Origin of the sequence: Pseudomonas sp. 43NM1 (genome assembly GCF_002836905.1) — a bacterium.
Lineage (GTDB): Bacteria > Pseudomonadota > Gammaproteobacteria > Pseudomonadales > Pseudomonadaceae > Aquipseudomonas > Aquipseudomonas prosekii.
In genome coordinates, this window is record NZ_MKGS01000135.1 from 1 (window position 1) to 54,245 (window position 54,245).

Below are 54,245 nucleotides of genomic sequence, written 5' to 3' on the forward strand. Positions count from 1 at the left end.
GTTGTAACCAAGTCAGCATGGCGTTTGGGCTTGCAGAAGGGGAGGGTGGTGGCGGGCTTGGCGGCTCGCCGTGAAGTCGCGTGTTGCGCGCCGCTGCAACTTGGCGCTGCGGGCGTGGTCGTAGACGATCTCTGGAACAAAGCGCATGGCGTGTTTTTGCATGCTTTCCATCAGCGCAGGGCCGTCAGGGCCGAATGCTGGAATGCCAAGGAGTGAAAGCTTAGCCTCGCTCATAAAAACACCTCATAAGCCTTTGTCACAAAAGACAATGCGTGCTCAAATTGAGCCGCGCGTCCTGCGCCGTGGCTATGCTACATCACGGGGCGCGAAGCATGGCAACGGGCGAACAAACCCGTACAATGCCCGCTTGTAACGGCGCGTGTAGCAAAAAACTGCCACGTGCACTGTTTTGCAACACGGGGGCGCAGTGTTAAAAGTAGTCCCGGATACGCCTGATAACTTTTTTACCTGCCTGGATTGGGCAGTTTTTTTATAGTCATTCAACAGATGGACGCGCCACAGGCGCAGGAAAAGTAGCGTTTTGAAGAAATCCACCGCAGCACCTAAACCAGCCGTCGTGCCGCTCTGGCGCCAGCAATTGCACTACCGACTCAAGGAAGGTGCGTTGATCGCCATCGGCGCCTTGTGCCTGTTCCTGATGATGGCCTTGTTGACCTATGGCAAGGACGATCCGGGCTGGAGCCATAACAGCAAGATCGACGACGTGCAGAATTTCGGCGGTCCGGCCGGTTCCTACAGCGCCGACATCCTGTTCATGATCCTCGGCTACTTCGCCTACATCTTCCCGTTATTGCTGGCGGTCAAGACCTACCAGATCTTCCGTCAACGCCACGAGCCGTGGCAGTGGAGCGGCTGGCTGTTCTCCTGGCGCCTGATCGGTCTGGTGTTTCTGGTGCTGTCGGGCGCGGCTTTGGCGCACATTCATTTTCACGCCGCGACCGGTTTGCCGGCCGGCGCGGGCGGGGCGTTGGGCGAAAGCCTTGGCGATCTGGCGCGCAATGCCCTGAACATTCAGGGCAGCACGCTGCTGTTCATTGCCCTGTTTCTGTTCGGCCTGACGGTGTTCACCGACCTGTCGTGGTTCAAGGTCATGGACCTCACCGGCAAGATCACCCTCGACCTCTTCGAACTGTTCCAGGGCGCCGCCAACCGCTGGTGGGCCGCGCGCACAGAGCGCAAGCAACTGGTCGCGCAATTGCGCGAAGTCGATGATCGAGTGCACGACGTGGTCGCGCCAACCGTCACCGACAAACGCGAACAAGCCAAGGTCAAGGAACGCCTGATCGAGCGCGAGCAAGCGCTGAGCAAGCACATGTCGGACCGCGAAAAGCAGGTGCCGCCAGTGATTGCCCCGGCCCCGGTCAAACCGGCCGCGCCGAGCAAGCGCGTCGAGAAAGAAAAACAGGCGCCGTTGTTCGTCGACAGCGCCGTCGAAGGCACCTTGCCGCCGATCTCGATTCTCGACCCGGCAGAAAAGAAACAACTCAATTACTCGCCCGAATCCCTGGCTGCGGTTGGCCACTTGCTGGAAATCAAGCTCAAGGAATTCGGCGTCGAAGTCACCGTGGACTCGATTCATCCTGGCCCGGTCATTACCCGTTACGAAATTCAACCCGCGGCCGGGGTCAAGGTCAGCCGCATCTCCAACCTGGCCAAAGACTTGGCGCGTTCGCTGGCCGTGACCAGTGTGCGGGTGGTTGAAGTGATTCCGGGCAAGACCACCGTCGGTATCGAGATTCCCAACGAAGACCGGCAGATCGTGCGTTTCTCCGAAGTGCTGTCGTCGCCCGAGTACGACAACTTCAAATCGCCAGTCACGCTGGCGCTGGGTCATGACATCGGCGGCAAACCGGTGATCACCGACCTGGCAAAGATGCCGCACTTGCTGGTGGCCGGTACGACCGGTTCCGGTAAGTCGGTGGGCGTGAACGCGATGATCCTGTCGATCCTGTTCAAGTCTGGCCCGGAAGACGCCAAGCTGATCATGATCGACCCGAAAATGCTTGAGCTGTCGATCTACGAAGGCATTCCGCACTTGCTCTGCCCGGTAGTCACCGACATGAAGGACGCGGCCAACGCCCTGCGCTGGAGCGTGGCGGAGATGGAACGTCGCTACAAACTGATGGCGAAGATGGGCGTGCGTAACCTGTCCGGCTTCAACCAGAAGGTCAAGGACGCCGAGGACGCCGGCACGCCGCTGTCCGATCCGCTGTACAAGCGCGAAAGCATTCACGACGAAGCGCCATTGCTGCACAAGTTGCCGACCATCGTTGTGGTGGTCGACGAATTTGCCGACATGATGATGATCGTCGGTAAAAAGGTTGAAGAACTGATCGCACGTATCGCGCAGAAGGCGCGTGCGGCCGGTATTCACTTGATCCTCGCGACCCAGCGTCCGTCGGTTGACGTGATCACCGGTCTGATCAAGGCCAACATCCCGACGCGCATGGCGTTCCAGGTGTCGAGCAAGATCGATTCGCGGACCATCATCGACCAGGGCGGCGCCGAACAATTGCTTGGCCACGGTGACATGCTCTACATGCCGCCGGGCACCAGCCTGCCGATTCGTGTGCACGGCGCGTTCGTTTCCGATGACGAAGTTCACCGCGTGGTGGAAGCGTGGAAACTGCGCGGCGCTCCGGAATACAACGACGAGATTCTCGCTGGCGTCGAAGAGCCGGGCAGTGGTTTTGAGGGTGGCAGCAGTGGCGATGACGACAGCGAATCCGACGCGTTGTACGACGAAGCCGTGCAGTTCGTGCTGGAAAGCCGTCGCGCTTCCATTTCGGCAGTTCAGCGCAAACTGAAAATCGGCTACAACCGCGCCGCGCGCATGATCGAAGCCATGGAAATGGCCGGGGTCGTGACGTCCATGAACACCAACGGTTCGCGTGAAGTCCTGGCCCCGGGCCCGGTGCGCGACTGATTTGATTGAAACACTGCGCTGGCGCAATGACGCGTCGGCGCACTCCCCACGAATGTTCAAGAGGACTCCCATGCGTCTTATCCGCATGCTGTTGCTGCCAGTTCTGGCGTTGACCACACTCTCGGCCCACGCCGATGACAAGGACGTGGCGCGCCTGACCCAATTGCTCGAAACCTCCAAGACCCTGACCGCGCGCTTCTCGCAACTGACGCTGGACGGCGGCGGGACGCAGTTGCAGGAAACCACCGGTGAAATGTCGCTGCAGCGTCCGGGCCTGTTTTACTGGCACACCGACGCCCCGGCCGAAACCACCGTGGTCTCCGACGGCAAGAAAGTCACCCTGTGGGACCCGGACCTGGAACAGGTGACCATCAAGACCCTCGACCTGCGCCTGAGCCAGACCCCGGCGTTGCTGCTGTCCGGTGACGTATCGAAGATCAATCAGAGTTTCGACATCAGCGCCAAGGAAGCCGGCGGCGTGATCGATTTCACGCTGAAGCCGAAGACCAAGGACACCCTGTTCGACAGCCTGCGTTTGTCGTTCCGTAATGGCCTGGTCAATGACATGCAATTGATCGACAACGTCGGTCAGCGCACCAACATTCTGTTCACCGGCGTAAAAGCCAACGAATCGATTCCGGCGTCCAAGTTCAAGTTCGACATCCCGAAAGGCGCGGACGTGATTCAAGAATAAACCGCTGACTGTGCTCGGCGCTTGTTTGGCGAGCGTGCCGTTGTGGCGAGGGGGCTTGCCCCCGTTGGGTTGCGAAGCGACCCCAGACCCAGCAGCCACGATTTGCCAGCAGGTAATGGTTTGACGACTGCTGCGCAGCCGAACGGGGGCAAGCCCCCTCGCCACAGGGTATTCGGCAGAATTAAGAGTCAGGTAATAAAGCGAGGTTTCAACCGTACGTGATGGACCTGTTTCGCAGTGCCCCGATAGCTCAGCCCTTGGCCGCTCGTTTGCGTGCTACCAATCTGGATGAGTACGTCGGTCAGGAACATCTGCTCGCTCGCGGCAAGCCTTTGCGTGAAGCGCTGGAGCAGGGTGCCTTGCATTCGATGATCTTCTGGGGACCGCCGGGCGTGGGCAAAACCACCTTGGCGCGGTTGCTCGCAGAAGTTTCCGATGCGCACTTCGAAACGGTTTCAGCGGTATTGGCCGGCGTGAAAGAAATCCGCCAAGCAGTGGAAATCGCCAAGCAGCAGGCCGGGCAGTACGGCAAACGCACCATCCTGTTCGTCGACGAAGTGCACCGTTTCAACAAGTCGCAGCAGGATGCGTTCCTGCCTTACGTTGAAGACGGCACGCTGATTTTCATCGGCGCAACCACCGAAAACCCTTCCTTCGAACTCAATAACGCTTTGCTCTCGCGGGCGCGCGTCTATGTGCTCAAAAGCCTCGACGAAGCGGCGCTGCGCAAATTGGTGCACCGCGCACTGACTGAAGAGCGCGGCCTCGGCAAACGGCAACTGACCCTCAGCGATGAAGGCTTCCAGATGTTGCTGACCGCCGCCGATGGCGATGGCCGGCGCCTGCTCAACCTGCTGGAAAACGCCTCGGACCTCGCCGAAGACAACAGCGAAATCGGCATCGACCTGCTGCAAAGTCTGCTCGGCGACACCCGTCGGCGTTTCGACAAGGGCGGCGAAGCGTTCTACGACCAGATTTCCGCGCTGCACAAATCGGTGCGCGGCTCCAATCCCGACGGCGCGCTGTACTGGTTCGCGCGCATGATCGACGGCGGTTGCGATCCGCTGTACCTGGCGCGGCGCGTGGTGCGCATGGCCAGCGAAGACATCGGCAACGCCGACCCGCGCGCTCTGAGCCTGTGCCTCGCGGCGTGGGAAGTGCAGGAGCGCCTCGGCAGCCCCGAAGGTGAATTGGCCGTGGCCCAAGCCATTACTTATCTGGCCTGTGCGCCGAAAAGCAACGCGGTGTACATGGGGTTCAAAGCGGCGATGCGCAGCGCCACCGAACACGGTTCGCTGGAAGTGCCGCTGCACCTGCGCAACGCCCCGACCAAACTGATGAAACAACTCGGTTACGGCGACGAATACCGTTACGCCCACGATGAGCCGGATGCCTACGCCGCGGGCGAAGACTACTTCCCGGAAGAACTCAAGCCACAGCCGTTCTATCAGCCGGTGCCGCGAGGCCTGGAGTTGAAGATCGGCGAGAAACTCAACCACCTCGCCCAACTGGATCGTCTGAGCCCTCGCCAGCGGAGAAAATAAGTGATTCGAACAATTCTTGCGGTGTCGGTGGCCGGTATCGCTGGTACATTACTGCGTTTCGCAGCCAGCACTTGGGTCAGCGCAAACTGGCCAAAGCATTTTTACCTGGCAACGCTGGCCGTCAATCTTGTGGGCTGCCTGATCATCGGTGTGCTGTACGGCTTGTTTCTGACACGCCCGGAAGTCCCGATCGAAATTCGTGCCGGCCTGATCGTCGGTTTTGTAGGCGGTCTGACGACCTTTTCATCCTTTTCACTGGATACGCTGCGCCTGCTGGAAAGCGGGCAGGCACCGATAGCCTTCGGTTATCTGGCCATCAGCGTGTTCGGCGGGCTGCTCGCCACTTGGGCTGGCCTGTCCTTGACCAAACTTTGATAAACGAGAGACCGACATGCTCGATTCCAAACTGTTACGTAGCAACCTTCAGGACGTAGCGGACCGCCTGGCATCCCGTGGCTTTGTACTGGATGTTGCGCGCATCGAAGCGCTGGAAGAACAGCGCAAGACCGTCCAGACCCGCACCGAAGCACTGCAGGCTGAACGTAATGCGCGCTCCAAATCCATCGGTCAGGCCAAGCAGCGCGGCGAAGACATCGCACCGTTGATGGCTGACGTCGAGCGCATGGCGAACGAATTGAGTGCCGGCAAAGTTGAACTGGACCAGATCCAGACCGACCTCGACTCGATCCTCTACGGCATTCCGAACCTGCCGCACGAATCCGTGCCGGTCGGCGCCGATGAAGACGGCAACGTCGAAGTGCGCCGTTGGGGCACGCCGACCGCGTTCGATTTCCCGGTTCAGGACCACGTCGCGCTCGGTGAGAAATTCGGCTGGCTCGACTTCGAAACCGCCGCCAAGCTGTCCGGCGCCCGTTTCGCCCTGCTGCGTGGCCCGATCGCGCGCCTGCATCGCGCCCTCGCGCAATTCATGATCAACCTGCACACCACCGAACATGGCTATGAAGAGGCGTACACGCCTTATCTGGTCCAGGCACCGGCGCTGGTCGGCACCAGCCAATTGCCGAAGTTCGAAGAAGACCTGTTCAAGATCACCCGCGAAGGCGAGGCCGATCTGTACCTGATCCCGACCGCCGAAGTGTCGCTGACCAACATCGTTTCCGGGGAAATCCTCGACTCGAAATTGCTGCCGATCAAATTCGTCGCACACACGCCGTGCTTCCGCAGTGAAGCCGGTGCGTCGGGCCGTGACACTCGCGGGATGATTCGTCAGCACCAGTTCGACAAGGTTGAAATGGTCCAGATCGTCGAGCCGTCGACGTCGATGGAAGCGCTGGAAGGCCTGACCGCCAACGCCGAGAAAGTCCTGCAATTGCTTGAGCTGCCGTATCGCACCCTGGCGCTGTGCACCGGCGACATGGGCTTCAGCGCGGTCAAGACTTACGACCTCGAAGTGTGGATTCCGAGCCAGGACAAGTACCGCGAGATTTCCTCGTGCTCCAACTGCGGCGACTTCCAGGCCCGGCGCATGCAAGCGCGTTTCCGGAACCCGGAAACCGGCAAGCCTGAGCTGGTCCACACCCTCAACGGTTCCGGCCTGGCGGTCGGTCGCACCTTGGTTGCGGTATTGGAAAACTACCAGCAGGCCGACGGATCGATCCGCGTGCCTGAGGTGCTGAAACCGTACATGGGTGGCCTTGAGGTCATCGGCTAAATGGACTATCTGCCGCTGTTTCATAACCTGCGCGGCAGTCGTGTGTTGGTCGTCGGCGGCGGGGAAATTGCCTTGCGCAAGTCCCGCCTGCTGGCCGAAGCCGGTGCGCTGCTGCGGGTAATTGCGCCTGAAATCGAACCGCAATTGCGCGAACTGGTCACCGGCAGCGGCGGCGAGTGCCTGTTGCGCGGCTACGTTGAAAGCGATCTCGACGGTTGCGGGCTGATCATTGCCGCCACCGACGACGAGCCGTTGAACGCGCAAGTCTCCGCCGACGCTCATCGGCGTTGCGTGCCGGTCAATGTGGTCGATGCGCCAGCCTTGTGCAGCGTGATTTTCCCGGCGATTGTCGACCGCTCGCCGCTGATCGTCGCAATCTCCAGCGGCGGCGATGCGCCAGTGCTGGCTCGCCTGATCCGCGCCAAAATCGAAACCTGGATTCCTTCCACTTACGGGCAACTCGCTGGTCTGGCTGCGCGGTTTCGCAGCCAGGTCAAAGGTCTGCTGCCGGATGTGCAGCAGCGCCGGGCGTTTTGGGAAGACGTATTTCAGGGGCCGATTGCCGACCGGCAACTGGCCGGGCAGGGCGGTGAAGCCGAACGTTTGCTGCTGGCGAAAATTGCCGGCGAGCCGCCGAAAAAAACCGGTGAAGTGTATTTGGTCGGTGCCGGCCCGGGCGATCCGGACCTGCTGACGTTCCGTGCCTTGCGCCTGATGCAGCAAGCCGATGTGGTGCTGTACGACCGCTTGGTGGCACCAGCGATTCTCGATTTGTGCCGTCGCGATGCGGAACGGGTCTACGTCGGCAAACGTCGCGCCGAACACGCCGTGCCGCAGGATCAGATCAACCAGCAACTGGTCGACCTGGCCAAGGCTGGCAAACGTGTGGTGCGCTTGAAGGGCGGCGATCCGTTTATCTTCGGCCGTGGCGGCGAAGAAATCGAAGAACTGGCGGCGCACGGCATTCCGTTTCAAGTGGTGCCGGGTATTACCGCAGCGAGTGGTTGCGCGGCGTATGCGGGGATTCCGCTGACGCATCGCGATCACGCGCAGTCGGTACGCTTTGTCACCGGGCATTTGAAGGACGGCTCGACCGATTTGCCGTGGGCCGATCTGGTTTCACCGGCGCAAACCCTGGTGTTTTACATGGGGTTGGTCGGGTTGCCGATCATCTGCGAGCAGTTGATCAAGCACGGTCGCGGCGCGGATACACCGGCGGCGTTGATTCAGCAGGGCACCACGGTTAATCAACGGGTGTTCACCGGCACCTTGGCCGATCTGCCACAAATGGTCGCGGACCACGAAGTGCATGCGCCGACGCTGGTGATCGTTGGGGAAGTGGTGCAACTGCGCGAGAAACTGGCGTGGTTCGAAGGCGCGCAAGCGCAAGTCTGACCTGTGGCGAGGGGGCTTGCCCCCGTTGGGGCGCATAGCGGCCCTGAAGCGGCGAGCGAGTTCTGGCTGAAAAGACCGCGCTCGCTGTTTTGCGACTGCTTCGCAGCCTAACGGGGGCAAGCCCCCTCGCCACGTGCCCACTCTCGGGTTGCAGCGGCGTATCAGGCCTTGCGCCAAACCCCTTTCCCGCTCAACCGCGCCCGATCATGGCTGGCGGTGAAATCCTGCTCCGGCCCTTTCGGCACAACGCCCGTCGGATTGATGGTCTTGTGGCTGCCGTAGTAGTGATGCTTGATGTGCTGGAAATCCACGGTTTCCGCGATCCCCGGCCACTGGTACAACTCGCGCAGCCAGTTCGACAGATTCGGATAATCGGCGATCCGCCGCAGGTTGCACTTGAAGTGCCCGTGATACACCGCGTCAAAACGAATCAGCGTGGTAAACAAGCGAATGTCCGCTTCAGTCAGGTATTCGCCGACCAGATAGCGGTTCTCGCCCAGCAATAACTCCAGACGGTCCAGCTCGGCAAACACCTCATCAAACGCTTCTTCATAAGCGTTCTGCGAAGTGGCGAACCCGGCGCGGTACACGCCGTTATTCACCGCCGGATAAATCTGCTCATTCAGCGCGTCAATCTCACTGCGCAGCGGCGCCGGATAGAAGTCCAGATCATTGCCGGTCAAATCATCAAACGCGCTGTTGAACATGCGGATGATTTCCGCCGATTCATTGTTGACGATGCGATTTTGCTGCTTGTCCCACAACACCGGCACCGTCACGCGCCCGGTGTAGTTAGCGGTGTCGGCGGTGTAGCGCTGGTGCATGAAGTCGAAGTGATCGAGTTTGTCGCCGGTCGAACCGAGGTGCTGGTCGAAGGTCCAGCCGTTTTCCAGCATCAACCAACTGACCACCGACACATCGATCAGGCCTTCGAGGCCTTTGAGTTTGCGCAGGATCAACGTGCGGTGCGCCCACGGGCAGGCGAGGGAAACATAGAGGTGATAGCGCCCGGCTTCGGCCGCGAAACCGCCGACACCGGTCGGGCCTGGTTGACCGTCAGCGGTCAGCCAATTGCGCCGCTGCGCCTGTTCGCGCTGGAATGCGCCGTCCTTGCTGCTTTCGTACCACTGGTCGTGCCACTGGCCTTCGACTAATAAACCCATGATCAAGACTCCTCAACATATAAGCGTTGGAGAGGAGTCTATGCCGATGAGTTCGAACAAAAAGCGCAAAGCTTGGGCAGATATGATCGGTTAAATCGATCTGTCCCGCGCCGCCCAGTATTGTTCAGCGGTAGCGAAGGCTTGCTCGCGCGTCTGGCCGAGGCCGCGCAGGGCCAGAGCCATGGTCGCAATCAGGGCCATTTGCGGGTAGCTGTCGATCACGTCGCCGCGCCACACGGCTTTCAAATGCTCGGGATCGAGCGATGCCGGTTTGACGTGGCGCTGCGCCGATAATTGCGGCCATTCCTCATCCCAACTGACACCGCCGGTAGTGCCGTACAAATGGCTGTCGGCGTCCGGGTTGATCTCGATTTCGCCGCCATCGCCCTTGACCACAATTGCCGTGTCGCCCAGCAGACCGCTGGCATCGCGATGCACGGCCTGGTAGCCCGGATGGAAGATGCTTTGCAGACCGCAGCGCGCGCCCAGCGGATTGAGAATCCGCGCCAGCGAATGAATCGGCGAACGCAGGCCCAAGGTGTTGCGCAGGTCGATCATGCGCTGCAATTGCGGCGCCCAATCGACTAACGGCATGAACGCCAAGCCGCCATTATCGAGCGCATCGCCCACCTGTTGCCAATTGCGACACAACGGGATGTTCAACGTGTCCAGCAGTTGCTCGCTGTACAGCCGACCCGCCGTGTGCGCGCCGCCGCCGTGCATGAAAATCCGCACGCCATTCTGCGTCAGGCACTTGGCCGCGAGCAGGTACCACGGCAAGTGACGCTTCTTCCCAGCGTACGTCGGCCAATCCAGATCGACATGCAGCGCCGGCGCTTGCAGGCGTTCGCGCAGGGCTTCGGTGAAACCGGCCATCTCCTCGGCGCTTTCTTCCTTGTGCCGCAACAGCATCAGGAACGCGCCGAGCTGGGTGTCTTCGACCTGATCATCGAGCACGAAACCCATGGCTTGCCGGGCTTCTTCGCGCGTCAGGTCGCGGGCGCCGCGTTTGCCTTTGCCAAGGATTCGCACAAATTGGGCGAACGGATGTTCGGCCGGCGTTTCGAGGGTCAGTGCGGGGTAATCGGTCATAAGCAATTCGTCGGTTTGGGCAGGCCCGCCAGTTTCGCGGCGAGTTTGGCAGGGGTGCCTTTGAACAGTCGATTGAGGTGCAGGCTGTTGCCTTTTTCCGCGCCGAGCTTCAACGCGGTGTATTTGATCAGCGGACGGGTGGCCGGCGACAGCTGGAATTCGGCGTAGAAACTGCGCAGCAATTCGAGGATTTCCCAGTGTTCCGGGCTCAACTCGATGTCTTCGGCAGCGGCCAGAGCGCTGGCGACGTCGGCGGACCAGTCGCTGAGTTCCACGAGGAAACCGTCCTTGTCGAGTTCGATGGCGCGCGCGCCGACGGTCAGGGATTTCATAGCCAACTGTTGACCTTGTCGTAGGCAATCGACAGCTCGACGAAGGCCGGATAGTCGATCGCTTGCGCCCAATCCGGCACCGGCAGTGCGCGGGCCTGAGCGTCTTCGGCGAGTACCAAAAGCTTCACGCCACGGCTGCTCAGCGCCTGGAACGGCGCGGTGCCGGGTTGCAACGCATACGCCGCGTCGCCGCACAGCAGCAAGGCATCATTGGCGCCGATCACGCGCAGGCAACTGTTGAGGCGATCGTCGCCAAACGGGGAATGAGACAACACATGCAAAGTCGACATTAGAGGGTGATCACCTGGTCGTAACGGTCGATAAGGGCGGTGATTTGTTCGGCGCTCAGCACTTGAGCTTCCTGCAGCGCCAAGGCGTTCGGGTCCAGACCGCGTTCGGTGGCGCTGTCGGCGCAGGCGAACAGGTCTTCGACGCCAAACATCGGCAAGGCTTGCAGATTGGCGCTGAGGTCTTTTTGTTGCAGGGCCTTGGCGTCCTGTTGCGCGGCGAGCTGAAACACCCCGTCATCCAGAAACAGCAGGCCGATCGGCAGGTCGAACGCGCCGCCGGCCAGCACGATGTCCAGCGCTTCGCGGGCACTCGGGCCGGACCACGGCGCCTGACGGCTGATGACTAACAAGGATTTGGGCATGTCACGCGCCTCCGAAACAGATCAAACGGTCGGCATCCTGCACCGCGTCATGCAACTGGCCGAGGCCGGACAATTCCCACGGCGCGTCGACAGCCACGGCTTCGCGCTGATAGCGCTTGGCCTCTTCTGCGTTCAACACGCCACGGCGCAGAGCGGCGGCGATGCACACGACACCGTCGAGTTGATGTTCGGTGACGAAGGCGCGCCATTGTTTGGGCAGGTCTTGTTCGTCCTGCGGCGTGACCACGCTGGCGGCGGCGTTATATACGCCATCCTGATAAAAAAACAGCCGGACAATCTCATGCCCGCCGGCCAGCGCAGCCTGGGCGAACAGCAGGGCTCGGCGCGAGGAGGGCGCATGGGCGGCGGAAAACAGCGCGATGGCGAACTTCATGGCGGACTCGATCAGCAAAACTGCGGGCAATGATAAAGCTTTATCGTGGATGCGGCGAAGGGGGATTAGTCAGAGACCGAGGCGCGGCTTTCGCGAGCAGGCTCATTCCTACGGGGATCTGATCTGGGCGCAAATAGTCTGCTGGACGACATCCCATGTGGGAGTGAGCCTGCTCGCGATGACGGACTGCCAGCAAACACGGTCAGCGCGGCATATACCCCAACTGCCAACGCCGCGGAATCTTCAGCGACACCAGCCCGATCACCCCGGCCAGCAGCCCGCTGACAAACAATGCTTTCAGGCCCATTTGCTGTTCCAGCAGCGCGCCAATCACCGCGCCGGCAAACATGCCGGTCCAGGGAATCAACTGCACCCGCCAGCCATTACGCCGCTCGCCGAGCATCCAGCGGCCCAATCCACGACCAAATCGCGACAGCGCGCCCGTGACATACGTCAGGCCTACCGGCAGCCCATTCACTTCTTCCACCGCCGCATTGAGCATGCCCATGGCGATAATCGCCGCCAGCAGCGCCGGCAATTGTTGCTCGGATGGCCACGCCGCCGCGCCGCAGAGCAACGTGGCGATGCACAACAGCAATGGCAGCGCCCGTCGCCCGCCGAGGCGGTTGACGACGATGCCCAGCGCATTGCCGAGGATAAACGTGGTCACCAGAATCAGCAGGCGCGTGGTCAGACCGAGGTCGCCCTCGCTGATCGCTACGGCGAGGCGCGTGGTGTTGCCGCTCATGAAGGAGACGAAATCGCCGCTGGCCATGAAACCGATGGCGTCGGTCATGCCGGCGAGCACCGAGAGCGCCGCCACCAGCGACATGCCAATGCGCCCGCGCCATTTTTGCCGGTGCAGATGGCCGGGGCTGGCGCGGTGAGTGGAGGCGGATGGCAGCATCGGCGTCGGTCGTCCTCAGGCAGCGAGCGTTTTGATTACGGGGTCAGGCGATACAAGTCGCAGTATTCCAGCCAGTCCATGCCGGCCATTTCCGCCACTTCCCGGTGCACTTCCATGCGCTGCGCCTGATAGTCCTCAGGCGTGGCAGAGGTCAGTTGCAACGTCAGTTCCCAAGCGAACAAGCCTTGGCGCTCCGCTTCGGCCTCAAAGGCTTCGTGCAAACGTTCGTCGCGGTACTGCGCCGCCGTTTCACCCTTGGCCTGCGCCAACAACGGATTAAGGTTGTCGAGTTCGTGGCGCAATTCGGGGCGCTCATCGAGAAACTTGTTCAGTGCCTGTTCGTGTTGCTGTTCGGTGGCTGCCATGGTCGCTCCTTGCCGGTCAGGTTACGCAGACTGTTTCTTGGCTTTGGCCGCTGCGGCCAGGCATTCAAGGGCGAATTGCTCCGGATAGGTCATCTGGATCGGCGTGGTTTCGCCCTTCACGGTTCTTTCGCCGTCGAGAATGTAGCGAATGCGCTTGTCGGTAACACCGATTCGCTTGGCGATCCAGGACGGCGTCTGGCCGATCTGGCTGATCAGTTTGTCCGCGTATTCGGCGGTCGGTTTGTAGAATTCGGCGTTGGGGGTCATAGCGTCTCCAAAATAAAGCGCCGGGCAAAAGCCTGATGCGCTGTTTAATGCGCGACAGGGTGCGCGAATCGTCACGCGGTGTCTCGCTATAAATGCAGTAAAGCAGAACGATACGCCGCGCCACGGTGATACAGTCCGCTTTTTCCCGATGAGCGAACACAATGCGAATTCTGATGGTGGCGCTGGCCGCAAGCATGCTGGCCGGATGCGCCGGGTCGTTGATGGACGACTCCCGCACCAAGGCCCCGACCCAAACCCTGACCTCGGACAAACCGGAAAAAGTCGTCGCCCAATGCGTGCAATTCGCCTGGCAGGACGAAGCGGTGTTCGGCGTCGATGCCGGGGCTTACCTGCAACCAGGCAAGAAAAGCGGTTCGACGGTGTACACGCGCTCCGCAGAATCGTTTGTCGACCTGACCACCGGTGTGACCGGCACAGAATTGAGCTACTACGCGCAGCGCGATGACTTCGTGGCGAAGCGCCGGTTAGCGGCATTGGCTACGTGTTTGTAAGCATGCAATACCCGTAGGAGCGAGGCTTGCCCGCGAAGGCGATTTAACGTTCAGCGTTGATGTTGGCTGAAAGATAGCTTTCGCGGGCAAGCCTCGCTCCTACAGAGGGGCGGTGTTTCAGAGAGCGTTAATCAAGCGCTTCTGAAAGAAGTGGCGCTTGTGCCCCGGCGGGTAATCGGCAATCTGGCCGATCTCGCTGTAGCCATGCTTGCGGTAAAAGTCCGGCGCCTGAAAGTCGAACGTATCCAGCCAGATCCCCACGCACTCCTTGTCCCGCGCCAACTCCTCGGCCATTTGCATCAGCTTCGAGCCCAAGCCCTGGCCGCGCGCCTGCTCCGGCACGGACAGCAACTCGATAAACAGCCACTGATAAAACACCCGGCCATACAAACCGCCGAGAATCTGCTCGTGCTCGTCGCGCACTAACAGAGCAATCGGTTGCGGGTTGCCCGGCCCGGCCTGCGCGGCGTTGTAGGCGCGCAAAGGGGCGAGGATGGCCTCGCGCTCCGCATCCGTGGGGTGTTGCGACTGCTCGATACGCAATGTCATGGCGATGTCCTTATGGCGGTGAGCCGAAAGACTATCCGGGCTCTGCTGAATGTTCCATCCCTCACGCCAGCGGAACCGCTGCTCGCACGCAGATGTCTAGGCACTTGAGCGTCATTTAAAAAAGAGCGTCACCTAAAAAAGAGCGTCAATTCAGAACGCGGCCATGAGGAGTGCCATGAACATTTTCGAAGCTTTGCGCGAGAGCCACGACCGCCAGCGCGGTTACGCCGATGCACTGATCAAGACCAGCGGCGACACCCCGGAGCGGGCCGAAGCCTATAAACAGCTGAAAGCCGAACTGCAGGCCCACGAAACCGCCGAAGAACGGCATTTCTACATCCCGTTGATGGCCTTCGATAACGGCGTCGACCTGAGCCGTCATGCCATTTCCGAACACCATGAAATGGACGAGATGATGGAAACCCTCGACGAGACCGAGATGTCCAGCCCGGCGTGGCTGGCAACTGCCAAGAAGCTCTCGGAGAAGGTCCATCACCACTTGAAGGAAGAAGAGCAGAAGTTCTTCCAGATGGCCGGCAAACTGCTCGACGACAAGCAGAAAGAAACCCTCGCCAGCCAATATGAAAAGGAATACCAGGCGCAGCTGTCCTGAGGTAACAAACCTCCCGATCGATGCTTCGCGGTGTAATCCTTCGCCCATACGAAACGTACGACTCAGCTCAAACCACTGGTTGTATATCCAGTATTCGCGGTGATTTGCTCGTGCAGGCATCGACCGAAGCGCAAATTGGCTCGGTGGACAAAAAAACCAGCTCCGTTAGTTTGAAGACCTCTCCTCAGGAAGGAGAGATCTCAAATCAATGGAGTGAAAAAGATGAACCAACCACAGATTCAACCGCAAGCCGAACTGCGTCACGGTCGTGTGACATCCCCGTCCAGCCGTGGCGCAGTTGCCATGGAACTGGGCCTGTTGGAGGGCTGGCAAGTCAACGAAATGGAGGGTGGCAAAAACTTCCCTGCGCTGACTGCCGGCCCGTTCCCGGCGCCGTATCAAACCGACAGCGACAGCGTCGCTCCGCCCGCCGACGGCCACATTCTCAGTGGCGGTAAAGTCGATCAGCGTGATTGCGTCAATTTCACCAATGAAGAACTGAGCGAAAGACTCGGTCGTCCGTTCGCCTGGCCGTTGCTCAACGTCACCCCGGGCCAGAACTTCAAAGTCACCTGGAAATACACCGCGCCGCACGTCACCCGTGGTTACAGCTGGTTTATCACCAAGGATGGCTGGGACCCGCAACAGCGCATCAGCCGTGCGCAACTGGAACCGAAAGCGTTCTTTGACGACTTCTACACCCAAGTCCCGTACTACAGCCATTCGGCGGAGATGGTGGCCAAGGTCAATCACGAGGTGAAGTTGCCGAGCAACAAAAAAGGCCCTCACGTAATCGTGCTGATGTGGATCGTCGCCAACACCGGCAACGCCTTCTATCAAGCGTTCGACGTCGATTTCAAGTAATCCGACGCCGCGAAACCATTCGCAAACCCTCCACACGTTCTGAAGGAATAGAACATGTCTGATATCGACTTTACGTTAATGAAATCGCAACTGAGCGACGCCGCTTCGTTGATGCCGAGCATTGCCGGCAAAAAGATCCTGATGGGGTTCTGGCACAACTGGCCGGCCGGCCCGAGCGACGGCTACCAACGTGGCCAGTTCGCCAACATTGCGCTGCAGGATGTGCCCAAGGATTACAACGTGGTCGCCGTGGCGTTCATGAAGGGCAACGGTATCCCGACCTTCAAGCCGTACAACCTGAGCGACGCCGAGTTTCGCCGTCAGGTTGGCGTGCTGAACAGCCAGGGCAGGGCGGTGCTGATTTCCCTTGGTGGCGCCGACGCGCATATCGAGTTGCACAAGGGCAACGAACAACCGCTGGCCAATGAAATCATCCGGCTGGTGGAAACCTACGGCTTCGACGGCCTGGACATCGATCTTGAACAGAGCGCGATTGATTTCGCCGACAACAAGACAGTCCTGCCGGCCGCGCTGAAACGGGTCAAGGACCATTACGCCGGTGAGGGTAAACACTTCATCATCAGCATGGCGCCGGAATTCCCGTACCTGACCACCAGCGGCAAATACGTCGGTTACCTGCAGGCACTCGAAGGTTATTACGACTTTGTCGCGCCGCAGTATTACAACCAGGGCGGCGACGGCATCTGGGTTCAGGAAGCCAACAATGGCAATGGCGCGTGGATCGCCCAGAACAACGACGCGATGAAAGAAGACTTCCTGTTTTACCTGACAGAAAGTCTGGTCAGCGGTACGCGCGGCTTCACCCGCATCCCTGCGGACAAGTTTGTCATCGGCCTGCCGGCTAACGTCGACGCAGCCGCCACCGGTTATGTGATTGACCCGGCAGCGGTGGTGAACGCCTTCAAGCGCCTCGACGGCAAAGGCCTGTCGATCAAGGGGCTGATGACCTGGTCGGTGAACTGGGACAACGGCGTCAACAAGGACCACGTGCCGTATAACTGGGAGTTCAGCCGCCGTTACGGGCCGTTGATCAACGGCAAGCGTCTGTCCGCGCACGACGAACAAGGCGCGGCACCTGAAGTGGCGAGCCAGCAGTAAAAAGAAGCCCGGCAGAGATGCCGGGCTTTTTCATTTTCGCCTACCATGGCGCTCTTTGGATTTGAAGGATATGTCGTGATGGTGAACACAGCCGAGCGGGTCAACCTCATCGAAACGCAGGTGTTGTCCCACGACTGGTACCTGCTGAAGAAAGTCACTTTCGACTACCAGCGCAACAACGGCGACTGGCAGCGTCAGACCCGCGAGGTCTACGACCGGGGCAACGGCGTGGCGATTCTGCTGTTCAACCGCGAGAAAAAAACCGTGGTGCTGACGCGGCAGTTCAGGTTGCCGGTGTTCGTTAACGGTCACGATGGTCTGCTGATTGAGGTGGCAGCCGGTTTGTTGGACGGCGCGGCGCCGGAAGAGCGGATTCGCGCCGAAGCGGAAGAAGAAACCGGCTACCGCGTGCACCATGTGCAGAAAGTTTTCGAGGCCTACATGAGCCCGGGATCGGTGACGGAAAAGCTGCACTTCTTCATCGCCGAATATGACGCTGCGGCCAAAGTCAGCGACGGCGGCGGTCTGGAGGAAGAGACCGAAGAACTGGAAGTGCTGGAGTGGACATTCGACGAAGCACTCGAAGCGTTCTATCGCGGCGAAATCTGCGACGCGAAAACCATCATGCTGCTGCAATACGCGGCGATGAAAAACATTTTCACCAGCCCCTGATACCACCGCACTCCTGTAGGAGTGAGCCTGCTCGCGAAGAGGCCTTCACATCCAGAATTGATGGTGACTGGCACGCCGCTATCGCGAGCAGGCTCGCTCCTACAGGTTTTGTGGCATGACTGAGGATGTGCAAAAGCCTCAGGTCAAAACAACTCACCCGTCCGGCCAGCCCCCGCCCAGTCGCAGCCTTCCAGACGCAACAACCGCTCCTTCGCCGCCAGACCTCCGGCAAACCCGGTCAACTTACCCGACATGCCGATCACCCGATGACACGGCGCGACGATCGAAATCGGATTCTTGCCATTCGCCGCACCCACCGCCCGCACTGCGCTCGGACTGCCGATCTGCCGGGCAATCTCGCTGTAACTGCGCGTTTCGCCAAACGGAATGGTCAGCAGCGCCTGCCAGACACGTTTCTGAAACTCGGTCCCGGTGAAATCCAGATCCAGCTCGAACCGGCGCCGACGACCAGCAAAATATTCCTCCAGTTGTGCAACCGCCAACAGCAGGATCGGCGCGTCCGCCGACTCGGTCATCGCCCCCAGCCGCACACGATTCGGTGTGTCGTTTTCCCAGAGGATGGCCGCCAGTCTCGAACCGTTCGCGACCAGCTTCAACTCGCCGACCGGCGAGGCCATGGTGGTGAAGGTGTAGCTCATGCCGGCGAACCCCGAAAACGGCTGCAAAGAGCGCCAGCATACTGCCTCGCCGGGGAGGCGCAAACCGCAATCCCAGCCATACTGGCTACTGCTCTTGCAGCGCTCCCTCTGTTTTTGTACAGAGCCAGAAAAACAAAAAGAGACCGAATCATGAAGTTCGAACCTTTAGCCAAATCGCTGATTGCGACCTCCTTGGCGCTCAGCTGCCTCAGTGCTTACGCCGCTTCCGTGGCCCCGGTCGCCGCCGAAAACGGCATGGTGGTCACGGCGCAACACTTGGCCACTCACGTTGGTGTCGATCAACTGAAAAATGGCGGCAACGCCGTGGACGCCGCCGTCGCGGTCGCCTACGCGCTGGCGGTGGTCTATCCCGCAGCGGGCAACCTGGGTGGCGGTGGTTTCATGACCATCCAACTGGCGGACGGGCGCAAGACCTTCCTCGACTTCCGCGAAAAAGCGCCATTGGCGGCCACCGCGAACATGTACCTGGACAAGGACGGTAACGTCGTCCCGGAACTCAGCACCCGTGGTCATTTGGCCGTCGGCGTGCCCGGCACCGTGTCCGGCATGGAACTGGCGCTGAGCAAATATGGGAGCAAACCGCGCAAGGAACTGATCGCCCCGGCAATCAAGTTCGCCGAAGAAGGCTTCGTGCTGGAGCAGGGCGACGTCGATTTGCTGGAAACCGCCACCGACGTGTTCAAGAAGGATATGCGCGATTCCGGTTCGATCTTCCTCAGCAACGGCGAGCCGATGCAGGTCGGGCAGAAACTGGTGCAGAAAGACCTCGGCAAAACCCTCCGCGAGATTTCCGAGAAGGGCGCCGATGGCTTCTATAAAGGCTGGGTGGCCGACGCCATCGTCACCTCCAGCCAAGCCAACAAAGGCATCATCACCCAGGCCGACCTCGACAAATACAAGACCCGCGAACTGGCGCCGGTGGAGTGCGACTATCGCGGTTATCACGTTGTTTCGGCGCCACCGCCAAGCTCCGGCGGGGTAGTGATCTGCCAGATCATGAACATCCTCGACGGCTACCCGATGAAAGACCTCGGTTACCACTCGGCGCAGGGCATGCATTACCAGATCGAAGCGATGCGCCACGCCTACGTCGACCGCAACAGCTACCTCGGCGACCCGGATTTCGTGAAAAATCCGATTGACCACCTGCTCGACAAAAACTACGCAACCAAGCTGCGCGCCGCCATTGATCCGCAAAAGGCCGGCGTCTCCCGCGAGATCAAACCCGGCGTCGCGCCGCACGAGGGCAGCAACACCACGCACTTCTCGATCGTCGACAAGTGGGGCAACGCGGTGTCGATGACCTACACCCTCAACGACTGGTTCGGCGCAGGCGTCATGGCGAGCAAAACCGGGGTCATCCTCAACGACGAAATGGACGACTTCACGTCGAAAATCGGCGTGCCGAACATGTACGGTCTGGTGCAGGGCGAGGCCAACGCCATCGCGCCGGGCAAAGCGCCGCTGTCGTCGATGAGCCCGACCATCGTCACCAAGGACGGCAAAGTGGTGATGGTGGTCGGCACGCCCGGTGGCAGTCGGATCATCACCGCGACGTTGCTGACCATCCTCAACGTGATCGACTACGGGATGAACATCCAGGAAGCCGTCGATGCGCCGCGTTTCCACCAACAATGGCTGCCCGAAGAGACCAATCTGGAGACCTTCACCACCAGCCCCGACACGGTGAAAATGCTCGAAAGCTGGGGCCACAAATTCGCCGGGCCGCAGGACGCCAACCACGTCGCGGCGATCCTCGTCGGCGCGCCGTCGCTGGACGGCAAACCGGTGGGTAAAAACCGTTATTACGGCGCCAACGATCCGCGCCGCAATACCGGGTTGTCGCTGGGTTACTGACAGCGTAAAAAGGGGACGGATCTATTTCCGCTCGGTTTATCTCCGTCCCCTGTATTGCCGACTATCAAGGAAGGACCCTCATGACCACCGCACTGCTGATCATCGATGTACAGCACGCTTTGTGCACCGGCGAATACCAATGCTTCGACATCGAACGCGTCATCGACAATATCAATAACCTCAGTGCGAAGGCGCGCGACGCCGGAATCCCGGTAGTCCTGATCCAGCACGAAGAGAAGGGTGATTTGTTGCAACACGGCTCTGAAGGCTGGCAACTGGCGCAAACCCTGAACACTTCCGAGCACGACCTGCGGGTGCGCAAAACCACCCGTGATTCGTTTTACCAGACGCATCTGCAAGCCTTGCTGCAAGACCAGGGCACGGATCGATTGATCATCTGCGGCCTGCAGACTGACTACTGCGTCAACGCCACCGTGCGTCAGGCGTTGAACCTGAGCTACGACGTGGTCCTCGCCGCCGATGCGCATTCGACCGTCGACAACGGCAACCTTGCCGCCGAAGACATCATCGCCGAACACAACGCCGACCTCGCGCGCCTGACCGGCCCGGTCGCGCGAATCGATGTGCTGCCGAGCGCCGAAATCCGCGTCTCAAGCGCTGATTTTTATCAAAAAAACACCCGTGGCGACTCATGAATGTCGCCACGCGGCCGATTCCTTGTGGTCGCGCTGGGGGCAAAACCGCTTTGCCTGCCAGTAACGTGGACTGATCACAATGAACGGAGTCGTCATGAAACACCTGAAACTCGCCTGCCTGCTGCTCGCAACCACCGCATTGTTTGGCTGCGCCACCAGTCGCTCGGTCGTGGACATTGCCACGCCTCCCGTCGCTAACGGCAACGGCCAGAAAGTCTTCATCAGCGTGCTGGACGAGCGCCGCTTCGAACTCAAGCCGCAAGTCCCGGAAATTCCGTCGCTCAAAGAAGGCGAAATCACCGACAAAAGCATCACCGAACGCGCCATCGCCCGTAAACGCAACGGCTACGGCATGGGCCTGGGCGACGTATTGCTGCCGGAAGGCACCAAAGTCAGCGACCTGATCGCCAAAAGCATCGCCACCGCCTACGGCCAGGCCGGTTATCGCGTGGTGCCAAGCAGCGAAAAAACCGTCGACACCCAAGCGATCACCGTGCACGTCATCGAATTCTGGTCGTGGATGTCGCCAGGCTTCCTGACCGTCGGCGTCAACAACAAAGTGCACCTGAAAGTCGACACCGGCACCTCGGCAGCACCCATCGAAATCCACGGCCAGAACCGCGAAGGCGTGCAAGCCGTGACTGATAACGATTGGAAAGAAAGCACCGAACAAGCGCTGAAAACTATCACGGACACCATGGCTAAAAATCTGTAAAGCCACGTGTTAAACGAAAACGGGCGCCCGCAAGGCGCCCGTTTTCTTTGGGAATCTCAAAACCCAAGATTTGCCAAATCCCCCTGTGGGAGCGAGCTTGCTCGCGATGGCGTCAGGTCTGGCAACCCGCAATAAACATGTTTAACGATGGGTGTTTAACGACACTCTCTGTAACGTCCTGAAGGCTACAAAACCTTGTGCCTTTGCCTACAGCTAAGACAGAATCCGCCGGCTTGTGGGTCTTTCGGGCGGGCTATATCGTTTCCCGGTCACTGCAAAACAGTGATCGGGTTTGGTAGCCCGCTTCGAAATTCCGACATGTAACACCTTATGCAGTCCTCTTCCCGGGACTCAGCTTTATAAGGTGGGCATGCGTGGGGCTCCTCGTGAGCGCCGGGTTTCTAGTTTTCGAACGGTCTACCAACCCACGTATGCCCGCCACCCTTCGTTTGGTAGCGAAAGTGGCGGCTCCTTAATATTCGAAAATTAGTGAGTCTTTCCATGTTCAAAGTAACCCCGAATCCACCGCACACCGATCCAGTACCCTACGACGCCACTTTTGATCTCGACCCCGAAAAAATCAAAGTGGCCGCCGACCGCGCGCTCAAGATTTATCTGAACCCCGGGGCGAAGAAAGCGCAGATAGCGCCCCGCAAACCCAGCAACATTTACGCCATCGACGCAGCGGCGGACGACGAGACATTGCTCGTCGATGCATGCGACGCGCTGGCGTCCGCCAGCAGCATCGTCAACGACCTTGTCGGCCTGGCCGACAACCCGCGACGCCAAACATTGCTGGTGCTGCAACGGGTCATCACGATGGGCGAGTTAGCGGTCAATCGCGTACTGGATAACCACAAGCCCGGCTAATCACCCGGCACCCAAGTGAGAGGCATCGCGCCTCTCACTTGCGCAAAATCACCTCGCAGCAGCTTGCCGGCCGCCAGCTATGCTGATTTTTCCTCAAACTGCACGGAAACATCACCATGGCCCTCCACGCGCAACGCGCCGACGCCAGCCACCTCGCCCAAGTCGCCAAACTGTTCGACGCCTACCGCGGCTTCTACGGCCAACCCGCCAACCTGCAACAATCCCAAGATTTCATCGCCGAACGCCTCGCGCAGAATGAATCGGCGATCTTCCTCGCCATTGACGAAAACGCCGAGGCGCTGGGTTTCGTCCAGCTCTACCCATCGTTTTCCTCCATCGACGCTTTCCGCACCTGGCTGCTCAGCGACCTCTTCACCGACCCCGCCGCCCGCGGTCGCGGAGTAGGCACCTTGCTGATGAAAACCGCCCGCGACTTCGCCCTGTCCACTGGCGCAAAAGGCCTGGTGCTGGAAACCGCGACAGACAACGTTGTCGCTCAACGTTTGTATGAATCGCTGGGCTACGTGCGCGACACCGGTTATTACACCTATTGCCTGGATTTGAAGCGGGGTTGAGACCACTGGCCCAACCGCCGTCAATTCCGTAACATCCGCAACCCTCTTTTCCCGCAACTCCCAGCGGCCAGCTCCTCCGGCCCGTTCTTCAGGTACGTCATGAAACCACAACGTCTGCGCGCCGATGCCTTGGCCGGGCTCACTACTTCTTTTGCGTTGCTGCCCGAATGCATTGCGTTCGCGCTGGTCGCGCACCTCAATCCGTTGATGGGCCTGTATGGCGCTTTCATCATTTGCACGTTGACCGCGTTGTTTGGCGGGCGGCCGGGTATGGTGTCTGGCGCGGCGGGGTCGATGGCAGTGGTGATTGTTGCGTTGGTGGTGCAGCACGGCGTGCAGTATTTGCTGGCGACGGTGTTGCTCGGCGGGTTGATCATGATGGCGTTCGGGCTGTTGCGGCTCGGCAAACTGGTGCGCATGGTGCCGCATCCGGTGATGCTCGGGTTCGTCAACGGCCTGGCGATCATCATTGCGCTGGCGCAACTGGAGCATTTCAAAAGTGGTGAGAATTGGCTCAGCGGTTCGCCGCTGTACCTGATGATCGGCCTGGTGGCGCTAACCATGGCCATCGTCTATGTACTGCCGCGCCTGACGCGTGCAGTGCCGCCGGCGCTGGTGGCGATTCTCGGTGTCGGCCTGGCGGTGTACCTGCTTGGGCTGCCAACCCGCACATTGGGCGACATGGCGCACATTTCCGGCGGCTTGCCGACCTTGGCGTTGCCGGACATCCCGTGGACTTTCGAAACCCTGCGCATCGTCGCCCCTTACGCGATTTTGATGGCGCTGGTCGGCCTGCTGGAAACGCTGCTGACGCTGAACCTTACCGACGAAATCACCGAGAGCCGTGGCTACCCGGACCGCGAGTGCGTGGCGCTGGGCGCGGCGAATATGGTTTCGGGCGTGTTCGGTGGCATGGGCGGTTGCGCGATGATCGGCCAGACCGTGATCAACCTCAGTTCCGGTGGTCGCGGTCGGCTGTCGGGGGTGATCGCCGGGGTGATGATTTTGCTGTTCGTGTTGTTCCTGTCACCGCTGATCGAGCGTATTCCGCTGGCCGCGCTGGTCGGAGTGATGTTCGTGGTTTCGCAACAAACCTTTGCCTGGGCGTCGTTGCGGGTGATCAACAAAGTGCCGCTCAACGATGTGCTGGTGATCATCGCCGTGACCACCATCACCGTATTCACCGACCTCGCCACCGCCGTGCTCTGCGGCATCATCATCGCCGCGCTCAATTTCGCCTGGCAGCAGGCCCGCGAGCTGTACGCCGACACCTATGTCGAGAACGACGGCAGCAAACTCTATCGCCTGCACGGCACCTTGTTTTTCGCCTCGACCGCGCCGTTTCTCAACCAGTTCGACCCGGCCAACGACCCGGCGCACGTGACGTTGGATTGTCGCCACTTGAGCTTCGTCGATTATTCGGCGATCGCTGCGCTGAAGACCTTGCGCGAACGCTACGACAAGGCCGGTAAGCATCTGCGGGTGTTTCACTTGTCGGAGCGTTGCAAGCAAATGCTCAAACGCGCGGGTGTGCGCCACGACTGACGGCGTTTAACGTTGCGGAAGACCCCAACTCTCGCGCAACTGCGCATATTCCGCCTCCGGCAACTGAATCAACAACGGCTGCTGACGCGGGTCCAGCCAGGCGAACAGTTGCTGGATATTCGCCGGCTCCATCGCTGTACAACCCAACGTTCCGGAATCCGGCGCACGCCAGATGTGGAAGAAAATGCACGAGCCGGCACCCGCAGCCGCCGGGGTGTTGTGTTCGATGAAGATGCCTTTGCGGTACATGTCGTCCTTGCGGCGCATGGTTTCCGAGCTGTTCCAGTCTTTGCTCACCGTCGCGCCATCGACCAACTCGTTGTAGCGCTCGGACTTGCCGTCGTCGACGCATTCCACGGTCGGGCTCAGCGGCAGGTAGGGCAGGCGGGTGTCGGCGCGGTTGTCGTAACCGAACGCGGTGCCGAGTTTGAAGATCCCGGCGGGTGCCTTGCCGTCGCCTTCGCGTTTGACCGGTCCCGCAAGACGCTCGACCACGGTCAACCCTTTACCCCACGCCAATCCGCTTTTGCCGACCACCACGGCGAACGGCTCGCCGGTTTTTTCAAAGGTTTTGCCGTGGCGCTGGTAGCGCTGCGCGGTGCCCTGGATATCGGTCCAGTTTTTGCTGGTGACGACGATCAATTGCTGGCTGCTTTCCAGTGCCAACGGCGTGATCGGGAAATTCATCACCTCTGTTAACGCTGGATTGCCGTTGTAGCTGAAGTGCCACCATTCCTTCGAATAACCGACAAAGCCTTCTTTTTCCATGGCCGCCGTGAGCCGCAGGCGATTGGCTTTGGCGGTCGCGTTGATCGCCGAGTTGGCGGTGTGCGCGCGCTCGTCGAAGCAATCAAAACCGCTGCCCATGTCGAGCCCGCCATCCTGCCAGCGCTCGCCGTAGGGCGCGGTGCAATCGACCTGCTTCGCCCCCGGCATGCCGACGGCGGCGGGCAGGGCGCCCGGGCCGGTCAAGGTCAGATCGACGGTGCTGCCCTTGGAATGGCCCGACACCCGCGCCACATATCCCAATTTCCAGAAGTCCTGTTTATTCACGCGCGGATAGAATTCGGCTTTGGTTGGATCGCCCGGCAACGTCGCGAATCGGCCCATGTCAGCGACGGCACGGCTCGGGCGATAGCAATCGAACACTTTCAAACCGTAGCCTTGCGCTCGCAATGTGCTTTGCACGCGGGCCAGCGCTTTGGCCGCGTCTTCCGCCAACTGGCACTCAGGCGCCTCGTAACCGTCGAGCGCGTGGCCGGTGAAGTTGTGGGCCGTGGCGTAGCGAATATCCTGCTCGATGCTTGGCTCGATTGAGCGCACGTACACCATGTGCTCGGGCCGTGTTTCGGCGCTGGCCAGGCACGGCGCGATCAGGCAAAGGGCGGCGATTGTCTTGTGCAAAGTGGGCATCCATTGCCTCCGGTGGGTAGTGATAATGTTCAACGCGGCGCACCTCGGACATTGGCCATGATCCGCGCGGCATCTCGCGCCGGTGGCAAACCAAATACCCGAGCGTAGTCGCGACTGAATTGGGTGGCGCTTTCGTAACCGACGTCCAGCGCCGCGCTGGTGACGCTGTGGGCGTTGGCCACCAGCAGCGTTCGCGCGTGCAGCAGCCGCACGCGCTTTTGATATTGCAACGGGCTGAAGTTGGTCACGGCTTTGAAATGACGGTGAAACGCTGAAACGCTCATGGCCGCTTTCTGCGCCAGAGCCTCGACGCGCAGCGGCTCGTTGAAGTCGCGGCGAATCCACTGAATCGCCAGGCTCACGCGGGCCATTGCCGAATCCGGCGCGGCGATCTCGCGCAGCATGCCGCCGTGCGGGCCTTGCAACACACGGTAAAGAATCTCGCGTTCATACACCGGAGCCAGCGCGGCAATGTCCGCCGGCCGCTGCATCAAGCGCAGCATGCGCACCCACGCGTCCATCAGCTCGGGCGTGACCGCCGCCACCGAGAAACCGCAGTCCTTTTCCTGACCACCGGCAGCCGCCGGAAGGTCGGCCAGCAGATTGGCGACCACGCTTGGGTCGAGCGTCAGGCTGACCGCCAGATAAGGTTCGCCGGTCGCCGCCGGGTGCACCTGACCCACGGCGGGCAGTTCGATGGACATCACAAAGTAGGTCGCCGGGTCGTAGCGCAGCGTGCGGTCGCCGACGGTCATCGATTTACTGCCCTGCAGGATCAGGTTGATCATCGGGTCATAAACCGCCGCCAATTGGTGTTCCGGGATCGCGCCCTGAACCATCGCCACGCGCGGAATACCAGTCTCGGTGCGGCGGTTTTCAGCCTTGGCGGCCAAGGATCGAAGCTCATCTAGTTGACTGTTCATGGGGCGACATCTGATCCCATGCCAAACGACTGCGCAAGCAAAAAGCAGAAACAGGCAGTTTTCGAGTAGAAACGGCTGCGCTCGCCGACCGTTCAATCGCTACCGTGGTGGCTCACCTCATTCACCCCTGATCCACCCCCAATCCACATCGGAGCAACCCATGAACATCATCCTCATCACCGGCGGCAGCCGCGGCATCGGCGCCGCCACCGCACAATTGTGTGCAAAACGCGGCATGGGCGTGATCCTCACGTACAAAAGCAATCCGCAAGCGGCGCAGTCAGTTGTCGCGCAAATCAACGCCGACGGCGGCCAAGCGCTGGCGCTGGAATTGAACGTAAGCGATGTCGGCACGTTCGGCGGGTTTGCCGAGACGGTCAGACAGGCGCTGCAAACGACGTGGCAGAAGACTACCCTGCACGGCCTCGTCAACAATGCCGGCCACGGTCTGTTCAACCCGATCGAAACCGTCAGCGAGGCGCAATTCGATGGCCTGCTGAACGTCCACCTCAAAGGCCCGTTCTTCCTCACCCAAGCGCTGTTGCCGCTGCTGGAAGAGGGCGCAAGCATCGTCAACCTGACCAGCGCCACCACTCGCGTGGCCACCGCCGGCGTCGCACCTTACGCCGCCGCCAAGGGTGGGCTCGAAGTGCTGACGCGCTACATGGCCAAGGAATTCGGCGACCGGCGCATCCGCGCGAATGCGGTTTCCCCCGGCGCGATTCGCACCGAACTGGGCGGCGGCCTCAACGATGAATTCGAAGCGCTGCTGGCCGGGCAAACCGCGCTCGGCCGAGTCGGCGAAGTGGACGACGTCGCACGCGTCATCGCCACGTTGCTGTCCGACGACAGCGGCTGGATCAACGCGCAGAGCATCGACGTGTCCGGCGGCTACATGATCTAGGGCCGATCCGCCCGATAGACCAGACTTTGCGCTTGCCCCGGCACATCATCCAGCAGCTCGATGCGCTGCATGCCGAGCTTCTCCAACACGCCGATGGACGCCTGATGATTGGGCCGCACCAACGCAAACACCCGCTCGGCGTCGAGCTCGGCGAAGGCAAATTCCAGCGCCGCACGTCCCAACTCGGTGGCAAAACCCTTGCCCCACGCGGCGGTCGCAAAGCGATAACCGAGGTTCAAACGCGGCTCGGCGAGGTAGTTGTACCGCGCGACACCGCCGAAACCAATCACCTGATCCGGCGCCTCACGGCTGGCAATCGCCCATTGCCCATAGCCGTGATCACGCCAGTGCGTGAGCCAGCCGTGCAACAGGGTTTGCGCCTGATGAAGCTCGTTCAGCGGCCCGGCGGGGTTGAACTGATTGGTCGCCGGGTCGCCGTAGATTGCGAACAGGCGCGGCAAGTCGTCGGCGGTAGGCGGCCGTAAAATCAGGCGTTCGGTGGTTCGGTCCATGGGTGGGCAGTTCCTTGTAAAAATGTCTTTGCTCGAGGGCATCAGTCCAATGCTCAGCGCCAGCACCGGGCCGTGTTGGCCGGACTGCCCGAAGAGTTTGCCAGTGCGGTCGGTCGGCAGGCCTTTGGCGAATTGAGTCATCGGGTGGTCATTGGCCGGGCACGGGTCGGGTGAAAAGGTCCCTCAGACCTGCGGCGCACTGCCGCCGGATCATAACCCGAGATTTTCGATGTGTGCCGCCACAGGCCTACGTCGTCAATGAAACGATGATGTCGACGAGGTTGACCGGCACGTAGACCAGCCCTTCGGCTCACGCGGAGCAGCAGCCCTCTGACAGCAGCCGTTCGATTTGCGCCAGTTCCCAGGTGCTGAGCAGGCTCACGGGGTCGGTGCCGTAACGTTGCCAGTCTTCAAAAAAACCTTCGCGGCCATCCGGGCAGACGCAGCTTTGGCAGTGGCGCAGATGCTTGCCGTCGAAGTCGAGGGTCAGGCGCCAGCCTTCGATATCGACCTGCACCGGGCCGCGGGGGTCGAGGCATTGCAGGTGGCGGGTTTGCAGCGCCGCATCGCGCAATATCTGGCAGACCTCGCGGGCGCTGAGCGCGGGGCGTGGCTGGCTCAGTGGGTTGGTTTGCAGAAAAAGCGTTTCGCCAGTGGGTTTCATCAGCAGCCTCGTGCGGCGGAGGTTTTCGGTGCGAAGCCGTGAAGATACCTTGTGCGCGAGGGCGCTGGTAGTGCGCGCCAAACCGCGCGGCGCAGGCGGTTTAGCCGGGTTTGAGTGCAATTCGGCAACAGTTCGGCGCGGGCGCGGTAAAATGCGCGCCGGTGGGCGACAGCCCGTTAACTTTCCAAGCGAAGAGAGCCCCATGGCCAACCAAGACATCACTTTTATTCCGGACCCGGACGCAGACTCGATTTCCTCCGACGTCGCCGGTTTCGGCGGTCTGCTGGTTTCCACGCAGATCCCGACCCGCGCCGATGGCAGCCTGGAACTGGGGGGCATCGTCGAGCAAAGCGAATGCACGTTGCAGGCGCTGAAAGTTGCGTTGGAAGGCGCGGGCAGTTCGATGGATCGGGTGTTGCACCTGACCATCTACCTCACTGACATGGCTGACCGCGCGGCGTTTAACGAGGTGTACCAGCGTTTCTTCGCCAAGCCATGGCCGGTCCGCGCTGCGGTGGGTGTGGCGGCGTTGGCCGTTGAAGGCATGCGCGTTGAAGTGACGGCGATGGCTGCCAAGGGTTGATGGGGGGATGGTGGCCGTTGAGGCGTTCGCCATCCAGGCACATATAAAAGAGGCGGCTCAATTGAGCCGCCTCTTTCAGTGTTCAACCGCGCTTCGGCAGTTTCCAGTTCGGACGGATGAAGTGGCAGGTGTAGCCGTTCGGCAGGCGCTCGAGGTAGTCCTGGTGTTCCGGTTCGGCTTCCCAGAACGGGCCGGCCGGAGTGATTTCGGTGACCACTTTGCCCGGCCACAACCTCGATGCCTCGACGTCGGCTACGGTGTTTTCGGCGACCTGTTTCTGCTCTTCGCTGAGGTAGAACAGCGCGGAACGGTAGCTGGCGCCGAGGTCATTGCCCTGGCGATTGGCGGTGGTCGGGTCGTGGATCTGGAAGAAGAACTCGAGAATCTGCCGATAGCTGATCTGCTCGGGATCGAACACGATTTCGATCGCTTCGGCGTGGTTACCGTGATTGCGATAGGTCGCATTCGGCACTTCGCCACCTGAATAACCGACCCGCGTGGACAGCACGCCGGGGTAGCGTCGCAGCAAATCCTGCATGCCCCAGAAGCAGCCACCGGCCAGGATGGCGGTTTCGGTTTGCGTCGTCATGGATGGTCATTCCCCTCGGTGAAATGGTGCGTTACTGATTGATGATCGGGCTGTTGAACTGGTCGGAGTAACTGCCGCCCATGAGCGAGGATGCCACTCGATCAGAACCGATGCCACTGCGCGAGTAAGCGAGGCGGGCTGCGTTGACCCGGTCGGAGCCGTCGGCGGCGAGTGCACCTGCGCCAACGCGGTCAGAACCGTCGGCGGCAACTGCTCCTCCGCCAACGCGGTCAGAACCATCCGCCGCAACTGCGCCCGCGCCAACCCGGTCGGAGCCATCCGCCGCAACAGCCCCAGCGCCAACGCGGTCAGAACCATCCGCCGCAACCGCTCCAGCGCCGACTCGGTCAGAACCATCCGCCGCAACCGCTCCAGCGCCAACTCGGTCAGAGCCATCCGCCGCAACTGCACCAGCGCCAACTCGATCAGAACCATCAGCAGCAACCGCCCCAGCGCCGACTCGATCCGAACCATCCGCCGCCACCGCCCGCGTTTCCGCAGCCCACGCACCCGGCACTACCACAGCTGCCGCAAGCACCAAAACAACGCCTGAAATAAACTTGTATTTCATGATGTTCTCCACGACCCGTCAGCCACGCACATTGCGGCTGAATTGATTGCGATTGGCACGGGTGCGCCGCACAGCGCACGGGTGTCGACGTGTTGCGTGACTTCGAGATATCGAACTGAACAGTATAGATCGCTGATTTTCACCGGTTCGGCGCGACGACCACCGGTGCCGACATGCGGTGGCAAAGTCGGGCGGCCGGGGCGCGTGGCGTGGCTAGAATCAATGCGTCATTCCCCACTTTGGAGCAGCGAAATGCTCAGCAAAAACACCGTGTGCATCTGGTACGAAAGCGCCGCACTGGACGCCGCCGAGTTCTACGCCGCGACGTTTGCCGACAGCAGCGTCGGCGCCGTTCATCGCGCGCCCGGCGATTATCCGGCGGGCAAACAGGGCGACGTGTTGACCGTCGAATTCAGCGTGATGGGCATCCCGTGTCTGGGGCTGAACGGCGGCGCTGGGGTCAAACACAACGAGGCGTTTTCGTTCCAGGTCGCCACCGAAGATCAGGCTGAAACCGACGCCTTGTGGAACGCAATCGTCAGCAACGGCGGCAAGGAAAACGTCTGCGGCTGGTGCCAAGACCAATGGGGCCTGTCCTGGCAAATCACCCCGCGCGTGCTCACCGACGCCATTACCAGCGCCGACAAAGCCGCGGCCAAACGCGCGTTCGAAGCGATGATGCAAATGGGCAAAATCGACGTCGCGGCCATCGAAGCGGCGGTGCGCGGCTGATAGGTGATCAGTGACGATCCAGCCACACAGTCTGCGCGTTGCAGAATTCGCGGACGCCGAAGTGCGACAGTTCGCGGCCGAAACCGCTTTTCTTCACGCCGCCGAAAGTCACGCGTGGGTCGCTGGCGCAGTAGCCGTTGATGAACACGCCGCCGGTTTCGAGCTCGTCGGCGAAGTGTTTGGCGAGTTCGAGATTGCGTGTGTAGACCGTCGCGGCCAGGCCGAATTCGCTGTCATTCGCCAGCGCCAAGGCGTGTTCGGCGTCGCGCGCGGTGATGATTGAGGCGACCGGGCCGAACAGTTCCTGTTTGAACGAGGTCATCTGGTCGGTGACTTGACTGAACACGGTCGGCTGATAAAAGTTGCCCGGACCTTCAGCCTTCTTGCCGCCCAACAACAGAGTTGCGCCTTCTTCCAAGGTGTCGCGCACTTGTTGATCGAGTTCATCGCGCAGATCAAACCGCGCCATCGGGCCGATGTACGTGTCGTTCGACAGTGGGTCGCCGACCTTCAATTGCTGGGTCGCTTCGACGAACTTGCGGGTGAACTCCTCGACCACTCCCTGCTCGACAATCAGCCGCTTGGCCGCTGCGCAGACTTGCCCGGTGTTCTGGTAACGACCGATCACCGCGGCTTTGACCGCTTCATCGAGGTCGGCGTCGTTGAGCACGATGAACGGGTCGGAGCCGCCCAGTTCGAGCACGCATTTTTTCAGCGCAGCGCCGGCCTGAGCACCGATGGCCATGCCGGCGCGCACGCTGCCGGTGAGGGTCACGGCGGCAATTCGCGGGTCAACGATGGCACTGGAAACACCTTCCGGCGTGACGTTGATTACCTCGAATACACCTTCGGCAAACCCGGCGCGCTTGAACGCGTCGCGCAGCAGATAAGCGCTGCCCATCACATTCGGCGCGTGCTTGAGCACGTAGGTGTTGCCGGCGATCAACGCTGGAGCCGCGCCGCGCAGCACTTGCCAGATCGGGAAATTCCACGGCATCACCGCGAGAATCGGGCCGAGCGGGCGGTACTCGATGCGCGCCTTGTTGCCTTCGACCAGCGTCGGTTCGGCGCTGAGCATGGCCGGGCCATGTTCGGCGTACCACTCGCACAGTTGCGCGCACTTTTCCACTTCACCGCGTGCCTGGGTGATCGGCTTGCCCATTTCCTGGGTAATCATTTGCGCGAAGTTTTGCGCGTCGTCCCGCAATGCCTTGGCCAGTGCGATCAGCGCTTGCGCACGCTGCTCCAGTGGCGTGCGGCGCCAGGTTGCGAAGCCTTTGGCGGCGCGGGTGAGGGCGGCTTCCAGTGCCGCGGCGGATTCAAACGGGTACTGGCCAATCGTTTTGCCGGTGGCGGGATTGATCGAAAGCGCGTGGGTGAGGCTGGAGACCTGAGTCATGACACCGTCCTGCTGGGTGGGAATGCGCTCAGGTTAAGGCGATGGCTGTTTTCTGGAAACTGAATAATACTGAGCGTATCGTTCACGTTTGGAGAATGTCTTGGACCTGGTTCAGCTGGAAATTTTCAAAGCTGTCGCCGAGCACGGCAGCATCAGCGCGGCTGCGCAACACATCCACCGAGTGCCGTCGAACCTGACCACGCGGATCAAACAACTGGAGCTGGACCTGGGCGTTGACCTGTTTATCCGCGAGAAAAGCCGCTTGCGCCTGTCGCCCGCCGGCTGGAGTTTTCTCGATTACGCGCGGCGCATCCTCGACTTGGTCCAAGAGGCGCGGGCTACGGTGGCGGGCGAAGAGCCGCAAGGTGCGTTTCCATTAGGTTCGCTGGAAAGTACCGCAGCGGTGCGCATTCCCGAACTGCTCGCGGCGTACAACCAGAAACACGCCAAAGTCGAGCTGGACCTGTCCACCGGACCTTCCGGGACGATGATCGACGGCGTGCTTGCGGGGCGTTTGGCTGCCGCGTTTGTCGACGGCCCGGTGTTGCACCCGGCGTTGGAAGGCGTGCCGGCGTTCGAGGAGGAAATGGTCGTCATCGCGCCGCTCAACCACGCGCCGATCCGGCGCGCACAGGACGTCAACGGCGAAAACATCTACGCGTTTCGCTCCAATTGTTCGTATCGGCATCACTTCGAACGCTGGTTCAGCGAGGACGCTTCGGTGCCCGGCAAGATTTTCGAAATGGAGTCTTATCACGGCATGCTCGCCTGTGTCAGCGCCGGCGCCGGTTTGGCGTTGATGCCGCGCAGCATGCTCGAAAGCATGCCCGGCTGCAGCACGGTGAGTATCTGGCCGCTGACCCCGTCGTTCCGGTTTTTGCGCACTTGGCTGGTGTGGCGCCGCGGCACGGTGTCGCAAAGTTTGACCATGTTTGTGCGTTTGCTTGAGGAGCGGGGCGTGGTCGAAGCGGTGAAGTGAAAACAGCGCCTGTGGCGATACCAATTCGCCATCACTTCCATTAGAGTGTGCGCCGCTCGGGAGACGGATCCCGGGCGTTTACTAATGGAGTTTCACCTTGAATTACCTCAGCAAGATGGTTGCCGTTGCAGTATGTGGTCTGGTTTTGGCCGGTTGCACAGGCGCGCCGATGAAGACCCAGCAATATGACGCCAGCCAGTACACGGTCCTCGGCCATAGCGAAGCAAGCGCCACCGGCATGCTGCTGTTCGGCTGCATCCCGATCCAGCACAACAACCGTTTTGTTCGCGCCCAGACCGCCGCGATCAAAGCCAAGGGCGGCGACGCGCTGATCAACACGCAAGTGCAGGAAAACTGGTTCTGGGCCTACGTGCTGACCGGTTACACCACCCATGTGTCGGGCGACGTGATCAAGCTGAACAACAAGATTCAGTAAGTGATCCAGTGGGGGTGAGCGAGCTTGTGAAGTCGGTTCTACAGGCAACATAGCTGTTGAATGTCAGGGCCATTTCGCCAGCAGGCTCGCTCCCGCAGTTTCAGTTTTGCGCAGTATTTGCCGACGAAAAAGCCCGCACTAGGCGGGCTCGGTATTCGAGTAGGTGGCCGGTGCTGGTCTCCGGCTTACGAGATTTATCAGGCTTCTCACAGCAAAGTTTTTTGCTTTACTGCCTCACACGGCATAAGGGCTGAATCTCAGCGCGGAGATCTTTCTAACCGTGTACCCTTCGGAGCGCGCCCCACGCCTCCTCGCTATCCTCTTGCGCATCAGTCTGCGTCTTCACCTACAACTTCAGAATAGTCAAAAGCCGAAATCCCCGCGCAGTCTTTTTAGATCGATTGCGCGCAAGCGCGTGGGCGGCAGGATGGAAAAACGCTATGCATTTGCAGTCACCCGAGACGTTGCAGTAGTATACGATTCATATGCATTTCATATCGGATGGTTGTTCATGGGTATCGTCAAAATTTCAGAAGACATGCACGAGAACCTGCGGGTTGCGAGCAACGCGCTGAGCCGCTCCATCAACGCCCAGGCTGAGCACTGGATGCGCATTGGCATGCTCGCCGAGCTGTATCCAGACCTGGACCACAACGCGATCTGCCGTTTGCTGATTCGCGCCGAACAGGCCGGTGGTCTGGATCTGCAACAGGTCTGCGCAATGGCCGATGGCGTGAAGATCCCTGCAGGAGCTGCCGTATGAACCGCGCCGTGAGGGCCATCGTGCCGATCAATACGCCAGCGCAAATCGCTCAGTCAGGCGTCGCCGGCAAAATGGCCGCCGAGGTGTTGGCGATGATCGGCCAGCACGTCAAGCCGGGTGTGACCACCAATGAACTGGACCGTATCTGCAACGACTACATCGTCAATGTGCAGAAAGCCATTGCCGGCAACATCGGTTATCACGGCTTTCCGAAAACCGTGTGCATTTCAGTCAACGAGGTGGTGTGCCACGGGATTCCTTCGGACCAGGTGCTGAAGGATGGCGACATCGTCAACATCGACATCGCCGTGGTGCAGGATGGCTGGTTCGGTGACACCAGCCGCATGTACTTTGTCGGCGAGCCGCGCCCGGAGGCGCTGCGGCTGGTGCAGACGACCTATGAGGCGATGTGCGCCGGTATCCGCGTAGTGCGCCCCGGCGCGACATTGGGCGATATTGGTCATGCGATTCAAAGCGTCGCCGAGCGTGATGGTTTCAGCGTGGTGCGCGAGTATTGCGGGCATGGCATCGGCAAGGTTTATCACGATGAACCGCAGGTGCTGCATTACGGTTATCCGGGGCAGGGCCTGACGCTCAAAACCGGGATGATTTTCACCATCGAACCGATGCTCAATGCCGGCAAACGCCACGTCAAAACCCTCGCCGATGGCTGGACCGTGGTCACCAAGGACCTGTCGCTTTCGGCGCAGTGGGAGCATATGGTTGCGGTTACCGACGATGGTTTTGAAGTGCTGACCTCGTGGCCGGATCAAGTCGAAGGTTATCCGGCGCCGTAGCCAATGGCGGGGTGGGCGACGAGATTAGCGTCGCCCGCATCCAGCAACAATCCAGCGCAAAAATCTCAATCGGCGCTCAACGTCTGCGTGGTGCTGAACACCCGATTACGCCCCGCAGCTTTCGCCTGATACAACCGCTCATCCGCGCGTTTGATCAGCGCCGAGGCATTGCTATCCGACAACTCCGCCACGCCGACCCCGATACTCACCGTCACCTGACCCACTGCAGCAAACTGCGCTTGGGCAATCGCCGCGCGGATTTTCTCCGCCACGACTTCGGGGCTGTCCGGCTCTTCCAGCTCGGGCAGCAACACCGCAAATTCCTCACCGCCAAACCGCGCGACAAAGTCAGTCGCGCGGGTGTTGCGCTGAATCAACTGCGCCAGTTGCACCAGCACGTCATCGCCGGTCGCGTGCCCGTAAGTGTCGTTGATGCGCTTGAAATGATCGGCGTCGATAAACAGCAGCGCAAATGTGCGTCCGGTGCGCTGGAACAACAGGCTGCATTCGGCGAGTTTTTCATCAAAACGCCGACGGTTGAACACCCCGGTCAGCGCGTCGTGAGTCGCCAGTTTCAACAGGTCGACATTCGCCTGGGTGAGGGCGGCGGTGCGCTGCGCGACGGTGGCTTCGAGCGAGGTATTGGCCTCCAGCAGCTCACGCTCCTTGCCGAGCAATGACTGGGTCATGCCCTCGATCGAGGACACCAGTTGGGCGATTTCCAACACCGGATGATGCTGCGGAAAAACCACATTGGGCTGCTGCTCGCCGACCTGCTTCGCAGCGCGCGCCAGTTGCTCGATCGGCCGACTCAGGTACAGCGCCAGATAGTACGCAACCAATCCGAAAATCACCGCCGCCAGCACACCCAGCAACAGCAATTTGTACAACAGCACCCGCGCCGGTTGCAGCGCGATGTCCAGCGGCTGACGCACCGCGATGTACCACGCCAGACCGGTGCTGGAAGGCGTCGGCACGGCAACGGCGCTGGTCAGATAACCGTTACCGACCGTCCAGCCCGGCGTGGCGCCGGACTGTTGCGAAGCCATCGGCAGGTTCGGCAACTGCTCGCCGGCCAGTTGTTCCGGGTACAGCACCTTGCCATCGTTATCGACAATCAACGCCTCCACTTCCGGCGTCGTGCCTTTTTGCAGCACCGCCGCGTCGACAATCTTCGTCACCCAGCTCCAGTGCGCGTGCGCGCCCAATACCCCGACCACCTGGCCCTGGGCATTGCGAATCGGTGCCGCGAAATCAATGAAGCGCAGAGGCTCGCCGTTCGGACTGCCCGGCAGCAATTTGGCGAGCAACACCGCTTCGTGCGGATCGCCGGTGTAATCATCACGCAGCCCGGCCTGAAACCACGGTCGTTGCTTGACCGACTGGTTGACCAACAGATTATTCACTGCTTGGCGCACCCGGCCATCGCCATCGGCCACGCCCATCCAGGCATATTCGGCGCGCGATTGGGTGCGCAACTCCATCGAAGTCAAAATGTCCGGGTCATCGAGATTGCCGCGCTTCAACAGCGGCGCGCGGCTGAGCAGCGACACTTCGAGTTGGCGCTCATGCAGTTGCGCGCCAAGCAACTCGGCGGCGGATTTGGCCGTGCTCAACAGCGCATTGCCGCTCGCTTGGCGCATCTGCGCGGTGGCGATGTGGCCCACGTAAAACCCGACGCTGAGCAGCGTGAGCAACGATAAACCGGCAAACCAAAGGGTCAGGTGACTGCGCAGACTTGCTTTGAACATGAAGTGGCTGCCGCTTTTTAGAGTGCGGGCATGGTAGGCGTTATGGCCGGTTTGGAAAAGCCAATGGGCGAAATCGTCGGACAAAAAAATGTGATCCAATTCAAATATAAGCGTGTCGCCAAGTGCTTAATGAGCTCGGACACCTGCCATCCACTGGACAAAATTGCGCAACTGCGTCGAGAACTCCTTGACCGACGTGGTCGGCGTTTTTGCCAATACCAGAAAGGATTCGATTTGCGTCTTCATCGACGGATAATGCCGGGCAAACTGCTCGGCATGCTCGTCCAGCGTGCGCGGCCAATTTCGGTCTTGATCAGATCGCAAGATATTGGTCGCGCGGATGAGTTTGCGCGCTGCTTCGCGTTGCCAAAGCGACTGTTCATTTATGTCGATCGTTTGCTCGATGCGTTCGGCATAACGGTTCAACACCGCTTCGAAATCACCGTTGACCGCAACGGCTATGGCGCGCGAAGGTCTGAACGGTGCAAAGCGTTGACCCAGATCATTGCCCCAGATGCAGCGGCAGTGGTGTTTTAGCCAGTAGCCCCAACTGAACAAGTTATCCGCTGCGAGCACTTCTGCGCGATGGCCAATGTCGAAGTCAATCTTCACGACTTCGGGATGCCGGGCTGCCAGCGCTTTGCGTAGGGCCTCTATGTTTTCAAGGTCGGGCGAGGAGCCCTCGTGGCTAAGGACCAAGGTCACGTCCAGGTCTGAAACCCTTGGAACGGCTTCGCCTCTTGCGACACTTCCATACAGGTAAATGCTGTCCAGCAGCAGCGGCGCCTCAGCGACCAGCGTGCTGCACAGGTCGCGCAGCAGCTCCTGGAAACCAGACTGAACGGGAGCGTCGGGTACCTCGAGGATGAAGCCGTTTGCATCTGTACCGTTTTGCGTCATGAAATCCTCCTCACTTCGCGCGATCATCAACCCGCCGAACGCACAGACCCCATTCCCAGCCCTGCCGAGTAATCCGTGCGCGTATTCCCCAGCCGATCACGGAAGGCAAAATGGCTGACTACAACGCACAAACCCAGGCCCAGCATATCCGCGACGAAGTTCTGATACGCCGCGCTGAACGCAATGCCGTTCTCCAGAGGATCGACGTACATCTCGTTATATGCCGAGAGAAACAGCACGATGATCAAGCCGCCCCACGGGCTCCACGGCATGCCTGTTTGCAGCGTGCGCAAGTTGTCGCGCAGCGATTGCTTGAACAATCTCGTCGGAAGGGTCACGTAACCGAGCAGCAACGCGGCGCAGAAGCCATAGAGGAAATGGCAGAAGTTGTAGCTCCAGACGATGATGTTGAAGGCGTTGAGCTGGATCAGCCAGAACGCGGCGAAGATCGCCAGGCAGAGCAAAAACGGTGTGTGGGTCGAGCGCGTGGTGAACAGCATTGAAGCTTCCTTGAGAGGGGATTGATCCTTGGGCGGCAATGCTACCGGACTCGCGTAGCGAACCGCGCGGTTTTATAAGCGCGGACTGACAGCCAACCCACCATCAGCGCTGCAATTGCCCCACCAACCACTCACTGAAACTGCGCGCATTGTTTTCACTGTCGCGATGGGTCAACAGCGCCCAGTTCGGCCCGCGAATGGTTTGCTCGACCAAGGGTTGCAGCTGTCCATCTGCAAGCGCCTTGCGGCTCAATAACTGGCTGACCAAAGCGATCCCCAACCCGGCGCACGCCGCGTCCAGCAGCAAACCGGGATCGGAGAAATTCAAGCCTTGATCCTGCTGACCGACGTCGACGCCGGCCTCGACTGCCCAGTGGCTCCAGTCCATTTCACGTTCGCCGTGCAACGTTGTGCGCCGTTCGGCTGGCAGCGCCAACACGCTCGGGTGACACGCCGGATAGAGGCGGTCGGCGTGCAGCACTTTGAAGCTGCATTCGGCTTGCGAACTGATGTCGTCACGCACGGCGACGTCGATGGTTTGGGTGGTCATGTCCGGGACTTCGTCGGTGCTGTAGATCCACAGATCGACGTCGGGATGCTCACGACGAAAATCCGCCAGGCGCGGCAGCAACCAGTGCCGGGCGAACGCGGGTGTGGTGTTGAGCACCAGTTGATTGGGTTTCTGGTATTGCCCGAGACGGCGGATGCCGACGGCCAATTGCTGCAGCAGCGCCTGGGTGGTGCTGAGCAAATCCTGCCCGGCGTCGGTCAGGGTGACGCTACGACCGCTGCGGAAAAACAGCGGCTGCTCGAGGTACGCCTCGAGGCTGCGAATCTGCTGGCTGATCGCCGATTGGGTCAGGTGCAATTCGGCGGCAGCCTTGTGAAAACTGCCGAGGCGGGCGGCCGCTTCAAAGCCGCGTAGGGTGCTGAGTGGCGGCCAGTGCTTGAGCATATTGATAAGTTCCTCTAATCACTTTTCCACTAAATCCATCGTTTGTTCGCCCGGTTTTGCGGCCGTAGCATGCATGCCAAGACTTTCGAGACGGTTCTCATTGAACACAATGTCTTAACTAAAAGGAACGGGCCATGCAGCACAACGACAATAAAAACAGCGGTTGGACGATGCCGGCCGAGTGGGCGCGGCACGCGGCGACGTGGATGGTCTGGCCACACAATCAGGCACTTTGGGAATCAGGCTGGCACGTGACGCTGCCGCGCGTGCAGGAAGATTTCGCCCGGGTGGCCAACGCGATTGCGCGTTTTGAACCGGTGAAAATGGTCGTCGATCCGTCGGCAGTCGCCAGTGCCAAAGCCTTGTGCGGGCCGAACATCGAATTGATCGAACTGCCGGTCAACGACAGTTGGTGCCGTGACTCCGGGCCAAGCTTCGTCTGCCATGCGCAACAGGGGCTGGCCGGGGTGAGCTGGCGTTTCAACGCGTGGGGCGGCAAGTCGGCGCACGATCTCGACGAAGGCCTGGCGCGCCGCGCGCTCAATCACCTCGGTTTGCCCTGCTTCGGCACACCGTTGAGTAACGAGGGCGGCGCGATTCATGTCGATGGCGAAGGCACGCTGATCACTACCGAATCAGTGCTGCTCAACCCCAATCGCAACCCGGGCGTGAGCAAAGCTGAAATGGAGGACATCTTCAGCCGTTTGCTCGGCGTGACGAAGACCATTTGGCTGCCCGGCGACCCTGATTACGTGACCGGCGACATGACCGACGGCCACGTTGACGGCGTCTGCGCGTTCGCCCGTCCCGGCGTGTTGCTGATCGATGCGACCCACGACAAAAATTCCGTGTACGCCGAAGTCGCCCGGGAAAACCGTCGGGTGCTGGAGCTGGCCACCGATGCCCAGGGACGCAAATTCGAGCTGATCGAACTGTTTGAAGCCAGCGATGCGGTGGACACCGACGCCGAGGTGTTCTGCGCCTCGTACACCAACTTCTACATCGCCAACGGCGCGATCATCATGCCGGCCTATGGCATTCCGGCGGACGACGAAGCGGCGGCGGTGTTGGCCGAAACCTTCCCGGATCGCGAAGTGGTGCCGGTGCGCATCAACCATTTGGCGCATGGCGGCGGCGGGGTGCATTGCATCACGCAGCAACAGCCGTTCTGGCCGTTGGAGGGTTGAACGATGACGCTGTTAACCATTGCCACGACGCAGATGCCTTGCACTTGGGATTTGCCGAAAAACCTTGATCGCGCCGAACAATTGGTCCGTGAAGCAGCGGCGCAGGGCGCGCAAGTGATCCTGTTGCAGGAGCTGTTCGCCACGCCGTATTTCTGCATCGAGCAGAGCCACAAACATTTGGCGCTGGCCGAAGAATTTCGCGACAGCCACGTGCTCCAGCGCTTCGCCGTGTTGGCCAGGGAATTGGGCGTGGTGTTGCCGCTGAGCTGGTTCGAGCGGGCCGGCAACGCTTTTTTCAACTCCTTGAGCGTGGCCGATGCCGACGGACGTTTGCTCGGCGTGTACCGCAAAACCCACATCCCCAACGCCATCGGTTATCAAGAGAAGGAATATTTCAGCCCCGGCGACACCGGTTTCCGCGTCTGGGACACCGCGTTCGGGCGCCTCGGCGTCGGCATCTGCTGGGATCAGTGGTTTCCCGAAACCGCGCGATGCCTGGCGTTGATGGGCGCCGAAGTGCTGCTGTTTCCCACCGCGATTGGCTCCGAACCGGGCTGCGCCACCCTCGATTCCCGCGACCATTGGCAGATGACCATGCGCGGGCATGCGGCTGCGAACATCGTGCCGGTGGTCGCGGCCAATCGCGTTGGCCGCGAAGTGGCGACGACGGATTCGGCGCTGCAAATGGACTTCTACGGTTCGTCATTTATCTGCAACCACAAAGGCAAGTTGCTCGCCGAAGCCGACTGCGACAGCAGCGGCGTGCTGGTCCATAGCCTCGACCTCGGCGCCATGCGCGAAGAGCGTTTGAGCTGGGGCATCTACCGCGACCGCAGGCCCGAAATGTACGGCGCACTGCTCAGCCAGGACGGCCGTCATCTCCATCAACGCTGGGCTGATCAAGGGGTTTGATATGCGTATTGCCAACCAATTAGTGCTCGGCGTTTTGACCCTCGCGTGCGCGGTGTCGTCGCTGCACGCCGAGGACAAAACCCTGCGGCTGTACAACTGGGCGGACTATTTTGCCGAGGACACGCTGGCCAGATTCACCGCCGAAACCGGGATCAAAGTGATCTACGACGTCATGGATGGCAGCGAAACCCTGGAAGCAAAAATGCTCGCCGGCGGCAGCGGCTACGACCTTATTTTCCCCGGCGACACGGTCGCCGAGCGGCTGATGCGCGCCGGCAGCCTGCTGCCGCTGGATCCATCGAAACTCAGCGCCATGGCCGACATCGAACCAGGTTTGCAGAAGCTGCGCACGCATTACGAGTTCTCGACCAACGCCACGGTCCCGTATACCTGGGGCACGATCGGCCTGACGTATAACGCCGAGGCGATCAAGCAGCGGCTGGCGGACGCGCCGGTCAACAGCCTCGACATGCTCTTCACCCCGGAACTGGCTGCGCGGTTCGCCGATTGCGGGATTTCGATCATCGATTCGCCGGACGAAGTGCTGGCCGTGGTTCTCAATTACCTCGGCCGCGACCCGCGCAGTGGCAAACGTGAAGACCTCGCCGCAGCGAGCGATTTGCTGATGAAAGTGCGGCCGTACATCCGCAAGTTTCAGTCGCAACCGGTCACCGATCTGGTCAACGGCAACCTCTGCCTGTCGCTCGGCTACAGCGGCGACATGACCCAGGCGCAACGCACCTCGGACAGTGCCGGCAAAAGCACTTCGTTCCAGTACCGCGTGCCCCGCGAAGGCACCACGGTGTGGATGGATACGATGGCGATTCCGGTCGACGCCAAACACCCGGAATACGCTTACGCATTCATCAATTTCGTCATGCGCCCGGCGAACATGGCCGCGATCAGCAACTTCACCGGTTACCCGACTTCCAACGCCAAGGCCCGGCCGAGCGTCGATGCAGGCATGCGCAACAACCCGGATATCTACCTCGACGAAGCCACCTATGCGCGGCTGATTCCGGGTAAGGACATCCCGCAAGCGGACATGCGCGCGCGGATGCGCACCTGGACCAAATTCAAGACAGCCACCGCCAAATAATCGCGGGCGGCTATTTATCAAGCCGCCATTTCCAAGCAACCATTTCCAAGCAACCATTTTGGCAACCACGGGAAACAACACATGTCGTCGCGTCGAGATTTCATCAAGCAAGCATCGCTGGTCGCCGGTCTGGGCGTGATCGCCTCGGCCGGTTTCAGCCTGACGCCGAGCGATGCGCAGGCGGCTGACGCAGTTAATGGCGCTGACAACTGGCACATGCCGGACGAGGGCGACCAACAGCAACGTGCGTTTATCGCTTTTGGCGCGCAGAAAGCCATTTGGGGCGATTTCACCGCGGACGTACAAGTCGCGTTGGGCCTGCTTGCGCGGGCTATCGCGCGTTATCAATCGGTGACCGTGTTCTGCCGTGAGCGCGAGCGCGATTTGGCGCAGAAACACTGCGGCACGGCCAACATCACCTACGTCACCTGCAAACTCGACGACATCTGGATGCGTGATATCGGCGCCAATTTTGTCGTCGACGGCGCGGGTGGGCTGCGCGCCGTGGACTTCAATTTCAACGGCTGGGGCAATAAACAGCAGCACGCTGAAGACGCGCGAGTGGCCGCACTGGTCGCGAGCCATGCAGGCGCGCCGCATCTGCGCAGCAAACTGGTGGGCGAGGGCGGCGCCATCGAAGTGGATGGCCACGGCACCGGAATCATGACCGAAAGCAGTTGGATCAACAGCAATCGCAACCCGAACTGGAGCAAGGCTGAAGTTGAACAGGAACTGAAAACCCGCCTCGGTCTGCGCAAGATCATTTGGCTGCCGGGCATCAAGGGCAAAGACATCACTGACGCTCACGTCGACTTTTACGCGCGCTTCGTCAAGCCGGGCGTGGTGCTCGCCAACCTCGAAAACGACCCCGAGTCGTTCGATTACCCAGTCACGCGCGCTCACTTGGAAATTCTCAAAAACGCCACCGACGCCGATGGCCGCGCGCTGCAAGTGCACACCGTGTCGCCGCCGCGCAAACCGCGCAAGACGCGCTTCAATCAGGACAACCCGGACTTTGCGGCGGGTTACATCAATTACTTCCTGGTCAACGGCGCGGTGATCGCGCCTGAATTTGGCGACAAAATTGCCGACGCCAAGGCCCTGAAACTGCTGACCACGCTGTATCCGGGCCGGGAAGTCGTGCAGCTGAATATCGACGCGATCAGCGCTGGCGGCGGCGGGATTCACTGCGTTACCAGCCATCAACCGAGGGTCTAGCGACAAGCGGCTGATTTAAAACGCATTTATTCGAAAAGAACACTTCCCTAAAGCGACGGAAGTTGTTACATTTCCGCGCGTTGTTACAGGGGCGTCGCCAAGCGGTAAGGCAGCAGGTTTTGATCCTGCCATGCGTTGGTTCGAATCCAGCCGCCCCTGCCATCTTCTGAAAAGGGGACAGATATATTTTCCAGCTCGCGTCCAGCGGCTGGATAAATAAATCTGTCCCCTTTTTGCTTTCAGCGAAACCGCGCCGCATCGCGCATGGGCGGCATGCCGAACAGCCGCGCGTATTCGCGGCTGAATTGCGAAGCGCTCTCATAGCCCATGGTGAAAGCGATGGACGCCGCATCGCGAGGATCGAACAACAGCAGCCAGCGCGCGCGGATCAGCCGCAGACGTTTCTGATACTGGATCGGCGTCATCCCGGTGATGATTTTGAAGTGACGGTAAAACGCTGCGACGCTCATGTCGCACATCGCCGCCAGTGATCGCCCGCGCACTTTGCCTTCGTCGCTGGGCAGCGTGGCGATCACGTACGGGTTTAGCGTCAGGCTGTTACCAGGCGGTTATCCGTCACCAGGCAAAAGCACAAACAGGCAGGTTTGCGCCAGAAACCACGGCGCTTGTGATCGGTTTCAAGCGTACGGTGGTGGCACTACTCAATCAGCAGCAGTGAGGCCACCACATGCTTGATCATATTTTTCTCTCGGTCAGCGACGTCGCTCGTTCAATCCGTTTCTACAGCGCCGCGCTGACGCCGTTGGGTATCACCGGACGCCTCGATTACGACGGCAAAGACGGCCCGCCGGGGCATCCGGACCTCAAAGGTTTCGGCGCCAATGGCCGGGTGTTTTTCTGGTTGCGCGAAGGTGTGGTCGAGGGCCGCGCGGTGCATGTCGGGTTCGTCGCCAACAGTCGCGCCGAGGTCGAAGCCGCCTACGCCGCCGCTATGGAAAACGGTGCTGTCGACAACGGCGCACCGGGTGCGCGTCTGCACTACGACCCCAATTATTACGCGGCAAACGTGCTGGACCCGGACGGATACAGCCTCGAATTCGTCTATAAAAACTGGCAGCACGTGCAATGAAAACCTTGATGATCTACGGCGCAACCGGCTACACCGGACGCATGGCCGCCGCACACGCCAAAACAGCTGGTCTGGAATTGGTGATCGCCGGGCGCAACGCCGAGCCATTGGCGGCGCTCGCGGCACAACTCGACGTGGCTTACCGCCTGTTTAATGCAGACGCGGCGACGGCGCAGAATCTCGTCGGCATCGATGTCTTGCTGAACTTCGCCGGACCTTTTGCGCACACCGCGCCAGGCTTGATCGAGGCCTGCATCGCAGCGGGCGTCGATTACCTCGACATCACTGCCGAAATCAATGTCTATCGCTTGGCCGAACGATTGGGCGCAAAAGCCGCCGAGGCTGGCGTGATGTTGCTGCCCGGCGTCGGTTGGGACGTGGTGCCGACCGACAGCCTGGCCATGCACGTCGCCCAACGCGTGGAGAATCCGCAGTCGTTGCGCATTGCCCTGCAAGTCGCCGGTTCGATGTCGCGCGGCTCGGCGCTGAGCGTCGGCGAAATCATCGGCGCCGGGCTGTTGGCGCGGGTTGACGGCGCCATTGTTGCCACGCCAGACGCCCAACCGCAGTCCTTCGATTTTGGTGACGGCCCGGCACTCTGCGCGCCGCTGTCGTTTGGCGACTTGGTCACGGGCTGGCATTCGACCGGCATTCCAAACATCGCCATGTTTGTCCACCTCGGCGGCGATGCCTTCCCCGAAGGCGATCTGTCGCGACTGCCCGACGGCCCCAGCGCCGAGCAACGCGACGCCCATCGCGCCCGCGCCGTGGCCGAAGTCACTGGCGCCGATGGCTCGGTTGCGCGCTCGGTGATCGAGACGGTCAACGGCTACAGCTACACGCCGTTGGCGGCAGTGGCAGCGGCGCGCCGGGTGCTCGATGGCGAACGCCAGACAGGCTTCGCCACGCCGGGCCAGGTGTTCGGCGCCGGGTTTGCCGAGACGATTGCTGGCACGACGATTACTGATTTCTAGCGCTATAAACAGTCAGCGCAGCAGGTTCATGCAGAACCCGGCTGCGCCTGCTGCGCAAACCATTCCATCACCACCGCACTCGCCGGATGCAGCGCCGCCGACGGTTGAGGGCACAACGCATACACTCCCCGCGTCCTCAGTGGCTGCCCAAATGGCACCACCAAAACCCCGCGATCCAGTGATTCCTGGGCCAGGGTCAAATCGGTCATCGCCACACCCAACCCGCGCGCCGCTGCGTCCAGCGCCAGTTCGTCGAGATTGAACGGAATGTGCCGGTAATCCTCTAGCGATTTGCCGCCGTTCGCCGCCAGCCAATCGATCCACGCTTGCTTGTCCGCCGAGCGGTGCAGCAGCGCAAAACCCACCAACTGATCCATCGAATTCAGCGGGCCGACGCCGGGCGCGCAGACCGGCACCAGCGCTTCCTCGAACAGGGTAAGGCTGGCGGGATCGTTCGACGGTTCTGGCAAGTAAAGAATGTAGGCGTCGCTGTCACTGGCCGGCTCGACGAGCTCGGTGGCCACGGTTTCGATTGACAGCGAGACGTCCGGGTGACGCCGGTAAAAGTCGCTGAGTTTGGGCAACAACCAGCGCACCGCCAGCGAGACGTGCATGCGAATGCGGAACGGGCGTTTTTGCGGCGAGAGGCGGTCTTCGAGGGTTTTCAGTTGTTCGAGGATCGACCGTGCGCTGGTCAGAACCTGTTCGCCTTCAACAGTCAGTTGAATGCTGCGGCTGCTGCGCACAAACAGCGGCACGCCGAAATGGCTTTCCAGTTGCTGGATTTTTCGGCTGACCGCGCTCTGCGTCAGGCACAGCTGCTGCGCGGCGTGGGTGAAACTGCCGCAATCGGCAACCTCTACCAAAGCCTGAAGGCCCTGAAGCGAGGGCACGTGACGAATCTTATCCATGCGTTTTGTGAATGCCAGAATGAATTTATAACGTTGGTTGGATCGCCTTCGGCCCGCTAGATTTCAGGCATGGCGGCGATGGTGCTCATGCGTGAAGAGCATAGAGCAGCGCGAATGACAGTCAACCGAGGTGACGCATGGAAAATGTATGTGGCTGGATCGCGCAGGCGGGCAATTCGCCGTTGCGTGGTCGCCTGAGCGGCACGCAAAAAGCCGATTGGCTGGTGATCGGTGCTGGCATTACCGGGTTGTGCGCGGCGCATTCGCTGGCCGAACTGCACCCTCAGGCGCGCATCGTGATTGTCGATCGGCAGCGTGCGGCGCAAGGCGCATCGGCGCGTAATTCCGGGTTTGTGGTGGCGCACGAACATCCGAGCGTGGATGAATTGATCGGGCACCACGGCTTTGCCGGATACCAAACAGACACGGCGATTTCCCGCGCCGCCAGCCAGGAAGTGCGCCAACGCATCGCCCGTCATGGCATCGAGTGCGACTTGCGCGAAGCCGGTTATTTCTTTGCTGTCAGCGACCCGGCGAAGCTCACGCACGTCGAGGAAAAACTCCAGACCCTGCACGCCGTCGGCGCTTCTGCTGATTTTCTTCAAGGTGAGCAACTCAAGCAAAAACTCGGTACGGCGCACTATCAAGCGGCGATCTGGTGTGGCGGCAGCGATGGCAATGGCAGCGGCAATGGCAACGCCTTGCTGCAACCGGCGAAGTACGTGAAGGGTTTGCTTGATGCGTTGCCGCCGAACGTCACCCTTTACGAAAACACCGACATCAGCGGCTTGCAGCGCTTGAGCGGCGCACGCATTCGCGCGCAAGGCGTTGACGGCTGCGTCGAGGCCGGCCAAGTGCTGGTGTGCCTGAACGCGTTTATCCCGCGCGCCGGGATTGCCGACAGCGGCACCTTCCCGATGGAGCTCAGCGCCAGCCTGACTCGGCCGTTGACCGAGGCGGAATTTGACGCCATTGGCCGCGTCGAGCCGTGGGGCGTGTTGTCGACGCGGCCGTTGGGCGCCACGGTGCGCCTGACCCCGGACCGTCGAGTGATGATCCGCAACACCGCCGAATACCGCTCGCGGGATCTGTCCACCGCTGAATTGTCAGTGCGCAGAAAACACCATGTACTCGGGTTGCAGCGGCGTTTTCCGTTTTTGCAGGAGCAGGACATTCAGTACACCTGGACCGGCCATCTCAGCGCCTCGCGCTCTGGCCAGGCGTATTTCGCCAAAGTCGAGGAGGGTGTGTTTGCCGTGGCCGGCTGCAATGGTTCCGGCGTAGCGCGCGGCACGTTGTGGGGGCGCTTGCTCGCGCAAATGTCTTCAGGCATCGACTCGCCGCTGCTGGCCTCGGTGATGCAACGCGCCCAACCCGGCTGGCTGCCGCCCAAACCATTGCTCGATATCGGTGCCATGCTGCGAATGCGCGTGGAGGCGGTCAGGGCCAGAACAGAAATCTGAATCGCGGTTCTCCTAAAACAAAATTATTAAACCAGGTGATCAAACATGCGCGTCAATCCTGTTTCCCTCGCGGTCGTGCTTACGACGTTCCCGGCAATCAGTTACGCCGACGAACAGGTGAATATTTCCAACTGGAGCGGTTACATCGCCGAAGACACCTTGCCCAGTTTCACCAAGGCCACCGGGATCAAGGCAACTTACGACATTCACGACAGCAACGAAGTGCTTGAATCGAAGTTGATGACCGGCAACACCGGGTATGACGTGGTCAGCCCGTCGAACCATTTCATGTCGCGGCTGATCAAGGCCGGGGCGATTCAGAAACTGGATAAAAGCCAACTACCGAACTGGCAAAACCTCGACCCGGCGCTGCTGAAAAAACTCGAAGTCAATGATCCGGGCAACCAGTACGGTTATCCCTACATGTGGGGCACGGCGGGGATCGGTTACAACGTCGAGAAGATCAAGGCGATCTTCGGCACTACCGACGTCACGCATTCCTGGAAGCTGTTTTTTGACGAGGACAACATCAAGAAGTTGAGCCAGTGCGGCGTGGCGATTATCGATAACCCGACACAGATCCTGCCGATCACCCTCAACTACCTGGGGCTGCCGCACCACAGTCACCAAGCGGCGGATTACGCCAAGGCTGAGCAGGCGCTGCAGAAGATTCGTCCTTACGTTCAATACTTCCACACCTCGAAGTACGTCAGCGACCTGGCCAACGGCAATATCTGCGCAGTTATCGGTTTTAACGGCGACATCGTGCAAGCGGCCGCCAGTGCCAAGGAAGCCAATAACGGCATCAACATCGCTTATTCAATTCCTGACGAAGGCTCGACGTTATGGATGGACATGGTGGTGATGCCCAAGAGCGCGCCACACGAGAAGAATGGCTACGCCTACATGAACTATCTGCTGGAACCGAAAGTAATCGCCAACATCAGCAGCAGCGTGCATTACGCCAATGCCAACTTGGCGGCGGACCCATTTGTCAGCGCCGAAGTGAAACAGGACGCGGCGATCTACCCGCCGAAAAACGTGCTGGAAAAACTCTTCACCGTCGAAGACTTGCCGCCGACCATTGCGCGGCTGACTACGCGGTTGTGGAATAAGTTGAAAACCGGTACTTGATCTGACTGAAGTCCAGGGCGCGGACCTCGTCGCGCCTTGCGAACCTGCCTTATATGGCTCGTGAGGCCGGGGTTCTGATCTGGCGTGGGCAAACAAGGCAATTTGCTGGCCCCCAAGAGGCCGCGCAATCGCCAGAATCGCCGCACTTTCAGATGCTTGGGTGAAATTCAATTGCGCAAACTAGTGATCTCGCTGGCGGTGGCGGGCGTAGCAATGTCGGTCGAATCAATGGTGGTCGAGGCCAAAGAGCTGAAGCCCAATGACCGGTATATGTGCAGCTGGGGTGCGGGGACGGCGGCGCGGGCGCAGGAACTCAAGTTGCAGGGCGTCTCTTTATATGCCGCGCGGCAGAAGATCCAGAGCTACAAGTTCAGCAAGGCGTGGATGCGCATGATGGCCATGGGCATTACCGAACAGACTTACGACAGCCAGTCGCGCTTCAAACCCGAGGCGATTCGCAAGAGCTTTTACGACGATTGCGTCCGCTACAAGTTGGCGCGCAAATGAAGTTTCGGTGCAGACGCGCGGCGTGATGAAATAGCCGCCCGTTTCTGCAAGTCCATCGGATAGAGAGCCGCTAGATGAACCACGCCGCTGTAATGACCTCCGCGCTGGTGCTGTGCGCCGCACTTTTCGGCAATACGGCGCATGCCGCTGGCGATGCCGAAGCGGGCGGCAAGTTGTTTAGCCGCATGTGTGGCGGTTGTCATCAAGTTGGCGAATCGGCGCGCAACGGCTTCGGCCCGCAGCTTAACGGCGTAATCGGGCGCACGGCGGGCAGCGCTGAAGGTTATCAATACTCGGAGGCGATGAAATCTTCCGGTGTGATCTGGGACCGGGAAACCCTGGCCAAGTACATCGAAGACCCGAAAGGTGTTGTCTCCGGGACCCGAATGATCTTTTGGGGCATCAGCGACCCGGAAAAAATCGAAAACCTGCTGACGTATCTGCAGACTTTCCAGCCCTGAAGCCTTGAGTGAAATCAGGGTTCAAGGCGCGCAATGTGCCGTCTACCGGGCAGTCGTGAAATTCAATGAATCTTCCGAACTGGCGTGAATCGTAAGAATTAGAGCGGCACAAAGCCGCGATTCTTTTGGATTTGATACTGCCAGGTAAACCTATGACACTCCTTCAGACCCTTACAGGCACGCCAGTAGGTCATCCGGTGGTAGCCGACGCCAACCAGACCAAGGCCATTTACGAAGCCTTGATGCAGCCGAGCGAAAAATTGCGCCAGGTCGATGTGGTGGATTTCCTGCAACAGCAGTTGGCCCTCGCTGACCACGAAACCTGTGACGTGCCGGCCATGCCGGAACACCTTGAAGACTGGATCGGCCGAGGTGTCGGCAAAGTCGCCGAGCAATATGCCGCTTACTTGAAAGAACGCCATGCCGGCGCGCCGCGCCGATTCTTCGCCGGCCGCAGCCATGCGATGTACTTCCTGCAGCATGTGGCCCCGACCAAACTGGTTGATGGCGCCTGGCTATATGGGATGTTGCCGCATTGGGCGGACTATCGTTTTCACGGCTTGATTCGCACTTATCTTGAAGAGCTGGGCGATGGCGACCCGGCACTCAATCATGTGTCGCTGTATAAAAAGTTGGTTGCCGACGTTGATTGCGACCCCGGCTACACGCTGGAGGACGAGTATTACCTGCAAGGCGCGATTCAACTTGCGCTCGGCCAGCACGGCACCGAATTCCTTCCTGAGGTCATTGGCTACAACCTCGGTTACGAACAACTGCCGCTGCACTTGTTGATCACTTCTTTCGAGCTGAATGAACTGGGAATCGACCCGTATTACTTCAGCCTGCACGTGACGATTGATAACGCCAGCACCGGACATGCGCGCAAAGCGGCGCAGAGTGTATTGTCGCTGATGCCGATGGGTGCCGAGCGCGACGACTTCTATCGTCGGGTGATTCAGGGCTACAAACTTAATGAATTGGAGGTTTGTTCGACCTCGATCATCAAGTCGTTCGATCTTTATCAAGAAGTGGTGGCGATGCTGGAACGCAAGCGGACGTTCGGCCAGCACATGCATTCCGACTATTGCCGTCTCGAAGGCCTGACCATTAACGAGTGGCTGGCCAAACCCGAGCAGATCCCCGGTTTCCTTGATGCCTTGCTGAACAAAGGCTGGATTCGCCGCCATGAAGACCCGGCCAACAGTCGTTTCTGGAAGTTGATCGATGGCGCCGGTGCGCCGATGTTCGGGGTGTTCTCGGAATACGAAAAACAATTGCTCTGGGACTGGATCGCGGGCGATCGCCTGGTTGAGGAAAGCGCTGGCGTTACGTCCAATGCATTCCGCTTCCAGTTCCGCAGCAAGAGTGCCGCGCAACAGGAACTGCCGTCTTCGGTAGAGCAAATCGACCCGGACTTGCAGGGTTTGATCAGCGCGCTGAAACGCTGTGCGGCCGGCGAGAAAATGTCTTTGCTCAAGGACTTCATGTGTCCCGCCATGCACGCCACGCCAGCGGGGCTGTATGCCACGCGCGAGTTCGTCAAAGTGATGAGCGAGAACATCAAAGGGCTGCACGCATGAGCGGCCAGGATCGAGCGCTAGTGCAAAGTTCGACTGACTTGCGGGCTTCGTTGTTGCAGTTGGGCCAGCTGTTAAAGAACAGCGGCTATACGTTCGTCACGCCGACGCCATTAACCCATCAGCGGGTCAACGAGCGCCCGGAAAATGCCCTCGGCGAAACCCTTCGAGACGCGTTTGGCTGGAACAGGTTCTTTGAATCGGGCTTGTTGAACCAAGAAGAAGAGGGCGCGCTGATTGAAAATGGGCTGCTGCAATATGACGGCTCGCGCCTGAAGAGTGCGGTCAGATGGTCGTCGCTGGATGGCTTGTTACTGGTGCATTCGGCATTCCCGACCACGGCAGAAGACTCGGTGTTCTTTGGTCCTGATACTTATCGTTTCGCCCAGTCGATTCAGCGTCATCTCACCAGCAATCAGCACCCAATCAAACGTGCGATAGATATCGGTTGCGGAACCGGCGCCGGGGCGTTGTTGATTGCCAGAGCTGAAACCCAGGCCGAAGTGCTGGCGGTGGATATCAATCCTAAAGCGCTGAGTTTCACCGAAGTGAATGCAGAACTTGCCGGCCTGAACAATGTGCGTTGCCGCTCCAGCAATGTGCTTAACGACGTGGACGGCGAATTCGATCTGATTGTTGCCAATCCGCCTTACATGAAAGACGCAAAAAAACGCGCTTATCGCCATGGTGGTGATTCGCTCGGCGCGGACTTGTCTGTACGCATAGTTCGCGAGTCGATCGAGCGCTTATCCGTTGGCGGTTCGTTATTGCTGTATACCGGCGTCGCCATCGTCAACGGCGAAGATCCGTTTCTCGCTGCGATGCGCGAGTGCCTGGATAACCAACAGCTCGATTGGAGTTACCGCGAACTTGACCCGGATGTGTTTGGCGAAGAATTGCTGGTGCCAGGTTATGAAGTTGTCGATCGAATCGCCGCTGTGGAGTTGATCGTCACGCCACGCGGGAAACATTAATCATTGGTTTAGCGCTGTCAGGTGCAGTTGCTCTTTTACTGGATACCGTCATGAACTCATTCAAGAACCTGCTGACCCCGGAACAAGAACACAGACTGTGTGCGCTGGATGCGTGGCACCAAGCGCTGGATAACTGTTCGCTGCGCAGGGAATGCCCGGATGCTTATCATGAAGAGTTGCTGCGCTTGGCTGATGAAATGGATCGTCAGGGCATTGTTAACTGGGAAGAGTGGCGTGATTTGCGCGTAGAAGCGGATGCCGCTTACATGCGCGCCGTGGCGGGCGGCGATTATCACGGGGTGGCGAATTCGGTCACTTCGATTTAGCCCTGTCCGTTTGGCGCTATACCCTGGGTTATTGGCGTTAGTCGGTCATGTTACTGGCGCGTAGAGTGAGCGCACTGTTCCCGGCGCCCGGATAAACCCTGATGACCCGTCCCCGTTTCTTACCCGATAACTTCACCCTTACGCTGATTGCCGTGGTGCTCCTGGCCAGTTTCCTGCCGGCCAGTGGTCAAGTAGCCGTCGGTTTTGGCTGGCTGACCAACATCGCCATTGCGCTGTTGTTCTTCCTGCATGGCGCCAAACTGTCGCGTGAATCGATCATTGCCGGGGCAGGGCATTGGCGCCTGCATTTGCTGGTGTTCAGCCTCACCTTCGTTTTGTTCCCGATCATCGGACTCGCGCTGAAGCCGCTGCTTTCGCCGCTGATCGGCG

The 54,245-nt window shown here is 60.2% G+C and carries 60 protein-coding genes, 1 tRNA gene and 3 pseudogenes (1 of these 64 running past the window's edge); 39 read left to right on the top strand and 25 right to left on the bottom strand.

Going from position 1 to position 54,245, the window contains the following annotated elements:
• Window positions 1–87: 87 nt before the first annotated feature.
• Window positions 88–192, bottom strand: a pseudogene (locus BI292_RS29165) (thioredoxin-disulfide reductase); the annotation flags it as partial.
• Between the two features lie 349 nt (window positions 193–541).
• Between BI292_RS29165 and BI292_RS12565 the strand changes: the two are divergent.
• From BI292_RS12565 to cysG, 6 genes are all read left to right on the top strand, one after another.
• A complete protein-coding gene (locus tag BI292_RS12565) occupies window positions 542–2,947 on the top strand; it encodes a DNA translocase FtsK (protein ID WP_101208059.1) in 2,406 nt (801 codons plus the stop codon).
• 70 nt (window positions 2,948–3,017) lie between these two features.
• Window positions 3,018–3,641: an outer membrane lipoprotein chaperone LolA gene (lolA, locus tag BI292_RS12570; protein ID WP_092270028.1), complete on the top strand. Its 624-nt coding sequence runs from the start codon at window positions 3,018–3,020 to the stop codon at window positions 3,639–3,641.
• A 221-nt stretch (window positions 3,642–3,862) separates the two neighbouring features.
• Window positions 3,863–5,185 carry a replication-associated recombination protein A gene (locus BI292_RS12575; RefSeq protein ID WP_101208060.1) on the top strand — a complete coding sequence of 441 codons (1,323 nt, stop codon included), beginning with the start codon at window positions 3,863–3,865 and terminating at the stop codon, window positions 5,183–5,185.
• A complete protein-coding gene (gene crcB, locus BI292_RS12580; protein WP_092270023.1) occupies window positions 5,186–5,560 on the top strand; it encodes a fluoride efflux transporter CrcB in 375 nt (124 codons plus the stop codon). It abuts the gene before it with no gap.
• Window positions 5,561–5,576: 16 nt separating this feature from the next.
• Window positions 5,577–6,857, top strand: coding sequence for a serine--tRNA ligase (gene serS, locus BI292_RS12585; RefSeq protein WP_101208061.1), 1,281 nt, complete (start codon window positions 5,577–5,579; stop codon window positions 6,855–6,857).
• The gene (gene cysG / locus BI292_RS12590) at window positions 6,858–8,252 is read left to right on the top strand and encodes a siroheme synthase CysG (protein WP_092270017.1); all 1,395 of its coding nucleotides are present in this window, start codon (window positions 6,858–6,860) and stop codon (window positions 8,250–8,252) included.
• Between the two features lie 161 nt (window positions 8,253–8,413).
• On the opposite strand, the gene BI292_RS12600 is transcribed toward cysG, so the two are convergent.
• The 9 genes from BI292_RS12600 to BI292_RS12640 all read right to left on the bottom strand — a co-directional run bounded on the left by BI292_RS12600 (window position 8,414) and on the right by BI292_RS12640 (window position 13,424).
• Entirely contained in the window at window positions 8,414–9,415 is a 1,002-nt protein-coding gene (locus BI292_RS12600) for a glutathione S-transferase family protein (RefSeq protein WP_092270014.1), read from the bottom strand.
• A 90-nt stretch (window positions 9,416–9,505) separates the two neighbouring features.
• Window positions 9,506–10,507, bottom strand: coding sequence for a glycosyl transferase family protein (locus tag BI292_RS12605; RefSeq protein WP_101208062.1), 1,002 nt, complete (start codon window positions 10,505–10,507; stop codon window positions 9,506–9,508).
• Complete coding sequence (locus BI292_RS12610) at window positions 10,504–10,839, bottom strand: TusE/DsrC/DsvC family sulfur relay protein (protein WP_101208063.1); 336 nt, start codon at window positions 10,837–10,839, stop codon at window positions 10,504–10,506. Before BI292_RS12610 ends, BI292_RS12605 begins: the two co-directional genes overlap by 4 nt.
• The gene (gene tusB, locus BI292_RS12615) at window positions 10,836–11,129 is read right to left on the bottom strand and encodes a sulfurtransferase complex subunit TusB (protein ID WP_101208064.1); all 294 of its coding nucleotides are present in this window, start codon (window positions 11,127–11,129) and stop codon (window positions 10,836–10,838) included. The genes BI292_RS12610 and tusB overlap by 4 nt, the downstream gene beginning before the upstream one ends.
• Window positions 11,129–11,491 (bottom strand): sulfurtransferase complex subunit TusC, encoded by a 363-nt coding sequence (gene tusC / locus BI292_RS12620; protein ID WP_101208065.1) that lies wholly within the window; start codon window positions 11,489–11,491, stop codon window positions 11,129–11,131. Before tusC ends, tusB begins: the two co-directional genes overlap by 1 nt.
• Before the next feature lies 1 nt (window position 11,492).
• Complete coding sequence (tusD, locus tag BI292_RS12625; RefSeq protein WP_092269999.1) at window positions 11,493–11,885, bottom strand: sulfurtransferase complex subunit TusD; 393 nt, start codon at window positions 11,883–11,885, stop codon at window positions 11,493–11,495.
• A 202-nt stretch (window positions 11,886–12,087) separates the two neighbouring features.
• Window positions 12,088–12,792 carry a YoaK family protein gene (locus BI292_RS12630; RefSeq protein WP_101208066.1) on the bottom strand — a complete coding sequence of 235 codons (705 nt, stop codon included), beginning with the start codon at window positions 12,790–12,792 and terminating at the stop codon, window positions 12,088–12,090.
• A gap of 35 nt (window positions 12,793–12,827) precedes the next feature.
• Window positions 12,828–13,157: a DUF6388 family protein gene (locus BI292_RS12635; protein WP_092269993.1), complete on the bottom strand. Its 330-nt coding sequence runs from the start codon at window positions 13,155–13,157 to the stop codon at window positions 12,828–12,830.
• 21 nt (window positions 13,158–13,178) lie between these two features.
• Window positions 13,179–13,424, bottom strand: coding sequence for a hypothetical protein (locus BI292_RS12640; RefSeq protein ID WP_092269990.1), 246 nt, complete (start codon window positions 13,422–13,424; stop codon window positions 13,179–13,181).
• Window positions 13,425–13,585: 161 nt separating this feature from the next.
• On the opposite strand from BI292_RS12640, the gene BI292_RS12650 reads away from it, so the two are divergent.
• Entirely contained in the window at window positions 13,586–13,936 is a 351-nt protein-coding gene (locus BI292_RS12650) for a hypothetical protein (protein WP_092269987.1), read from the top strand.
• Window positions 13,937–14,053: 117 nt separating this feature from the next.
• On the opposite strand, the gene BI292_RS12655 is transcribed toward BI292_RS12650, so the two are convergent.
• Complete coding sequence (locus BI292_RS12655; protein WP_092269984.1) at window positions 14,054–14,485, bottom strand: GNAT family N-acetyltransferase; 432 nt, start codon at window positions 14,483–14,485, stop codon at window positions 14,054–14,056.
• Window positions 14,486–14,660: 175 nt separating this feature from the next.
• Between BI292_RS12655 and BI292_RS12660 the strand changes: the two genes are divergently transcribed.
• The 4 genes and pseudogenes from BI292_RS12660 to BI292_RS12675 all read left to right on the top strand — a co-directional run bounded on the left by BI292_RS12660 (window position 14,661) and on the right by BI292_RS12675 (window position 17,753).
• Window positions 14,661–15,098: a hemerythrin domain-containing protein gene (locus BI292_RS12660; protein WP_092269981.1), complete on the top strand. Its 438-nt coding sequence runs from the start codon at window positions 14,661–14,663 to the stop codon at window positions 15,096–15,098.
• A gap of 222 nt (window positions 15,099–15,320) precedes the next feature.
• Window positions 15,321–15,962, top strand: coding sequence for a lytic polysaccharide monooxygenase auxiliary activity family 9 protein (locus BI292_RS12665; protein ID WP_092269977.1), 642 nt, complete (start codon window positions 15,321–15,323; stop codon window positions 15,960–15,962).
• 54 nt (window positions 15,963–16,016) lie between these two features.
• Window positions 16,017–17,063, top strand: a pseudogene (locus BI292_RS12670) (chitinase); the annotation flags it as partial.
• A gap of 96 nt (window positions 17,064–17,159) precedes the next feature.
• Window positions 17,160–17,753, top strand: a complete 594-nt coding sequence (locus BI292_RS12675; RefSeq protein WP_101208068.1) for an NUDIX domain-containing protein — start codon at window positions 17,160–17,162, stop codon at window positions 17,751–17,753.
• Between the two features lie 143 nt (window positions 17,754–17,896).
• On the opposite strand, the gene BI292_RS12680 is transcribed toward BI292_RS12675, so the two are convergent.
• On the bottom strand, window positions 17,897–18,412 hold the full coding sequence (locus tag BI292_RS12680) for a methylated-DNA--[protein]-cysteine S-methyltransferase (RefSeq protein ID WP_101208105.1): 516 nt from the start codon (window positions 18,410–18,412) through the stop codon (window positions 17,897–17,899).
• 150 nt (window positions 18,413–18,562) lie between these two features.
• Between BI292_RS12680 and ggt the strand changes: the two genes are divergently transcribed.
• The 6 genes from ggt to BI292_RS12710 all read left to right on the top strand — a co-directional run bounded on the left by ggt (window position 18,563) and on the right by BI292_RS12710 (window position 24,651).
• Window positions 18,563–20,290 (top strand): gamma-glutamyltransferase, encoded by a 1,728-nt coding sequence (ggt, locus tag BI292_RS12685; RefSeq protein WP_101208069.1) that lies wholly within the window; start codon window positions 18,563–18,565, stop codon window positions 20,288–20,290.
• An 80-nt stretch (window positions 20,291–20,370) separates the two neighbouring features.
• Window positions 20,371–20,946: a cysteine hydrolase family protein gene (locus tag BI292_RS12690; RefSeq protein WP_101208070.1), complete on the top strand. Its 576-nt coding sequence runs from the start codon at window positions 20,371–20,373 to the stop codon at window positions 20,944–20,946.
• 94 nt (window positions 20,947–21,040) lie between these two features.
• Window positions 21,041–21,661 carry a flagellar biosynthesis protein gene (locus tag BI292_RS12695; RefSeq protein WP_092269962.1) on the top strand — a complete coding sequence of 207 codons (621 nt, stop codon included), beginning with the start codon at window positions 21,041–21,043 and terminating at the stop codon, window positions 21,659–21,661.
• A gap of 501 nt (window positions 21,662–22,162) precedes the next feature.
• A complete protein-coding gene (locus tag BI292_RS12700; RefSeq protein WP_101208071.1) occupies window positions 22,163–22,531 on the top strand; it encodes a DUF6124 family protein in 369 nt (122 codons plus the stop codon).
• A gap of 116 nt (window positions 22,532–22,647) precedes the next feature.
• The gene (locus BI292_RS12705; protein WP_101208072.1) at window positions 22,648–23,106 is read left to right on the top strand and encodes a GNAT family N-acetyltransferase; all 459 of its coding nucleotides are present in this window, start codon (window positions 22,648–22,650) and stop codon (window positions 23,104–23,106) included.
• Between the two features lie 99 nt (window positions 23,107–23,205).
• On the top strand, window positions 23,206–24,651 hold the full coding sequence (locus BI292_RS12710; protein ID WP_101208073.1) for a SulP family inorganic anion transporter: 1,446 nt from the start codon (window positions 23,206–23,208) through the stop codon (window positions 24,649–24,651).
• A gap of 6 nt (window positions 24,652–24,657) precedes the next feature.
• Here BI292_RS12710 and BI292_RS12715 read toward each other — a convergent pair whose 3' ends face one another.
• The gene (locus BI292_RS12715) at window positions 24,658–26,064 is read right to left on the bottom strand and encodes a M15 family metallopeptidase (protein WP_101208074.1); all 1,407 of its coding nucleotides are present in this window, start codon (window positions 26,062–26,064) and stop codon (window positions 24,658–24,660) included.
• A 29-nt stretch (window positions 26,065–26,093) separates the two neighbouring features.
• The gene (locus tag BI292_RS12720) at window positions 26,094–26,987 is read right to left on the bottom strand and encodes an AraC family transcriptional regulator (RefSeq protein ID WP_178076576.1); all 894 of its coding nucleotides are present in this window, start codon (window positions 26,985–26,987) and stop codon (window positions 26,094–26,096) included.
• 160 nt (window positions 26,988–27,147) lie between these two features.
• Here BI292_RS12720 and BI292_RS12725 point away from each other — a divergent pair, with 160 nt between their 5' ends.
• Window positions 27,148–27,891, top strand: a complete 744-nt coding sequence (locus BI292_RS12725) for an SDR family NAD(P)-dependent oxidoreductase (protein WP_101208076.1) — start codon at window positions 27,148–27,150, stop codon at window positions 27,889–27,891.
• Here BI292_RS12725 and BI292_RS12730 read toward each other — a convergent pair.
• Window positions 27,888–28,403 (bottom strand): GNAT family N-acetyltransferase, encoded by a 516-nt coding sequence (locus BI292_RS12730; RefSeq protein WP_101208106.1) that lies wholly within the window; start codon window positions 28,401–28,403, stop codon window positions 27,888–27,890. The two genes, BI292_RS12725 and BI292_RS12730, sit on opposite strands and share 4 nt — an antisense overlap.
• A gap of 310 nt (window positions 28,404–28,713) precedes the next feature.
• Window positions 28,714–29,067 (bottom strand): hypothetical protein, encoded by a 354-nt coding sequence (locus BI292_RS12735; protein ID WP_101208077.1) that lies wholly within the window; start codon window positions 29,065–29,067, stop codon window positions 28,714–28,716.
• 202 nt (window positions 29,068–29,269) lie between these two features.
• Here BI292_RS12735 and BI292_RS12740 point away from each other — a divergent pair, with 202 nt between their 5' ends.
• The gene (locus BI292_RS12740; RefSeq protein WP_054048905.1) at window positions 29,270–29,650 is read left to right on the top strand and encodes a RidA family protein; all 381 of its coding nucleotides are present in this window, start codon (window positions 29,270–29,272) and stop codon (window positions 29,648–29,650) included.
• 82 nt (window positions 29,651–29,732) lie between these two features.
• Here BI292_RS12740 and msrA read toward each other — a convergent pair whose 3' ends face one another.
• Both msrA and BI292_RS12750 read right to left on the bottom strand, forming a co-directional pair.
• On the bottom strand, window positions 29,733–30,239 hold the full coding sequence (msrA, locus tag BI292_RS12745) for a peptide-methionine (S)-S-oxide reductase MsrA (RefSeq protein ID WP_101208078.1): 507 nt from the start codon (window positions 30,237–30,239) through the stop codon (window positions 29,733–29,735).
• Between the two features lie 6 nt (window positions 30,240–30,245).
• On the bottom strand, window positions 30,246–30,749 hold the full coding sequence (locus BI292_RS12750; RefSeq protein WP_178076577.1) for a hypothetical protein: 504 nt from the start codon (window positions 30,747–30,749) through the stop codon (window positions 30,246–30,248).
• A 313-nt stretch (window positions 30,750–31,062) separates the two neighbouring features.
• Here BI292_RS12750 and BI292_RS12755 point away from each other — a divergent pair, with 313 nt between their 5' ends.
• Window positions 31,063–31,542, top strand: a complete 480-nt coding sequence (locus tag BI292_RS12755) for a VOC family protein (protein WP_101208080.1) — start codon at window positions 31,063–31,065, stop codon at window positions 31,540–31,542.
• Between the two features lie 7 nt (window positions 31,543–31,549).
• On the opposite strand, the gene BI292_RS12760 is transcribed toward BI292_RS12755, so the two are convergent.
• Entirely contained in the window at window positions 31,550–32,941 is a 1,392-nt protein-coding gene (locus BI292_RS12760; RefSeq protein WP_101208081.1) for an aldehyde dehydrogenase family protein, read from the bottom strand.
• A gap of 100 nt (window positions 32,942–33,041) precedes the next feature.
• On the opposite strand from BI292_RS12760, the gene BI292_RS12765 reads away from it, so the two are divergent.
• The 4 genes from BI292_RS12765 to map all read left to right on the top strand — a co-directional run bounded on the left by BI292_RS12765 (window position 33,042) and on the right by map (window position 35,916).
• Window positions 33,042–33,920 carry a LysR family transcriptional regulator gene (locus BI292_RS12765; RefSeq protein WP_101208082.1) on the top strand — a complete coding sequence of 293 codons (879 nt, stop codon included), beginning with the start codon at window positions 33,042–33,044 and terminating at the stop codon, window positions 33,918–33,920.
• A 97-nt stretch (window positions 33,921–34,017) separates the two neighbouring features.
• Complete coding sequence (locus tag BI292_RS12770) at window positions 34,018–34,356, top strand: hypothetical protein (protein WP_092269910.1); 339 nt, start codon at window positions 34,018–34,020, stop codon at window positions 34,354–34,356.
• Between the two features lie 511 nt (window positions 34,357–34,867).
• Window positions 34,868–35,119, top strand: a complete 252-nt coding sequence (locus tag BI292_RS12775; RefSeq protein ID WP_101208083.1) for a ParD-like family protein — start codon at window positions 34,868–34,870, stop codon at window positions 35,117–35,119.
• Window positions 35,116–35,916: a type I methionyl aminopeptidase gene (gene map, locus BI292_RS12780; RefSeq protein WP_371918730.1), complete on the top strand. Its 801-nt coding sequence runs from the start codon at window positions 35,116–35,118 to the stop codon at window positions 35,914–35,916. The genes BI292_RS12775 and map overlap by 4 nt, the downstream gene beginning before the upstream one ends.
• A 65-nt stretch (window positions 35,917–35,981) precedes the next feature.
• Here the strand turns inward: map and BI292_RS12785 are convergent, their stop codons facing one another.
• The 4 genes from BI292_RS12785 to BI292_RS12800 form a co-directional block, all read right to left on the bottom strand.
• Window positions 35,982–37,667 (bottom strand): sensor domain-containing diguanylate cyclase, encoded by a 1,686-nt coding sequence (locus BI292_RS12785; protein WP_101208108.1) that lies wholly within the window; start codon window positions 37,665–37,667, stop codon window positions 35,982–35,984.
• A gap of 126 nt (window positions 37,668–37,793) precedes the next feature.
• The gene (locus BI292_RS12790; RefSeq protein WP_101208109.1) at window positions 37,794–38,567 is read right to left on the bottom strand and encodes a nucleotidyltransferase domain-containing protein; all 774 of its coding nucleotides are present in this window, start codon (window positions 38,565–38,567) and stop codon (window positions 37,794–37,796) included.
• A 26-nt stretch (window positions 38,568–38,593) separates the two neighbouring features.
• Complete coding sequence (locus tag BI292_RS12795) at window positions 38,594–39,067, bottom strand: hypothetical protein (RefSeq protein WP_101208084.1); 474 nt, start codon at window positions 39,065–39,067, stop codon at window positions 38,594–38,596.
• 103 nt (window positions 39,068–39,170) lie between these two features.
• Window positions 39,171–40,022 carry a LysR substrate-binding domain-containing protein gene (locus tag BI292_RS12800; RefSeq protein ID WP_101208085.1) on the bottom strand — a complete coding sequence of 284 codons (852 nt, stop codon included), beginning with the start codon at window positions 40,020–40,022 and terminating at the stop codon, window positions 39,171–39,173.
• Window positions 40,023–40,156: 134 nt separating this feature from the next.
• On the opposite strand from BI292_RS12800, the gene BI292_RS12805 reads away from it, so the two are divergent.
• The 5 genes from BI292_RS12805 (at window position 40,157) to BI292_RS12825 (ending at window position 44,600) form a co-directional block, all read left to right on the top strand.
• Window positions 40,157–41,209 carry an agmatine/peptidylarginine deiminase gene (locus BI292_RS12805; protein ID WP_101208086.1) on the top strand — a complete coding sequence of 351 codons (1,053 nt, stop codon included), beginning with the start codon at window positions 40,157–40,159 and terminating at the stop codon, window positions 41,207–41,209.
• A gap of 3 nt (window positions 41,210–41,212) precedes the next feature.
• Window positions 41,213–42,121: an N-carbamoylputrescine amidase gene (gene aguB / locus BI292_RS12810; protein ID WP_101208087.1), complete on the top strand. Its 909-nt coding sequence runs from the start codon at window positions 41,213–41,215 to the stop codon at window positions 42,119–42,121.
• Between the two features lies 1 nt (window position 42,122).
• Complete coding sequence (locus tag BI292_RS12815) at window positions 42,123–43,220, top strand: extracellular solute-binding protein (RefSeq protein WP_101208088.1); 1,098 nt, start codon at window positions 42,123–42,125, stop codon at window positions 43,218–43,220.
• A gap of 81 nt (window positions 43,221–43,301) precedes the next feature.
• A complete protein-coding gene (locus BI292_RS12820) occupies window positions 43,302–44,438 on the top strand; it encodes an agmatine/peptidylarginine deiminase (RefSeq protein ID WP_101208089.1) in 1,137 nt (378 codons plus the stop codon).
• A gap of 87 nt (window positions 44,439–44,525) precedes the next feature.
• Window positions 44,526–44,600: transfer RNA gene (locus BI292_RS12825), tRNA-Gln, on the top strand.
• Between the two features lie 77 nt (window positions 44,601–44,677).
• Here the strand turns inward: BI292_RS12825 and BI292_RS12830 are convergent.
• Window positions 44,678–44,938 (bottom strand): annotated as a pseudogene (locus BI292_RS12830) (helix-turn-helix domain-containing protein); the annotation flags it as partial.
• Between the two features lie 188 nt (window positions 44,939–45,126).
• Between BI292_RS12830 and BI292_RS12835 the strand changes: the two are divergent.
• Both BI292_RS12835 and BI292_RS12840 read left to right on the top strand, forming a co-directional pair.
• Window positions 45,127–45,528: a VOC family protein gene (locus BI292_RS12835; protein WP_101208090.1), complete on the top strand. Its 402-nt coding sequence runs from the start codon at window positions 45,127–45,129 to the stop codon at window positions 45,526–45,528.
• The gene (locus BI292_RS12840) at window positions 45,525–46,502 is read left to right on the top strand and encodes a trans-acting enoyl reductase family protein (protein WP_101208091.1); all 978 of its coding nucleotides are present in this window, start codon (window positions 45,525–45,527) and stop codon (window positions 46,500–46,502) included. Before BI292_RS12835 ends, BI292_RS12840 begins: the two co-directional genes overlap by 4 nt.
• Window positions 46,503–46,528: 26 nt before the next feature.
• On the opposite strand, the gene BI292_RS12845 is transcribed toward BI292_RS12840, so the two are convergent.
• The gene (locus BI292_RS12845) at window positions 46,529–47,413 is read right to left on the bottom strand and encodes a LysR substrate-binding domain-containing protein (RefSeq protein WP_101208092.1); all 885 of its coding nucleotides are present in this window, start codon (window positions 47,411–47,413) and stop codon (window positions 46,529–46,531) included.
• Between the two features lie 137 nt (window positions 47,414–47,550).
• Here BI292_RS12845 and BI292_RS12850 point away from each other — a divergent pair, with 137 nt between their 5' ends.
• From BI292_RS12850 to BI292_RS12885, 8 genes are all read left to right on the top strand, one after another.
• A complete protein-coding gene (locus BI292_RS12850) occupies window positions 47,551–48,876 on the top strand; it encodes an FAD-binding oxidoreductase (RefSeq protein WP_101208093.1) in 1,326 nt (441 codons plus the stop codon).
• Window positions 48,877–48,921: 45 nt separating this feature from the next.
• Window positions 48,922–50,010: a polyamine ABC transporter substrate-binding protein gene (locus BI292_RS12855; protein ID WP_101208094.1), complete on the top strand. Its 1,089-nt coding sequence runs from the start codon at window positions 48,922–48,924 to the stop codon at window positions 50,008–50,010.
• 213 nt (window positions 50,011–50,223) lie between these two features.
• Window positions 50,224–50,517: a hypothetical protein gene (locus tag BI292_RS12860; protein ID WP_101208110.1), complete on the top strand. Its 294-nt coding sequence runs from the start codon at window positions 50,224–50,226 to the stop codon at window positions 50,515–50,517.
• A gap of 74 nt (window positions 50,518–50,591) precedes the next feature.
• Complete coding sequence (locus tag BI292_RS12865) at window positions 50,592–50,978, top strand: cytochrome c family protein (RefSeq protein ID WP_101208095.1); 387 nt, start codon at window positions 50,592–50,594, stop codon at window positions 50,976–50,978.
• Window positions 50,979–51,130: 152 nt separating this feature from the next.
• Window positions 51,131–52,558, top strand: a complete 1,428-nt coding sequence (locus BI292_RS12870) for an iron-containing redox enzyme family protein (RefSeq protein WP_101208096.1) — start codon at window positions 51,131–51,133, stop codon at window positions 52,556–52,558.
• On the top strand, window positions 52,555–53,529 hold the full coding sequence (locus tag BI292_RS12875) for a class I SAM-dependent methyltransferase (RefSeq protein ID WP_101208097.1): 975 nt from the start codon (window positions 52,555–52,557) through the stop codon (window positions 53,527–53,529). Before BI292_RS12870 ends, BI292_RS12875 begins: the two co-directional genes overlap by 4 nt.
• Before the next feature lie 50 nt (window positions 53,530–53,579).
• Window positions 53,580–53,855, top strand: coding sequence for a hypothetical protein (locus tag BI292_RS12880; protein WP_101208098.1), 276 nt, complete (start codon window positions 53,580–53,582; stop codon window positions 53,853–53,855).
• A gap of 101 nt (window positions 53,856–53,956) precedes the next feature.
• On the top strand, window positions 53,957–54,245 hold the 5' portion of the coding sequence (locus BI292_RS12885; RefSeq protein ID WP_101208099.1) for a bile acid:sodium symporter family protein. 710 nt of this gene lie beyond the right edge of the window; the window shows 289 of its 999 coding nt (coding positions 1–289); its start codon is at window positions 53,957–53,959; the stop codon falls past the right edge of the window.

What these genes read in the sequence shown, in the direction of transcription:
- BI292_RS12860 (WP_101208110.1), top strand. Translation starts at nt 50,224, where the DNA reads ATGTCGGTCGAATCAATGGTGGTCGAGGCCAAAGAGCTGAAGCCCAAT.
- tusD (WP_092269999.1), bottom strand. Translation starts at nt 11,885, where the DNA reads ATGAAGTTCGCCATCGCGCTGTTTTCCGCCGCCCATGCGCCCTCCTCG.
- BI292_RS12755 (WP_101208080.1), top strand. Translation starts at nt 31,063, where the DNA reads ATGCTCAGCAAAAACACCGTGTGCATCTGGTACGAAAGCGCCGCACTG.
- BI292_RS12845 (WP_101208092.1), bottom strand. Translation starts at nt 47,413, where the DNA reads ATGGATAAGATTCGTCACGTGCCCTCGCTTCAGGGCCTTCAGGCTTTG.
- msrA (WP_101208078.1), bottom strand. Translation starts at nt 30,239, where the DNA reads ATGACGACGCAAACCGAAACCGCCATCCTGGCCGGTGGCTGCTTCTGG.
- BI292_RS12610 (WP_101208063.1), bottom strand. Translation starts at nt 10,839, where the DNA reads ATGAAATCCCTGACCGTCGGCGCGCGCGCCATCGAACTCGACAAGGAC.
- BI292_RS12875 (WP_101208097.1), top strand. Translation starts at nt 52,555, where the DNA reads ATGAGCGGCCAGGATCGAGCGCTAGTGCAAAGTTCGACTGACTTGCGG.
- BI292_RS12600 (WP_092270014.1), bottom strand. Translation starts at nt 9,415, where the DNA reads ATGGGTTTATTAGTCGAAGGCCAGTGGCACGACCAGTGGTACGAAAGC.
- BI292_RS12655 (WP_092269984.1), bottom strand. Translation starts at nt 14,485, where the DNA reads ATGACATTGCGTATCGAGCAGTCGCAACACCCCACGGATGCGGAGCGC.
- BI292_RS12785 (WP_101208108.1), bottom strand. Translation starts at nt 37,667, where the DNA reads ATGTTCAAAGCAAGTCTGCGCAGTCACCTGACCCTTTGGTTTGCCGGT.
- BI292_RS12730 (WP_101208106.1), bottom strand. Translation starts at nt 28,403, where the DNA reads ATGGACCGAACCACCGAACGCCTGATTTTACGGCCGCCTACCGCCGAC.
- BI292_RS12760 (WP_101208081.1), bottom strand. Translation starts at nt 32,941, where the DNA reads ATGACTCAGGTCTCCAGCCTCACCCACGCGCTTTCGATCAATCCCGCC.
- BI292_RS12665 (WP_092269977.1), top strand. Translation starts at nt 15,321, where the DNA reads ATGAACCAACCACAGATTCAACCGCAAGCCGAACTGCGTCACGGTCGT.
- BI292_RS12870 (WP_101208096.1), top strand. Translation starts at nt 51,131, where the DNA reads ATGACACTCCTTCAGACCCTTACAGGCACGCCAGTAGGTCATCCGGTG.
- BI292_RS12805 (WP_101208086.1), top strand. Translation starts at nt 40,157, where the DNA reads ATGCAGCACAACGACAATAAAAACAGCGGTTGGACGATGCCGGCCGAG.
- tusB (WP_101208064.1), bottom strand. Translation starts at nt 11,129, where the DNA reads ATGTCGACTTTGCATGTGTTGTCTCATTCCCCGTTTGGCGACGATCGC.
- BI292_RS12790 (WP_101208109.1), bottom strand. Translation starts at nt 38,567, where the DNA reads ATGACGCAAAACGGTACAGATGCAAACGGCTTCATCCTCGAGGTACCC.
- BI292_RS12690 (WP_101208070.1), top strand. Translation starts at nt 20,371, where the DNA reads ATGACCACCGCACTGCTGATCATCGATGTACAGCACGCTTTGTGCACC.
- BI292_RS12635 (WP_092269993.1), bottom strand. Translation starts at nt 13,157, where the DNA reads ATGGCAGCCACCGAACAGCAACACGAACAGGCACTGAACAAGTTTCTC.
- BI292_RS12650 (WP_092269987.1), top strand. Translation starts at nt 13,586, where the DNA reads ATGCGAATTCTGATGGTGGCGCTGGCCGCAAGCATGCTGGCCGGATGC.
- cysG (WP_092270017.1), top strand. Translation starts at nt 6,858, where the DNA reads ATGGACTATCTGCCGCTGTTTCATAACCTGCGCGGCAGTCGTGTGTTG.
- BI292_RS12605 (WP_101208062.1), bottom strand. Translation starts at nt 10,507, where the DNA reads ATGACCGATTACCCCGCACTGACCCTCGAAACGCCGGCCGAACATCCG.
- BI292_RS12705 (WP_101208072.1), top strand. Translation starts at nt 22,648, where the DNA reads ATGGCCCTCCACGCGCAACGCGCCGACGCCAGCCACCTCGCCCAAGTC.
- BI292_RS12630 (WP_101208066.1), bottom strand. Translation starts at nt 12,792, where the DNA reads ATGCTGCCATCCGCCTCCACTCACCGCGCCAGCCCCGGCCATCTGCAC.
- BI292_RS12710 (WP_101208073.1), top strand. Translation starts at nt 23,206, where the DNA reads ATGAAACCACAACGTCTGCGCGCCGATGCCTTGGCCGGGCTCACTACT.
- BI292_RS12700 (WP_101208071.1), top strand. Translation starts at nt 22,163, where the DNA reads ATGTTCAAAGTAACCCCGAATCCACCGCACACCGATCCAGTACCCTAC.
- BI292_RS12695 (WP_092269962.1), top strand. Translation starts at nt 21,041, where the DNA reads ATGAAACACCTGAAACTCGCCTGCCTGCTGCTCGCAACCACCGCATTG.
- BI292_RS12815 (WP_101208088.1), top strand. Translation starts at nt 42,123, where the DNA reads ATGCGTATTGCCAACCAATTAGTGCTCGGCGTTTTGACCCTCGCGTGC.
- BI292_RS12795 (WP_101208084.1), bottom strand. Translation starts at nt 39,067, where the DNA reads ATGCTGTTCACCACGCGCTCGACCCACACACCGTTTTTGCTCTGCCTG.
- BI292_RS12720 (WP_178076576.1), bottom strand. Translation starts at nt 26,987, where the DNA reads ATGAACAGTCAACTAGATGAGCTTCGATCCTTGGCCGCCAAGGCTGAA.
- BI292_RS12640 (WP_092269990.1), bottom strand. Translation starts at nt 13,424, where the DNA reads ATGACCCCCAACGCCGAATTCTACAAACCGACCGCCGAATACGCGGAC.
- tusC (WP_101208065.1), bottom strand. Translation starts at nt 11,491, where the DNA reads ATGCCCAAATCCTTGTTAGTCATCAGCCGTCAGGCGCCGTGGTCCGGC.
- BI292_RS12740 (WP_054048905.1), top strand. Translation starts at nt 29,270, where the DNA reads ATGGCCAACCAAGACATCACTTTTATTCCGGACCCGGACGCAGACTCG.
- BI292_RS12850 (WP_101208093.1), top strand. Translation starts at nt 47,551, where the DNA reads ATGGAAAATGTATGTGGCTGGATCGCGCAGGCGGGCAATTCGCCGTTG.
- BI292_RS12820 (WP_101208089.1), top strand. Translation starts at nt 43,302, where the DNA reads ATGTCGTCGCGTCGAGATTTCATCAAGCAAGCATCGCTGGTCGCCGGT.
- BI292_RS12835 (WP_101208090.1), top strand. Translation starts at nt 45,127, where the DNA reads ATGCTTGATCATATTTTTCTCTCGGTCAGCGACGTCGCTCGTTCAATC.
- BI292_RS12840 (WP_101208091.1), top strand. Translation starts at nt 45,525, where the DNA reads ATGAAAACCTTGATGATCTACGGCGCAACCGGCTACACCGGACGCATG.
- BI292_RS12675 (WP_101208068.1), top strand. Translation starts at nt 17,160, where the DNA reads ATGGTGAACACAGCCGAGCGGGTCAACCTCATCGAAACGCAGGTGTTG.
- serS (WP_101208061.1), top strand. Translation starts at nt 5,577, where the DNA reads ATGCTCGATTCCAAACTGTTACGTAGCAACCTTCAGGACGTAGCGGAC.
- BI292_RS12865 (WP_101208095.1), top strand. Translation starts at nt 50,592, where the DNA reads ATGAACCACGCCGCTGTAATGACCTCCGCGCTGGTGCTGTGCGCCGCA.
- BI292_RS12735 (WP_101208077.1), bottom strand. Translation starts at nt 29,067, where the DNA reads ATGAAACCCACTGGCGAAACGCTTTTTCTGCAAACCAACCCACTGAGC.
- BI292_RS12660 (WP_092269981.1), top strand. Translation starts at nt 14,661, where the DNA reads ATGAACATTTTCGAAGCTTTGCGCGAGAGCCACGACCGCCAGCGCGGT.
- ggt (WP_101208069.1), top strand. Translation starts at nt 18,563, where the DNA reads ATGAAGTTCGAACCTTTAGCCAAATCGCTGATTGCGACCTCCTTGGCG.
- BI292_RS12880 (WP_101208098.1), top strand. Translation starts at nt 53,580, where the DNA reads ATGAACTCATTCAAGAACCTGCTGACCCCGGAACAAGAACACAGACTG.
- BI292_RS12715 (WP_101208074.1), bottom strand. Translation starts at nt 26,064, where the DNA reads ATGCCCACTTTGCACAAGACAATCGCCGCCCTTTGCCTGATCGCGCCG.
- BI292_RS12775 (WP_101208083.1), top strand. Translation starts at nt 34,868, where the DNA reads ATGGGTATCGTCAAAATTTCAGAAGACATGCACGAGAACCTGCGGGTT.
- BI292_RS12725 (WP_101208076.1), top strand. Translation starts at nt 27,148, where the DNA reads ATGAACATCATCCTCATCACCGGCGGCAGCCGCGGCATCGGCGCCGCC.
- BI292_RS12575 (WP_101208060.1), top strand. Translation starts at nt 3,863, where the DNA reads ATGGACCTGTTTCGCAGTGCCCCGATAGCTCAGCCCTTGGCCGCTCGT.
- aguB (WP_101208087.1), top strand. Translation starts at nt 41,213, where the DNA reads ATGACGCTGTTAACCATTGCCACGACGCAGATGCCTTGCACTTGGGAT.
- lolA (WP_092270028.1), top strand. Translation starts at nt 3,018, where the DNA reads ATGCGTCTTATCCGCATGCTGTTGCTGCCAGTTCTGGCGTTGACCACA.
- BI292_RS12855 (WP_101208094.1), top strand. Translation starts at nt 48,922, where the DNA reads ATGCGCGTCAATCCTGTTTCCCTCGCGGTCGTGCTTACGACGTTCCCG.
- BI292_RS12800 (WP_101208085.1), bottom strand. Translation starts at nt 40,022, where the DNA reads ATGCTCAAGCACTGGCCGCCACTCAGCACCCTACGCGGCTTTGAAGCG.
- map (WP_371918730.1), top strand. Translation starts at nt 35,116, where the DNA reads ATGAACCGCGCCGTGAGGGCCATCGTGCCGATCAATACGCCAGCGCAA.
- BI292_RS12680 (WP_101208105.1), bottom strand. Translation starts at nt 18,412, where the DNA reads ATGAGCTACACCTTCACCACCATGGCCTCGCCGGTCGGCGAGTTGAAG.